This window comes from Roseburia sp. AM59-24XD (genome assembly GCF_003478445.1).
GTDB lineage: Bacteria > Bacillota > Clostridia > Lachnospirales > Lachnospiraceae > Jutongia.
In genome coordinates, this window is record NZ_QUET01000004.1 from 57,672 (window position 1) to 115,342 (window position 57,671).

The 57,671-nt window shown below is 46.7% G+C and carries 52 protein-coding genes and 1 pseudogene (2 of these 53 cut by a window edge); 40 read left to right on the forward strand and 13 right to left on the reverse strand.

Features of this window, described 5'->3' with window-relative positions; all coding sequences use genetic code 11:
- The 5 genes from DXA20_RS02630 to DXA20_RS17065 form a co-directional block, all read left to right on the forward strand.
- A protein-coding gene (locus tag DXA20_RS02630) for an HD domain-containing phosphohydrolase (RefSeq protein WP_118559192.1) crosses the window boundary here: on the forward strand, positions 1 to 2,297 show its 3' portion. Its footprint begins 1,258 nt before the window's first position; the window shows 2,297 of its 3,555 coding nt (coding positions 1,259-3,555); the start codon falls outside the window, past its left edge; the stop codon is at positions 2,295 to 2,297.
- A gap of 18 nt (positions 2,298 to 2,315) precedes the next feature.
- Entirely contained in the window at positions 2,316 to 3,509 is a 1,194-nt protein-coding gene (locus DXA20_RS02635; protein WP_118559193.1) for a BMP family ABC transporter substrate-binding protein, read from the forward strand.
- A gap of 136 nt (positions 3,510 to 3,645) precedes the next feature.
- Positions 3,646 to 4,365: an Ig-like domain-containing protein gene (locus tag DXA20_RS02640; protein ID WP_118559194.1), complete on the forward strand. Its 720-nt coding sequence runs from the start codon at positions 3,646 to 3,648 to the stop codon at positions 4,363 to 4,365.
- Positions 4,362 to 4,955, forward strand: a complete 594-nt coding sequence (locus DXA20_RS17060) for a glycoside hydrolase family 5 protein (RefSeq protein WP_118559195.1) — start codon at positions 4,362 to 4,364, stop codon at positions 4,953 to 4,955. Before DXA20_RS02640 ends, DXA20_RS17060 begins: the two co-directional genes overlap by 4 nt.
- Entirely contained in the window at positions 4,937 to 5,851 is a 915-nt protein-coding gene (locus DXA20_RS17065) for a cellulase family glycosylhydrolase (RefSeq protein WP_118559196.1), read from the forward strand. Before DXA20_RS17060 ends, DXA20_RS17065 begins: the two co-directional genes overlap by 19 nt.
- Before the next feature lie 343 nt (positions 5,852 to 6,194).
- On the opposite strand, the gene DXA20_RS17070 is transcribed toward DXA20_RS17065, so the two are convergent.
- Positions 6,195 to 6,329: a hypothetical protein gene (locus tag DXA20_RS17070; RefSeq protein ID WP_279222343.1), complete on the reverse strand. Its 135-nt coding sequence runs from the start codon at positions 6,327 to 6,329 to the stop codon at positions 6,195 to 6,197.
- Between the two features lie 354 nt (positions 6,330 to 6,683).
- On the opposite strand from DXA20_RS17070, the gene DXA20_RS02655 reads away from it, so the two are divergent.
- Complete coding sequence (locus DXA20_RS02655) at positions 6,684 to 7,574, forward strand: C39 family peptidase (protein ID WP_118559197.1); 891 nt, start codon at positions 6,684 to 6,686, stop codon at positions 7,572 to 7,574.
- Between the two features lie 130 nt (positions 7,575 to 7,704).
- On the opposite strand, the gene DXA20_RS02660 is transcribed toward DXA20_RS02655, so the two are convergent.
- On the reverse strand, positions 7,705 to 8,022 hold the full coding sequence (locus tag DXA20_RS02660; protein ID WP_118559198.1) for a putative ABC transporter permease: 318 nt from the start codon (positions 8,020 to 8,022) through the stop codon (positions 7,705 to 7,707).
- Positions 8,023 to 8,237: 215 nt separating this feature from the next.
- Between DXA20_RS02660 and DXA20_RS02665 the strand changes: the two genes are divergently transcribed.
- The 4 genes from DXA20_RS02665 to DXA20_RS02680 all read left to right on the forward strand — a co-directional run bounded on the left by DXA20_RS02665 (position 8,238) and on the right by DXA20_RS02680 (position 11,251).
- The gene (locus tag DXA20_RS02665; protein ID WP_158577103.1) at positions 8,238 to 9,413 is read left to right on the forward strand and encodes a serine hydrolase domain-containing protein; all 1,176 of its coding nucleotides are present in this window, start codon (positions 8,238 to 8,240) and stop codon (positions 9,411 to 9,413) included.
- Positions 9,414 to 9,432: 19 nt separating this feature from the next.
- Entirely contained in the window at positions 9,433 to 9,768 is a 336-nt protein-coding gene (locus DXA20_RS02670) for a hypothetical protein (protein WP_118559200.1), read from the forward strand.
- Position 9,769: 1 nt separating this feature from the next.
- Positions 9,770 to 10,528 (forward strand): lytic transglycosylase domain-containing protein, encoded by a 759-nt coding sequence (locus DXA20_RS17075; RefSeq protein ID WP_279222344.1) that lies wholly within the window; start codon positions 9,770 to 9,772, stop codon positions 10,526 to 10,528.
- A gap of 81 nt (positions 10,529 to 10,609) precedes the next feature.
- Positions 10,610 to 11,251 (forward strand): HAD family hydrolase, encoded by a 642-nt coding sequence (locus DXA20_RS02680; protein WP_022305358.1) that lies wholly within the window; start codon positions 10,610 to 10,612, stop codon positions 11,249 to 11,251.
- Here DXA20_RS02680 and DXA20_RS16615 read toward each other — a convergent pair.
- Genes DXA20_RS16615 through DXA20_RS02690 form a run of 3 tightly spaced genes read right to left on the reverse strand, consistent with a single transcriptional unit; the run spans position 11,221 to position 13,309 of the window.
- Entirely contained in the window at positions 11,221 to 11,583 is a 363-nt protein-coding gene (locus DXA20_RS16615; RefSeq protein WP_243100503.1) for an RsmF rRNA methyltransferase first C-terminal domain-containing protein, read from the reverse strand. The two genes, DXA20_RS02680 and DXA20_RS16615, sit on opposite strands and share 31 nt — an antisense overlap.
- Positions 11,584 to 11,587: 4 nt before the next feature.
- Complete coding sequence (locus tag DXA20_RS02685; protein WP_243100504.1) at positions 11,588 to 12,652, reverse strand: RsmB/NOP family class I SAM-dependent RNA methyltransferase; 1,065 nt, start codon at positions 12,650 to 12,652, stop codon at positions 11,588 to 11,590.
- Between the two features lie 18 nt (positions 12,653 to 12,670).
- Positions 12,671 to 13,309, reverse strand: coding sequence for a DUF4867 family protein (locus DXA20_RS02690; protein ID WP_022305356.1), 639 nt, complete (start codon positions 13,307 to 13,309; stop codon positions 12,671 to 12,673).
- A 199-nt stretch (positions 13,310 to 13,508) separates the two neighbouring features.
- On the opposite strand from DXA20_RS02690, the gene DXA20_RS02695 reads away from it, so the two are divergent.
- From DXA20_RS02695 to DXA20_RS02725, 7 genes are all read left to right on the forward strand, one after another.
- A complete protein-coding gene (locus tag DXA20_RS02695; protein ID WP_118559201.1) occupies positions 13,509 to 14,303 on the forward strand; it encodes a nitrilase-related carbon-nitrogen hydrolase in 795 nt (264 codons plus the stop codon).
- A gap of 16 nt (positions 14,304 to 14,319) precedes the next feature.
- Positions 14,320 to 14,721, forward strand: coding sequence for a hypothetical protein (locus tag DXA20_RS02700; protein ID WP_118559202.1), 402 nt, complete (start codon positions 14,320 to 14,322; stop codon positions 14,719 to 14,721).
- Positions 14,718 to 16,463, forward strand: a complete 1,746-nt coding sequence (locus DXA20_RS02705; RefSeq protein ID WP_118559203.1) for a hypothetical protein — start codon at positions 14,718 to 14,720, stop codon at positions 16,461 to 16,463. The genes DXA20_RS02700 and DXA20_RS02705 overlap by 4 nt, the downstream gene beginning before the upstream one ends.
- A 1-nt stretch (position 16,464) precedes the next feature.
- A complete protein-coding gene (locus DXA20_RS02710; protein WP_118559204.1) occupies positions 16,465 to 18,111 on the forward strand; it encodes a putative manganese-dependent inorganic diphosphatase in 1,647 nt (548 codons plus the stop codon).
- A 376-nt stretch (positions 18,112 to 18,487) separates the two neighbouring features.
- A complete protein-coding gene (locus tag DXA20_RS02720; RefSeq protein WP_118559206.1) occupies positions 18,488 to 21,901 on the forward strand; it encodes a metallophosphoesterase in 3,414 nt (1,137 codons plus the stop codon).
- A 149-nt stretch (positions 21,902 to 22,050) separates the two neighbouring features.
- Entirely contained in the window at positions 22,051 to 22,209 is a 159-nt protein-coding gene (locus DXA20_RS16070; protein WP_158577104.1) for a hypothetical protein, read from the forward strand.
- Positions 22,206 to 23,957: a substrate-binding and GGDEF domain-containing protein gene (locus DXA20_RS02725; RefSeq protein ID WP_118559207.1), complete on the forward strand. Its 1,752-nt coding sequence runs from the start codon at positions 22,206 to 22,208 to the stop codon at positions 23,955 to 23,957. The genes DXA20_RS16070 and DXA20_RS02725 overlap by 4 nt, the downstream gene beginning before the upstream one ends.
- A gap of 100 nt (positions 23,958 to 24,057) precedes the next feature.
- Here DXA20_RS02725 and DXA20_RS02730 read toward each other — a convergent pair whose 3' ends face one another.
- Both DXA20_RS02730 and DXA20_RS02735 read right to left on the reverse strand, forming a co-directional pair.
- Entirely contained in the window at positions 24,058 to 25,341 is a 1,284-nt protein-coding gene (locus DXA20_RS02730) for an ABC transporter permease (RefSeq protein ID WP_118559208.1), read from the reverse strand.
- 107 nt (positions 25,342 to 25,448) lie between these two features.
- Positions 25,449 to 26,363: an ABC transporter ATP-binding protein gene (locus DXA20_RS02735; RefSeq protein WP_118559209.1), complete on the reverse strand. Its 915-nt coding sequence runs from the start codon at positions 26,361 to 26,363 to the stop codon at positions 25,449 to 25,451.
- A 357-nt stretch (positions 26,364 to 26,720) separates the two neighbouring features.
- Between DXA20_RS02735 and DXA20_RS02740 the strand changes: the two genes are divergently transcribed.
- The 5 genes from DXA20_RS02740 (at position 26,721) to phnX (ending at position 32,114) form a co-directional block, all read left to right on the forward strand.
- Complete coding sequence (locus DXA20_RS02740; protein ID WP_022305740.1) at positions 26,721 to 27,491, forward strand: ABC transporter ATP-binding protein; 771 nt, start codon at positions 26,721 to 26,723, stop codon at positions 27,489 to 27,491.
- Positions 27,492 to 27,493: 2 nt separating this feature from the next.
- Positions 27,494 to 29,161, forward strand: a complete 1,668-nt coding sequence (locus DXA20_RS02745) for an ABC transporter permease (RefSeq protein ID WP_243100506.1) — start codon at positions 27,494 to 27,496, stop codon at positions 29,159 to 29,161.
- Entirely contained in the window at positions 29,155 to 30,153 is a 999-nt protein-coding gene (locus tag DXA20_RS02750; RefSeq protein WP_243100507.1) for an extracellular solute-binding protein, read from the forward strand. The genes DXA20_RS02745 and DXA20_RS02750 overlap by 7 nt, the downstream gene beginning before the upstream one ends.
- An 85-nt stretch (positions 30,154 to 30,238) precedes the next feature.
- Entirely contained in the window at positions 30,239 to 31,327 is a 1,089-nt protein-coding gene (locus DXA20_RS02755; protein WP_118559210.1) for a 2-aminoethylphosphonate--pyruvate transaminase, read from the forward strand.
- A 16-nt stretch (positions 31,328 to 31,343) separates the two neighbouring features.
- Positions 31,344 to 32,114 (forward strand): phosphonoacetaldehyde hydrolase, encoded by a 771-nt coding sequence (gene phnX, locus DXA20_RS02760; RefSeq protein WP_118559211.1) that lies wholly within the window; start codon positions 31,344 to 31,346, stop codon positions 32,112 to 32,114.
- A gap of 123 nt (positions 32,115 to 32,237) precedes the next feature.
- On the opposite strand, the gene DXA20_RS02765 is transcribed toward phnX, so the two are convergent.
- Together DXA20_RS02765 and DXA20_RS02770 are read right to left on the reverse strand one after the other, a co-directional pair.
- Positions 32,238 to 32,858, reverse strand: coding sequence for a response regulator transcription factor (locus DXA20_RS02765; RefSeq protein WP_022305734.1), 621 nt, complete (start codon positions 32,856 to 32,858; stop codon positions 32,238 to 32,240).
- 122 nt (positions 32,859 to 32,980) lie between these two features.
- On the reverse strand, positions 32,981 to 34,057 hold the full coding sequence (locus tag DXA20_RS02770; RefSeq protein ID WP_158577105.1) for a sensor histidine kinase: 1,077 nt from the start codon (positions 34,055 to 34,057) through the stop codon (positions 32,981 to 32,983).
- 269 nt (positions 34,058 to 34,326) lie between these two features.
- Here DXA20_RS02770 and DXA20_RS02775 point away from each other — a divergent pair, with 269 nt between their 5' ends.
- The 12 genes and pseudogenes from DXA20_RS02775 (at position 34,327) to DXA20_RS15985 (ending at position 47,699) form a co-directional block, all read left to right on the forward strand.
- On the forward strand, positions 34,327 to 35,259 hold the full coding sequence (locus DXA20_RS02775) for an ABC transporter ATP-binding protein (protein ID WP_022305732.1): 933 nt from the start codon (positions 34,327 to 34,329) through the stop codon (positions 35,257 to 35,259).
- 11 nt (positions 35,260 to 35,270) lie between these two features.
- A complete protein-coding gene (locus DXA20_RS02780; protein WP_118559213.1) occupies positions 35,271 to 36,404 on the forward strand; it encodes an ABC transporter permease in 1,134 nt (377 codons plus the stop codon).
- The gene (locus DXA20_RS02785) at positions 36,391 to 37,551 is read left to right on the forward strand and encodes an ABC transporter permease (RefSeq protein ID WP_118559214.1); all 1,161 of its coding nucleotides are present in this window, start codon (positions 36,391 to 36,393) and stop codon (positions 37,549 to 37,551) included. Before DXA20_RS02780 ends, DXA20_RS02785 begins: the two co-directional genes overlap by 14 nt.
- A 214-nt stretch (positions 37,552 to 37,765) precedes the next feature.
- The gene (locus tag DXA20_RS02790) at positions 37,766 to 38,920 is read left to right on the forward strand and encodes a hypothetical protein (protein WP_118559215.1); all 1,155 of its coding nucleotides are present in this window, start codon (positions 37,766 to 37,768) and stop codon (positions 38,918 to 38,920) included.
- Positions 38,921 to 38,937: 17 nt separating this feature from the next.
- Positions 38,938 to 39,687 carry a BMP family ABC transporter substrate-binding protein gene (locus DXA20_RS02795; protein WP_279222347.1) on the forward strand — a complete coding sequence of 250 codons (750 nt, stop codon included), beginning with the start codon at positions 38,938 to 38,940 and terminating at the stop codon, positions 39,685 to 39,687.
- 93 nt (positions 39,688 to 39,780) lie between these two features.
- A pseudogene (locus DXA20_RS02800) lies at positions 39,781 to 40,442 on the forward strand (metallophosphoesterase family protein).
- Positions 40,443 to 40,503: 61 nt separating this feature from the next.
- Positions 40,504 to 42,300 carry a hypothetical protein gene (locus DXA20_RS02805; protein WP_118559217.1) on the forward strand — a complete coding sequence of 599 codons (1,797 nt, stop codon included), beginning with the start codon at positions 40,504 to 40,506 and terminating at the stop codon, positions 42,298 to 42,300.
- Positions 42,301 to 42,426: 126 nt separating this feature from the next.
- On the forward strand, positions 42,427 to 44,115 hold the full coding sequence (locus DXA20_RS02810) for an AAA family ATPase (RefSeq protein ID WP_118559218.1): 1,689 nt from the start codon (positions 42,427 to 42,429) through the stop codon (positions 44,113 to 44,115).
- A 64-nt stretch (positions 44,116 to 44,179) separates the two neighbouring features.
- Complete coding sequence (gene sigK, locus DXA20_RS02815; RefSeq protein WP_118559219.1) at positions 44,180 to 44,809, forward strand: RNA polymerase sporulation sigma factor SigK; 630 nt, start codon at positions 44,180 to 44,182, stop codon at positions 44,807 to 44,809.
- A gap of 111 nt (positions 44,810 to 44,920) precedes the next feature.
- The gene (locus tag DXA20_RS02820; protein WP_118559220.1) at positions 44,921 to 45,892 is read left to right on the forward strand and encodes a 3'-5' exoribonuclease YhaM family protein; all 972 of its coding nucleotides are present in this window, start codon (positions 44,921 to 44,923) and stop codon (positions 45,890 to 45,892) included.
- 1 nt (position 45,893) lies between these two features.
- Positions 45,894 to 47,372 (forward strand): 23S rRNA (uracil(1939)-C(5))-methyltransferase RlmD, encoded by a 1,479-nt coding sequence (rlmD, locus tag DXA20_RS02825; protein ID WP_330420589.1) that lies wholly within the window; start codon positions 45,894 to 45,896, stop codon positions 47,370 to 47,372.
- 162 nt (positions 47,373 to 47,534) lie between these two features.
- Positions 47,535 to 47,699: a DUF6040 family protein gene (locus tag DXA20_RS15985; protein ID WP_330420598.1), complete on the forward strand. Its 165-nt coding sequence runs from the start codon at positions 47,535 to 47,537 to the stop codon at positions 47,697 to 47,699.
- 118 nt (positions 47,700 to 47,817) lie between these two features.
- On the opposite strand, the gene DXA20_RS02830 is transcribed toward DXA20_RS15985, so the two are convergent.
- From DXA20_RS02830 to DXA20_RS17430, 3 genes are read right to left on the reverse strand one after another with little or no spacing between them, the layout of a single operon-like run.
- Positions 47,818 to 48,801 (reverse strand): substrate-binding domain-containing protein, encoded by a 984-nt coding sequence (locus tag DXA20_RS02830; protein ID WP_243100508.1) that lies wholly within the window; start codon positions 48,799 to 48,801, stop codon positions 47,818 to 47,820.
- Between the two features lie 31 nt (positions 48,802 to 48,832).
- Positions 48,833 to 49,969, reverse strand: a complete 1,137-nt coding sequence (locus tag DXA20_RS17425; protein ID WP_330420590.1) for a methyl-accepting chemotaxis protein — start codon at positions 49,967 to 49,969, stop codon at positions 48,833 to 48,835.
- Positions 49,939 to 50,859, reverse strand: a complete 921-nt coding sequence (locus tag DXA20_RS17430; protein WP_330420591.1) for a cache domain-containing protein — start codon at positions 50,857 to 50,859, stop codon at positions 49,939 to 49,941. The genes DXA20_RS17425 and DXA20_RS17430 overlap by 31 nt, the downstream gene beginning before the upstream one ends.
- 367 nt (positions 50,860 to 51,226) lie before the next feature.
- Here DXA20_RS17430 and DXA20_RS02840 point away from each other — a divergent pair, with 367 nt between their 5' ends.
- From DXA20_RS02840 to DXA20_RS02870, 6 genes are all read left to right on the forward strand, one after another.
- Complete coding sequence (locus DXA20_RS02840; RefSeq protein WP_118559221.1) at positions 51,227 to 51,454, forward strand: glycosyltransferase; 228 nt, start codon at positions 51,227 to 51,229, stop codon at positions 51,452 to 51,454.
- Between the two features lie 6 nt (positions 51,455 to 51,460).
- On the forward strand, positions 51,461 to 51,757 hold the full coding sequence (locus DXA20_RS02845; protein ID WP_118559222.1) for a glycosyltransferase family 2 protein: 297 nt from the start codon (positions 51,461 to 51,463) through the stop codon (positions 51,755 to 51,757).
- Positions 51,744 to 51,914 (forward strand): hypothetical protein, encoded by a 171-nt coding sequence (locus DXA20_RS16075; protein ID WP_158577106.1) that lies wholly within the window; start codon positions 51,744 to 51,746, stop codon positions 51,912 to 51,914. The genes DXA20_RS02845 and DXA20_RS16075 overlap by 14 nt, the downstream gene beginning before the upstream one ends.
- 38 nt (positions 51,915 to 51,952) lie before the next feature.
- A complete protein-coding gene (locus DXA20_RS16330; protein ID WP_199877041.1) occupies positions 51,953 to 52,297 on the forward strand; it encodes a hypothetical protein in 345 nt (114 codons plus the stop codon).
- A gap of 194 nt (positions 52,298 to 52,491) precedes the next feature.
- Positions 52,492 to 55,485 carry a cellulase family glycosylhydrolase gene (locus DXA20_RS16620; protein ID WP_243100509.1) on the forward strand — a complete coding sequence of 998 codons (2,994 nt, stop codon included), beginning with the start codon at positions 52,492 to 52,494 and terminating at the stop codon, positions 55,483 to 55,485.
- An 86-nt stretch (positions 55,486 to 55,571) separates the two neighbouring features.
- Positions 55,572 to 55,877 (forward strand): type II toxin-antitoxin system RelB/DinJ family antitoxin, encoded by a 306-nt coding sequence (locus DXA20_RS02870; RefSeq protein ID WP_022306481.1) that lies wholly within the window; start codon positions 55,572 to 55,574, stop codon positions 55,875 to 55,877.
- A gap of 158 nt (positions 55,878 to 56,035) precedes the next feature.
- On the opposite strand, the gene DXA20_RS02875 is transcribed toward DXA20_RS02870, so the two are convergent.
- Positions 56,036 to 57,671: the 3' portion of an ABC transporter permease gene (locus DXA20_RS02875; protein WP_118559223.1), read on the reverse strand. Its footprint extends 1,019 nt past the window's final position; 1,636 of the gene's 2,655 nt are visible here — the last part of the coding sequence; its start codon lies beyond the right edge, outside the window; the stop codon is at positions 56,036 to 56,038.

The following is a 57,671-nucleotide window of genomic DNA, read 5'->3' on the forward strand; positions in this document are numbered from 1 at the left end:
TTGGAAGAACCGACAATGTGATCGAGGTCTATGAACCCTCCGGCAAGATCTGGAAGAACACGCAGGTGATCAAATGCGGTTCCTTGTCCAATATTAAGTCATTAAACCGCTCCGAGGATGGTGAGATCTTTATTTGTGCGGACAATGGAGCCGGTTATCTGAATGCAAAGAATGTTTATCAGGATATCAATACCAACAAGTTTAACAGCTCGATCGATCACATGCTGATCGATTATCAGGGAAACCTCTGGTTTACCTCATCAAGACTTGGTCTGTTTCGGATGTGTAAGTCTGTGTTTACGGAGATATTTACTGAGGTGGGACTGGATGAGGATGTCGTAAATACCGTGACAAAGTGGGACGGTAATCTGTATTTTGGTACAGACAGTGGTCTTGACATTGTAAATGGACGTATGACGGAGGTTCGGGAGAATGCACTGACAAGAAAACTGCAGGGCATCCGGATACGCTGTCTGATGGTGGACAGCCGCAACCATCTGTGGATCTGTACCTCCGGTTCCGGTGTGCTGGAGCTTGCCACGGATGGAACCATGCACAGCTATACAGAGAAGGAAGGGCTGCTCGGCGATAAGTTCAGAACTGCGATGGAGCTCACGGATGGAACCATTGCTCTGGCGGGCGACATCGGCATCAGTTTTGTCAAAAACGAAAAGATCACAGGAACGATCGGCACAGAGAATGGTCTTGCTAATCCAAAGGTGCTCTGTATGCTGGAGCAGAAGGACGGAAGTATCCTGGCAGGAACAGACGGTAATGGTATTGCACTGATCCGCAATCGGAAGGTGGTTTCGCATTACAAGAAGACAAACGGCTTAAGCTCCGGAGTTGTACTCAGAATGGTTCCGGATACCGATAACGGAGGTATTTTCGTGATCACGAGCAACAGTCTGTGCTTCATGAAAAAGGATCAGATCCGCGAGCTGAAGAATTTCCCGTATTATAATAATTTCGATATGGTTGAGGGAAATAAGGGGGAGGTTTTTGTGCTCAGTTCAGCCGGTATCTATGTTGTAGATAAGAAGAAGCTGGAAAACGGAGAGAAGTTAGATTATGATCTGTTAAATGCCACAAAGGGTCTGCAGGAGTCGTTGACGCCAAATGCATGGAATTATATTGACGAGAACGATAATCTCTATATTTCCGGTGGCTTTGGTGCGGTATATATGAATATCAATGATTACAATTCACACAATTTCTCGTACCGTATGCTGATGAAGTCGATCCGGCTGGACGGGGAGACATCTTATGTGGAGCGAGGAGAGGTCTTTCATATTCCGAGAGGCGTGTCACATATCGAGATCGTACCGGAAGTAGTCAATTACTCGATCAACGATCCGTATGTACGGGTATGGCTGGAGGGCTTTGACAAGGAGCCGGTCATTGTTGCTCAGAGTGAACTGAAAAATATTGTGTACACCAATCTGCCGACAGGAGACTATGTTTTCCACATGGCGGTGTACGATAACCAGAAAGCAAAGGTGATCGAGGAAAGCACCTATCCGATCGTAAAGGACAAAGAAATCTATGATCACTGGTGGTTTTATGTTTATTACGGTGCCGTCCTCGTTTTGACGATCGCATATCTGACCTGGCTGATCGTAAGAACACAGATCCAGAAGAAGCTGAATCTGCAGAAGAAGGAGCTGGAGCTTGCAAAGAACCAGATCCAGATGGGAAATGAGACGATCATCACGATTGCGAGAACGGTCGATGCCAAGGATGAAAATACCAGTCAACATTCCCAGCGTGTATCGGAATACTCTGTTATGATCGCAGAAAAGCTCGGATACGATAAGGAGGATCTGGAGGTGCTGCGAAAAACAGCATTGCTGCATGATATCGGAAAGATCGCGATTCCGGATCGTATCTTAAATAAAGCAGGCCGCCTGACCGATGAGGAATACGATGTGATGAAGTCCCATGTGATCCGGGGAGCAGAGATCTTAAAGAATTTTACGTTTATAGAGCATGTGGATGAGGGGGCACTGTACCATCATGAGCGGTATGACGGCAGAGGCTATGTGAATGGGCTGAAGGGAGAACAGATTCCGCTAAATGCGCGGATCATCGGTATTGCTGATGCCTTTGATGCGATGACAGCCAATCGTGTGTACCGCAAAAAGCTGGATCTTGATTTTGTGTTAAACGAACTGGAGAAGGGCAAGGGAACTCAGTTTGATCCCAAGCTTGTGGAGATCCTGTTAGGTCTTCTGGAGGATGGAACGATCGATGTAGAGAGTCTGTACGGCAGAAAAGATATTCTGGAACAGTCATAAAAGAAAGAGAGGCATGGTATGAAGAGAATATATTTGATCACATTTAGCAGCGCACTGCTCGTTGTACTGGCGGCGTTCTGCCTTCATGTACTGATGCGGGATGACACAAAGCAAAGAAAGATCACTATCGGCTTTGTCTATGTGGGAGATACCAGTACCGCCTATACGGGCAATTTTGTCAAGGCGCAGAGGGCAGTTGAAAAGAAATACGCCGGGCAGGTGAAGACGATCCCGAAGTTTAATGTGACAGAGGGAAGCGAGGAGAGTATTTTGCAGGAGCTGGTGGATGATGGCTGTGATATGATCTTTACGACAAGCTTTGCGTTTGGAGAAAAAGCAAAGGAATGGGCAGGAAAGTATCCGAAGGTGCAGTTCTGCCAGTCGACCTGTGCCAATGCCAACGATAAGCCGGTTTATAAAAATTATCACACATATATGGGAGCAATCTATGAAGGAAGATATATCTCCGGTGTGGCAGCGGGCATGAAATTAAAGCAGCTGATTGATGAGGGAACCATTACGAAGGAGCAGGCAAAGGTCGGATATGTCGGAGCATATCCGTATGCGGAGGTAATCTCCGGATATACGGCATTTTTCCTCGGTGTGCGATCCATTGTGCCACAGGCACAGATGACCGTAAAGTACACAAACACATGGGGAAGCTATGCCTTAGAGAAGAAATGTGCCTCCGGGCTGATCCGTGAGGGCTGCGTGATCATATCACAGCATTCCGATACGACAGGACCGGCGGTAGCGTGTGAAGAGGTCAAGGGAGAAAAAATCGTGTATCATGTCGGTTATAATCAGAGTATGGCGGATGTGGCGCCGACAACGTATCTTACCGGGTGCAGGATCAACTGGGAACCGTACATTTCCTCTGCCGTGCAGGCAGTCATTGAGAACCGGGATATTGAAAATGAGGAGAATGCGACCGTAAATGGAAATGATGCCGGAGCAGGTTTTGATCAGGGGTGGGTGCAGATGCTGGAATTGAATGAGCTGATCGCCGCACCCGGAACCAGGGAAAAGATAGACTCTTTGATACACCGGTTTGAGCAGAAGAAGGTACATGTATTTCAGGGGGATTATATCGGGGTGGATCCGGAGGATGACACGGATCAGATCTCCTTGAAAAAGGAATATAAAGAGAATGAAAAGAGCTCGGCACCGACATTCCATTATGTGCTGAAAGATGTCATAAAGATTGAATAGAAAGCGGTGTTTTATTTGTAAAAATGTTACAAATACGATATAATATACTCGAAGGAAAAAGTAAATCATTTTATCACGAACCGGCACGCATAGACCGGTTCCGGTAGTTTATGGGAAAGGAAGGAACAGTTATATTATGCGAAAAAGCAGAAAACTAATGGCAGTTCTGATGTCTGCTGCAATGATGGTTTCAGGACTGAGTGGGGTAAGTGTCCCGGCAAAGGCAGCAAAGAAAACGCCTGTCCGTCTGAATAAGACAAGCGTATCAGTCAAAAAGGGCAGGAAGGTGACCTTAAAGGTCAAGAAGAACAAAACGGTAAAGGTAAAATCCTGCAAATGGACCAGCAAGAAGAAAGCCATTGCAGTGGTTTCAAGGAAGGGCGTTGTTACCGGAAAAAAGGTCGGTAAGACAACCATCACTGCAGCAGTAAAGTATCAGATCAGGGGTAATAAAAAGCTTAAGACAAAGAAATTAAACTGTAAGGTCACGGTGAAGGCTGCAGCAGTGAAAGCGTCGCAGACACCGGCAGCACCGGCAAGCTCTGCGGCAGTGACAGCACCAACACAGACACCGGCAGCTTCGGCAGCAGCACCGACAATCATACCTACGGTTGTTCCGAGCACAGCACCGACACCGAATCCGGACAAGTCTAAGAACGGCATCCGCAAGTATGATGACGGTCAGATGGACAAGACAATGACAGCACCGGAGCTTATGCAGAAGATGGGACAGGGATGGAACCTTGGTAATACACTGGAAAGCTGCGGCATTGATACCAGCGAACTTCAGCCGTCAGAGATCACACCGACGGTATATGAGACAGGCTGGGGCAGCCGGAGACAACCTACAAGATGATCACGGCGGTTAAGAAATGTGGCTTTAACACCGTTCGTATTCCGGTAGCATGGTCTAATATGATGCCGGATGACGGTACATATACGATCAATGACGCATATTTTAATCGTGTTGAGACAGTAATGAACTACTGCTTTAGAAATGATATGTACGTTGTTCTCAATATTCACTATGACAGTGCATGGTGGGGCATGTTTGGCGCCGCTGACAGCGAGGGCAATGCGAGAGAGGATGTCCGTAAGGAGGCCTGGAAGAAGTATGAGGCAATCTGGACACAGATCGCAGAGCGTTACGGTGAGTATGGAGATCATCTGATCTTCGAGTCAGCGAATGAGGAGTTAAGTGATTTTGTCGGCGGAGATAATCTGGGTCTTAACACGAAGTACGAGGGAGTACAGGGAAATCTCACCAATGATGAGGCATATGAAGTGACAAACCGGATCAACCAGAAGTTTGTTGAGATCGTGCGTAACAGCTCAGATAAGCTTTTCTGTGAGAACAACAAGTACAGACAGCTTCTGATCGCCGGCTTTGCAACCGATCTGGACAAGACCTGCGATGAACGTTTTAGATGCCGACCGATACCGTAGCAGAGAATGGTCAGACAAAGCTCAGCGTTTCTATTCATTATTATTCACCATATGGCTGGGGAATCTTAGAGGATAAGACGAATGCGGATTATCAGGGAAGCTGGGGGTCACAGGAGGATTACGATTATCTTCATTCACAGTTTGACAAGCTAAAGAAATTCTCCGACAATGGCTATGGAATCATTATCGGAGAGTACGGCTTTGGTAATACCGACAAAAAGGGCATTCCGGCATATGTGAAGGAAGTTATGACATACGGTAAGAAGATCGGAGCAACTCCGGTTCTCTGGAACAATTCCGTATTTGACCGCTACGATGGTGTAATCTGCTTTAAGGATTTTGCACAGATGCTTGAGGAGGTAACGGGAGCAACAAATGTTCCTTTGGAAGAGGGCGCTGTTGACACAGGAACAATGCTGGTTGAGAAGCTAAGCGATGCAGATGTAGCCAAGATGAAGGTTGTTGCATCCTGGGAAGGAATCTGGAGCCGTACCAACAACAAAGGAATTACGGCAGATGGTAAGCCGGATCTTTCTCTGGGCGAGGTTGGTAACTTTGAGACAACAAGCTGCAGTGATGGTCTGACCGTTCAGTCCAACAAGTGGTTCTGGCAGTTGTTTTTGACCTATGACTGGTCGAAATTAAAGAAGCCGGCGATCCGTGTGACAATGGCTTCCGATGAACTGAGCAGCAAGGCGGATTTCCAGTTTGCATACTGCAAGGGTAAGGATATCAATGCAACTCACTTTGACACAATGGATCACGCAGAGTATAATGAGGCAGTGCTTGCACTTAGTGCAGAGAAGCTTGCCGGTGTCAAAAACTGGATTGAGTTCTCCTCTCCGACAGAGGGAGCATCGATTACCAAGATTGAGATTCTGGATCTGGCAGAATAAGAACTTTCCAAGTAGAATACGATTCATAAGATTTTTTTAATGATAAAGATCATCTTTTGTCCGGTGATACCGGATGGAAGATGATCTTTTTGATGTATCGGAAATCCACAATGTATTGCTCTCACAAAATTATTAACTAAGACTTCCCATACCAAAGATGGAGATCCGCCCATAATATTTCTTATGTCCGGAAAATAAAATATGAATTTTGCCTGAGAAATCAGTTGATCCGTGAACTATGACTAAAAAATTGACGCAGATCAGTAGGATTTCCGAAAAATCTTGCTTTGCAATGCTTTGATAAATACGCATCCGCACGACTGAGCCCCATAGGTGGGCTCAGCTATTTCGGACGGCACGCTCCCGCTACCACTGCACCACGCAGCGGTACATAACGCCGGATGTTCGATGGAGTATCTATATCATTTGCAAAATCCGGGGCGTAAGTACCGGCGGGTGCAAGTGCCTTTCGAAACATCTGAATCCCACCTTGGGGCGAGTACGGCAGGATGTGTTTATCGAAGATCAAAGCAGCAAAGCAATTAGATTTTTCGAAATCCGTAAGTGACAAGACAATTTTTTAGTCATAGCTCATGGATTTTTAATATATTGGCAGGCAAATTATGATTTCAAAATAACCGGACATAAGAAATATTATGGGCATACATCAATTTGAGGTATGGGAAGTCTTAGTATATAAATATAAAAAAGTATATGATGTAGTGAAAAGCCAGCACAAAATATAGTTTTTCCCTTTTAAAATATAAAGGAAAATGTTTGTAACATAAGTGGAAGTCAATGAAAATCAATTTGGTACGAAAAGAGGAAATATATGCGTGGTACGAAAAAGAAAAGAAAATGGAGTCGCAGGAAGTGCCATTTACTGCTGATGTGGTCAAGTGTTATATTTGTTGCGGCGGCATTGCTGCTTTCAACGGTCTGGAGTCATAATTACCGGATGCGCAGGAACAATACTGTGGCGAAGAACGATCCTGTCAGGAAAGCAGAGACTACAAAGGTGCCGAATAAGACAGCAGAGCCGATGGAAAGTCCGACGCCTTCCATGAAACAGACGGAAAAGCCGGATGAAACGAAGAAACTGTACACGTATCTTCAGGGACCAAAGTCCTGGAAGCGGGGCATTGACTGGTCCGGTGAATGGGGAGAGCAGTATATGGATGGAGGCTCGTTTGGCGGCTTTGGCTGCGGTCTGTGCTGTATGGCAAATGTGTATTCGTCATTGACAGAGTATCAGTGTTCTCCGGTGGATATGTATCGTTTTGCCAAGAAGCATACCGGCTATGGCGGTGGCATGGCAATTGACTGGGGATATATGCGAAGAAGCCTTACCAGGCTGGGATTTCAGTGTCATGTCGAGCATAAGCAGGAGACATACCGACAGTTTCGACAGAATATCAGCGATGCCAAATGTGCGATTGTTCTCGTCTCCAGTAGCAACTCTACGGTTCACTGGAAGAATACACCGGGGCATTATGTGACGATCTTTGCTTATGATAAAAAGCATGACCGGGTTTTTCTGGCGGATTCCGGAGATCCGGATCACAACAGGAAGTGGATCTCGCTGAAAAAGATTTATCGTTCTCTGAAAACGGCAAGCAACTGGCAGTACCTTTTGGTTGAGGGTTATCAGAAATCGAAGGATATCTGGAAGCATAAGACGGCATCCGGAGTATGGAACCGGCCGGCATATCTGCAGAAATAATCGTGCACAGTGCTGTGCCCGGCTGGTCAAAGAATGTGATAATGCGGTAACGGCATGTTGAGCAGAATATGCCGCAGAAAGTCAAACAACAGGATGGAAGGACCGGACAGGAGAAACCAGAGCGTGCTGTTCAGCAGACAGATCTGCCTTGTATATTGTATGGGCGTCCGGTGTAATCCCAGACGTTTAAATGGAGCTGGTGATTGACAAGAAGTCCTACCAGATATTCGATAGTTGTGATCATCAGACCACAAAGAAGCATTTGCAGCAGAAGGGAAAATCTGGCATGGAACAGAGCTTCCACCGCACCGATCAGCAGAAAGCAGATGCCGGCAGTGAAAAACATGGAAATATGCGTGTATCCCCGGTAGAGAATTTCGATTCCACAGTAAAGAAAGCCCCCTGTGAAAAATATAATGGAATATGCCTGTATTGGAGTAAGTGCCATAGAAATACCATGCCTTTCTGATTCATATTACGTGCCTTTAGTATGATTATTTTTTTGCTTGTTTATACCTGTGTATTGATGAATAGGGCTGGAATATGTTACACTAATAAGAGTGATCAAAACGGGAATAAATTTTTGCATATGGAATTTATTCTTCGGCATACCTGACACAGATCCGGTATGTGCGCAAAATATGTTTAGAAATGAGGAATGATATGAATTACGATATTTTAAATAAAGCGGACAAGGTCATCTGCGAGCGGATTGAAAAGGATGAGATCAAGGGAGCGAGTCTCTGTGTGATCCATAAAGGAGATACCGTATATTTCCGTTCCTTTGGTATGGCAGATGTGGCAAGAGACATTCCGATGACGAAGGATTCTATCTTCCGTTGTTATTCCATGACAAAGCCGGTTACGGCAGCGGCAGTGATGACCGTGGTAGAGAAGGGGCTTCTTTCCCTGAGCGATACGGTGGATATGTATCTTCCGGGGTTTCAGGATCAGAAGGTGTTAAAGGACGGCGAGCTTGTGCCGGTGCAGCAGAAGGTGACGATCCAGCATTTGTTGAATATGACAGCCGGTGTGACATATCCGGATGCCAGTTTTCCGGCGGGAACTTATATGCAGAATATGATCGACAAGTATTATGCAGATCTTGAGGCGGGCAAGCCGACGAGTACATACGATCTTGCTAATCTGATCGGACAGCAGCCGCTGGAATTTGAGCCGGGAGAGGGCTGGCGTTATTCCTTCTGTGCGGATGTGCTTGGTGCTGTGATCGAAGTGGTGACGGGTAAGACATATGGTGAATATTTAAAAGAGACAATCTTTGAGCCGCTCGGAATGGTGGATACCGACTTTTATGTGCCGGAGGACAAGCTGGACCGTTTTATGGAGAATTACGAGTTTAAGCCGGAGACAGGAACGCTGGAACCATGTACATGGCAGCATCTTGGACTTTCCTATATGCACAAAAAGAAACCGGCATTTGAGTCCGGTGGAGCGGGACTTGTATCCACGGTGGGTGATTACTCCAGGTTTGTCCGGATGATGATGCACGACGGATGCTATGGTGGTGTCCGTATTTTGGGGCGCAAGTCGATCGAGCATATGCATATAAACCAGCTGACACCGCAGCAGATGAAGATGTATGACTGGGAGGCACTCAGAGGCTACGGCTATGGTGATCTGATGCGCCATATGATTGATGTTCCGGCATCCTACGGACTTGGCTCAGAGGGAGAGTTTGGATGGGATGGATGGCTCGGCTCTTATGTGGCGATGGATCCGGCGGAGGATCTTGCGATCATTTATGTGATCCAGAAGTGTGGCGGTAACGGATACCGTGATGTGCAGCTTCTGCGCAACATTATTTACAGCGCACTGTAGGCAGGAGAGAGGTGGCGTCATGAAGATCATAGAGGGAAAGCAGGCTGTCGTGAAACAGATTGAGACAAAGACTGCCGTACAGAATCATGCAGCGCAGGCAGTGTATCGCGATGTTCTGGCACCGGAGTATCAGACGCTGCATTATCATGGCGTGAAACAGGAGAAGGGAAAGTCTCTTGCGTTTCAAAAGCAGGTGATACCGGCTGAAGTGTACGCAGCAGACGAAGGGAGAAACGGAGTCAGCGGAGCAGATATCGTGACGCCGGTGTTTGCGGAAGAAACACTCGGACAGTTGGATCATGAGACGACATTGAAGGAGCTGTTTGCGGGGGCAGGCAGTCGGAGAGAGGGATGAAATGGTAGATCATATTGTCAGGCTGGATATTAAGCCGTTAATGACATATAACGATGGTAAGAAGCGTAAAACCACACTGACATCTTTCGAAAAGGTGTTAGCGCATAAAGAGAACGGCATTGTCAATGAGGAGGATATCAAGACTCAGGAAAAGGCAGACCGCAGGAAGCTGCAGAGCACGACGGACCGTAAAGCAGGACAGGCAGTAGAGACCAGGACAGCGAAGACATTATATGCTGATCCGGTGACAGGACGGGCTGTGACTTATGAGGATGTTGCGGATACCAAGAAGAGTCAGGCGGATAAGGCATCGGGAACCGGGAGCGTGTCGGCGCAGAATAAGACAACCACAGCGGACTCCATGAAAACAACAAAATACGATTCATATTTTAAGAAGGCAGCCGCCAAATACGGAGTATCCGAGAGCCTGCTCAAGGCAATCGCAAAGGCAGAGTCTAATTTCAATGCAAAGAGCGTTTCCGGTGCAGGAGCGATGGGCGTCATGCAGCTAATGCCGGATACCGCAAAGGGACTTGGTGTGACTGATCCTTATGATCCGGAACAGAATATTATGGGCGGAGCAAAATGTATTTCGCAGAAGCTCAAGGAGTTTAACGGGAACGAGAGAATGGCTCTGGCAGCCTATAATGCCGGAAGCGGCGCAGTCAGAAGATATGGTGGCATACCGTCCTACTGCAAATCATATGTTAATAAAGTACAAAGCTACAAGAAGGCATATGAAACCGCAGATGCTGTATGATATTGAAATGTTATGGATTCGGTTATGCGGACTTCCTAAGCGGAAATCTGTATAGCCGAAATTTATTAAAGGGGCGTATTTATGATCACAAAGAAATATATTGTCTGGGACTGGAATGGAACGATCATTGACGATGTCGGGATCGCGCTGGATGCTGTGAATGATATGCTCAGAGAGAAGAAGCGGCCGGAAATCACACTGGAGCAGTATCGTCAGGCGATGGATACGCCGATTCTTCGTTTTTATGAACGGTTTTTTGATATGGAAGAGACCGATTTCGACTGGATCGCAGAGAGGTTTCAGGAATATTATGAGGCGCATAAGCGGGAGCTTTCTCTGCATGAGGGAGTGGAGGATCTGCTTCGCCGATTTGAACAGGAAGGGTGTCATCAGATTATTTTGTCCTCCTCTGCAACAAGGATCATAGAACAGCATGTCAAGAGATTTGGACTGACGCATTACTTTGATGCAGTGCTTGGAGCCAATGATCTGCTGGCAGCAGGGAAGATTGAGCGGGCGGTCGACTATTTCACACAACAAAAAATACCAAGAGATGAGACGGTCATGATCGGAGACTGCGTTCATGACTATGAGGTGTCTCATACACTTGGTATCGATTGTGTGCTGATGAGTGGTGGCCATCAGGATCTTGCAAGTCTGAAAGCCTGTGGATGTCCGGTGCTGTCCGGATATCAGCCCATGATCCGAAGCCCCTTCGGATAGTGGTTTTTCAGCATACCGTTCTGTGCCTTGCCCCAGCCGAGGGTACAGTTGTCAACGGTGACAAGAACCCAGCCCTTGAAGGACGGATCACAGGCGATTGTTTCGCCGTGAAGATAACGGTTGGCATCTTCATAGCTGCAGGAAAGGCTCTGACATGCCTGTGACGGCTTCAATGCTTTTGCCAGTGCGTGTGCAGGTTCAAACCGGTTCTTTTTGAGTGTACCAAGCTGAAGACCGCTTCTAAGCAGCTTCAAGCCGGCAAGCGAAGGCGCTGCGGCCGGCAGCAGATAAAGAGAATCGCCGAATAACTCCATTCTGCCATGTGCAAACACGGGATCATCCTGCAGAGGTGTCTGCAGGTATTTTTTTTTCAAATTCTTTGTAATCGGTCAGATCGACCGCCTTATCGCGCTGTTTCTTTTTGGACTTCTTTGCGGAAACGGTCGGCAGGACTTCGCAGGCCGGCTGTGGTGTACCTGCTTTGACGAGACGTGCGGCAAAGTGTCCTTCTCCATGGAGCTTATGCGGCCAGAGACGCAGAACGCGGGATGAGATCTCGTCGGGGTATGCGGCAATGCCGCAGGAAAGGCCACCGTGATCCGGAAGGTCTGCTACGCGTTGTCCAAGAGCAGTGTCGTGCCAGTTCGTCAGAGTATAATCCGGATGTGTCTCTAAAAACCACTGGATCATGGCTTCATCCTCGTCCGGTGCAAAGGTGCACGTTGAATAGACGAGAACGCCGCCGGGCTGCAGCATCTGGTCTGCCTGCGTAAGGATCATCCGCTGACGGTCAGCACAGATCCCGACATTCTCAAGACTCCATTCACTGACGGCGGTATCATCCTTACGGAACATTCCTTCGCCGGAGCATGGGGCATCGACAACGATCCGGTGGAAGAACAGCGGAAAGTGAGTGGCAAGTCCTTCCGGGGATTCGTTGCAGACAAGTGCATTCGGGATTCCCATGCGTTCGATATTCTGTGAGAGAATGCGGGCGCGGTTCGGGAAAATCTCATTGGACACCAGCATGCCCTGCCCCTGAAGCAGAGCGGCAATATGAGTACTCTTGCCGCCGGGAGCAGCACACAGGTCACAGACAAGTTCGCCGGGCTGTGGATCTAACAGGCTCACCACAGACATGGCACTTGGCTCCTGAATATAGTAGGCACCGGCTTCATGGAGCGGATGCCTTCCGGGACGCTCCTCCGGATCAAAATAATAGCCATCCTCCGCCCATGCAACCGGCTTTAATGAGAAGGGAAGCGTATCACAGCCTTGAAATGGATTACGCCGGAGCCCGTAAGCTCGCGGCGTATCATACGACTGTAGAAAATCTTCCCACTCTGCACCAAGGATCGGTTTTCTCTCACGGAGAAAATCAGGTGGTAAATTTCTAGACATATTTGACTCCTATCGTGATTAGATCAGATCGATGATATCGACATTCTCTCCGGTAATACCAACCTGAGCACCGTCAGCAGCCTCGGTTGAGTCAGGATGTGCGATGAGCCATTTGTTTCTTGCCCAGAGATACTTGTCGTTATCATTGACAACGGAGATCTCAGGAGCATCCTCGTTGGTTCCCTTCGGAAGAACGATAACAACACGGAAGCCCTCGCCCTTCCTGGCACTGCAAGGTGCATAGTGAAGTGTGGTTGCGTAAAGCTCTACGCCGGTTCCCTTCGGGCACAGGAATGCCTCCGTCTTAGAGGAATCAATCTTGCCGTCAATAATGTCCTGCTGTCTTGCAACAAGAAGGATCGCATCGTCAGCAGCAATATCGATCTCGCTGTCTCTGTGATACTCGAAGCAGTTTAATTTTGTGTTGGTTCCGTTGCAGTAACCGATCTCGATCGGCATACCACCGTAGCAGTTATCGCGAAGCTGTGCGTAAGCAGGGGTATCCTCAAGCTCTGCGACCGATGGAACATATACAACACTGTCTGCCGGCTTCGGCGTATTGGCCTCCAGACGCTCCAGAAGCAGGGAGTAATCGTAACTGTCAACAACTCGTCCGTATGTACGGAATGCATCATCAAATACTGATTGGATCTTCATATTAGTGTCCTCCATTTCTATGCCTCAAAGGCAGTTATACATCGTAAGAACAGTATAGCATACTTTTGGAAAATGGGGAATGCTTCTGGCAGAAGTTTGGTATTGCCATATGGGTACGATAAATATATAATAAAGTAGAGTATCTGAAAAAACTGATACTACAGCAGTAGAATGAATAGGGGGGAGTGTGAAAACTCATATGAAAATTGCATTAGGACAATTAAATATGGCGTGGGAGGACAAGGAATTGTCCCTGCAAAAGGTGCGGAAGCTGACGGCTCAGGCAGCAGCCGGTGAGGCAGATCTGATCGTGTTTCCGGAAATGTCATTGACCGGCTTTTCGATGGATATTGACCGGATCGGAGAGGATCCGGATCAGCCGGAGTCGGTGGAACGGATGGGAAGGATTGCCGGAGAGTATCATATCGCCATTGGCTTTGGATGGGCGGCACTTCCGGAAGCCGGACAGACAAAGGGGACAAACCGGTTTACCGTACTGGACGCAGAGGGGAAGGTGCTTGGAGAGTACAGTAAGCTGCATCCGTTCCGGTATGGGGGCGAAACTGATATTTATCAGGGTGGCGACCGTCTTGTTACTGTCCCGTTTATGGGACACACGATAGGTCTGTTTGTGTGTTATGATCTGCGGTTTCCAGAGATTTTTGAGCTGGTATCGGAGCAGGCGGATGTGATGCTTGTAATCGCAGACTGGCCGGCTTCGAGAGCGGATCACTGGCTGACACTGTTAAAGGCGCGGGCAATTGAGAATCAGTCTTACATGGCGGGGGTCAATTGCACCGGAAGGCTGAACGGGCTGGATTACAGCGGAGACAGTGCGGTGTTTGATCCGTTGGGGAATCTGCTTGGCACGCTGCACGGACAGGAGGGCATCGTAATCTGTGAGATCGGTCATGATGTACAGGCACTGCGGCAGAAGTTTCAGATGAAACAGGACAGAAGAAACGAATTTTATATACAGGAATATCAAAAATAAGGAAGGTACATTAATTATGAGCAAATACGAAATGGCGGTAAGAGTTTCACAGGTGCAGAGTCTGGTTGAGGAAAGAAAGTACCGGAAGGCGGCGGCCGTTCTCTCGACAATCGATGTGCGTCAGGTTAAATCACAGACAGAGCTGCAGACCTTTGCGGAGGTCTATGTGAAGACAGAGCAGTTTGAGGCGGCGAAGGCAATTTATCTGCGTATTTATAAGCGCAATCACAATAAAAAGGTGCTGTATCGTCTGATCTATCTTGCCATCCGGACCAACAATCTGGATGAGGCGGAGCGTTTTTATGAGGAGTTTCAGGATCTGAACCACAGTGAGCAGGAGAGTCTTATTCTTCGTTATCGGATCGACAAGGCAAAGGGAGCACCGTTTAACCGCCTGATCGAACACTGGAGCGGTTGAAGGAAGAGGATTATGTCGAGGAGTGGGCATATGAGCTTGCAAAGCTGTATCAGCGTGCCGGACGCGAGGAGGAGTGCCGCAGAGAGTGTGAGGACATCAAGCTCTGGTTTGGCGAGGGTGAGATCGTGGAGCGTGCACAGGCATTGCTTGATTATCTGGATGAGGATGAATCTATTTACTATGAAGATAGAGACTATACGGTAGCCCTTCCTGAGGAGCCGAACCCGGATGATACCGGTTCACTGCCGGATCTGGGACCGGAGCTTATGAAGCAGGAAATCGAGAAAATGAAAAAGAAAAAGAGAGAGGAAAGACTTCGCGAACTTCCGGAAGAGGAGCCGGAGGATGAAGAGTTTGTCGATGATTACGAGGATGAGGACGAAGAGGATGAGCTTTTAGTTTCGCCGGAGGAAATCACCCAGAAGGCAAAGGGCGGTTTTCATCTGCTGCGTGGACTCTGGAAACGCGGCAGCAAGGACAAAGAGGAGGATACTCAGGACGAAGAGGAGGAAGAGGATGCTCAGGAAGCAACTTATCCGGAGGGGATGGAGCCTATAGAGGAAGATACTGCTCAGGTAATGCCGGAGGATGAGATGGCAGCTTCGGAGGAAGAGTCTGAAGCGGTTCAGACTGATGAGATGGATCAGTGGAAGCCGGAGGAAAATAAGGCAGAGACGGAGGAGCAACAGAATACGGCTAAACCGATGAGCCGGGAGATGAAGAATACATTGGCGGCAGCAGTGGAAAATGTTCTGGCAGAGCAGGCGGCAGCGAGTGAAGAACCGGAGAAGCCTGAGAAACCGTCGCAGTCGGGTCTTGGCATCACGCAGGATCTGGCAAAAGAGATCACGGCAATCTTTGAGGCGGAGAAGAGAGAGCAGTTAAAGGAAAAGGCAGTGTCAGTCATGGATAATGCGACCGGAAAGATCAGCGATGTGCCGAACCTTGCTTCCGATGTACTGGGCCGCATGACACAGGCGGTTCAGAGTAAGGTTGGGAAAACATATATTCCGATGGACATAGCGGAGCCACAGGAGGAAGCGGAAGAAGAGATGCAGACTCTGCAGGAAGAGCAGACGGTATCATTGCCGGAGGACGGCGAGATACAGCGTCCGGTCGGAATGGAGGAGATCATTGCATCCGGCGTGCTTCCGGTGAAGGAGGATGATGTTACGATGATAGAGCTGGATCAGATCATGCCGGAGCCGGATATTCCGGAGCTTCGTCAGGTGATGCCGGAGGACAGCCCGGAACTTGGCAATCTGCCGGAGCTGGAGGAGAGTGAGCTGCCAACGACAAGAGCACTGCATCATTCCTTCAATGATATTCTGACCCTGATCGCCGGAGAGCTGGAGCCGAAGCATTTTGTATTGATCGGTGAAGGTGAGGAGAAAATCCTTGGAATCACGAAAAAGATTGTTCGCGTGAATCACGACAAGGGCTTTTTGTCCACAAGCCAGATCGCAAGGATCAGTTCCACACAGTTAAATCAGATGGATCTGCTGCGGGTCTGCAACCAGATCAAGGGTAACTGTCTGCTGATTGACAATGCATCAGAGCTTGCATTTACGACGATCACAAAGATATTTGCCGTGATGGATGCATTCCGCGGTGACTTTATTGTAGTGCTGGCGGATGACGGTAATACACTGGATGAGCTTTTCCGTGTAGCACCGGCACTGGCAAGACGATTTGAGTATGTAATTGATATCGCACAGTATAGTGAGGAGGATTATCAGTAGAATGGCAGGAGAAGAAATACATGTAATCGGTCATATTAATCCGGATACGGATTCCGTCTGCTCGGCGATCGCATATGCCGATCTGAAGCGGCAGGTGACAGGTCGGTCTTATATTGCAAAGAGAGCAGGGCAGATCAACGCAGAGACGCGCTTTGTGCTGCAGAAGTTTCATGTGCCGGAGCCGGACTATTTAAGTGATGTCCGGACACAGGTTTTTGATATTGATGTGGTACAGGTGCCGGGAGTTGGCAGCGATATTTCCCTGAAAAAGGCATGGGAGATCATGAAGGAAGGTACACTGGCGACGCTGCCAGTCGTACAGCAGGACGGCATGCTTGAAGGTCTGATCACGATCGAGGATATCGCAAAATCCTACATGGATGTGTATGACAGCCGCGTTATCGCAAAGGCACAGACGCCGTTTCGTAATCTGATCGAGACTCTGGAGGGCGAGATGATCGCGGGGGATCCGGATGAGATCATTTCCTCCGGTAAATGTCTGATCGCCGCAGCAAATCCGGATCTGATGGAAAATTATATCGAGAAGGACGATATTGTGATACTGGGTAACCGCTACGAATCACAGCTTTGTGCGATCGAAATGGATGCCAAATGTATTATTGTCTGCGATGGTGCGCTCGTATCCTTTACGATCAAGAAGCTGGCAGAGAGCAAGGGCTGCTTCATTATTAAGACACCGTATGATACTTATACCGCAACGCGTCTGGTCAATCAGAGTATGCCGATCCGTTATTTTATGAAGGCAAAGGATCTGATCACATTCCGGCGCAACGATTACATTGATGATATCCGAGAGACAATGGCACAGAAGAGATACCGTGATTTTCCGATCATGGATCTGAATGGCAGATATTATGGCATGATCTCCAGACGAAGCCTGTTGGGTGCCCGCAAGAAGCAGCTTGTGCTTGTGGATCATAACGAGATTGCCCAGGCAGTGGACGGTCTGGATGAAGCAGAGGTGCTGGAGATCATCGATCATCACCGTATCGGTGGGCTGGAGACGATGAATCCGGTATATTTCCGTAACCAGCCGCTCGGCTGTACGGCGACGATCGTTTATCAGCTTTATCGGGAGCAGAATGCTACGATCGACAAGCAGATCGCAGGTCTCCTCTGCTCGGCAATCTTATCGGACACATTGATCCTTCGTTCGCCGACCTGCACGGAGACGGACAAGAAGGCAGCCTACGCACTCGCGGAGATTGCAGGGATCGATCCGGAGAAATATGCCGAGGAAATGTTTGCGGCAGGCAGCAATTTGTCATCGCGCACGCCGGAGGAGATATTCTATCAGGATTTCAAGAAATTCGTGGTGGACGAGGTTTCCTTCGGAGTAGGACAGATCAACTCCATGACGCAGAAGGATCTGGATGATGTGAGGGCGCGACTGATTCCGTATATGGAGAAGGCACTCACTTCGCATGCGATTCCGATGCTGTTCTTTATGCTGACCAATATTCCGCAGGGAACGACCGAGCTTTTGTGTGCCGGCAACGGAGCCCAGGAGCTTGCCAGAAAGGCATTTCATCTTTCCGGGGATGAGGATGCGATCATTCTGAAGAATACCGTATCCCGTAAAAAGCAGCTGATCCCGGCACTGATGCAGGCGATTCAGCAGGGATAGCAAATATGATGCAAAGGGCAAAAAGTCTTTTGCATCCAACATCATAAATATAAGAAAATTGACAGAAATTTGACATAAAATGGAAATAAACTAATGCTAAAATATGACTGCCGGATTGCGGAAATTGCATGGCGGTGGAGCAATCCGTGACATCATTTTTAGGGGACAAAGACATTTTGATCCCAATATTATTACATCGCAAAAGGGGGAAAGAACGCGATATGCAGCTAAGGGGAAAATCAGAACACAGAAGAGGGAACACCAAGACAAGGATCATGGCAGTCGTCATGGCTGTCGCAATGCTTTCGGTACAGCTGTTTAGTGCAGCACCGGTCAACAAGGCTTCTGCCGAGGGGGATACGGCAGACCTCGTATTATGTTTACGACCGATCTGCACGGACAGGTTGTCGATGTGGACTATTCCAAGGGAACACTGTTTCCGAAGGGAGGTCTTTCCAAGGCGGCAACATTAATTAACCAAGCGAAGAGTGAGGTGCCGGATGGCAACACGCTCTTATTTGATCTGGGAGATGTCATGTATGACTACACGACAGATTATATTTATGAGCATGATCAGTCAGAGACACAGCCGATCTACAAGGCAATGGCATCGTTAAACTATGATGCGATCATTCTCGGCAATCATGACTATGAGTACACACTGCCATACATACAGAAGCAGTACGAGACAAGTGGTCTTAAGGACAAGGTCATCGCCTCTAATATTACAGATGCCGTGACCGGAAAGCATGTTTTCAATGAGAATAAGATCATTGAAAAGACATTAAAGACAAAGGCAGGAGCCAGTGTGACAGTCAAGGTCGGAGTGATCGGGGAGTCGATCCCGATACTTTCCAAGAAGCGTTGTGACTATACCGGTGTGTTAAATGGAGAGGATATGGTTGCCAATGTAAAGAAGGAGACCAAGATCTTAAAGGATGCCGGAGCAGATATCGTTGTGGTACTGGCGCATTCCGGCGTGGGAAGTGAGCAGCCGGCACTGATGGATGAGAATGTCGGATATGCACTGACACAGATCGATGGTGTGGATGCGGTGCTGTGTGGTCATAAGCATTCCAATTTCTGTGCGGATGGCACAACACATTATGATACTTATCCGGGGGTGGATACGAAGACAGGTCTGGTCAACGGCAAGAACCTTGTTATGGTCGCAAACAGCGGTCAGGGTATCGGAGTGATCGATCTCGGCGTATCAGCCGGCAAGAGAATCGTGACCAGAAAGTCACAGATCAAAAAGACACAGATCAATACGGGGATCAATCAGACGATCGCAGCATACATGGACAAGTGGGGCGCCGTTTTCGGGGCAGACAGCACAGAGATCCTGGCTGAGCTGAAATCTTCCGCAAGATGGCAGAACTACTTTGGCACGGTTGAGGACAGCAGTCCGATCCAGCTTCTCAATGATATGGCGATCTCTTATGGCCTGGAATATCAGAACAATGACAATACAGAATGCAAGGGACTTCCGGTTGTTGCCGCATCACGTTATTCAAGATACGGTGCGGGCAGTGGACTGGATTATTATGATATTAAGGACAATTTTACCAGTGCGGATCTTTATCAGCTGATGAACTACAGGATTCAGCTCTGGCGTTACAAGGTGACAGGGGCACAGCTTAAGGAATGGCTGGAGTGGGCAGCGAGTGCTTACGAAACAGCGGGGAGCAACGTTATCACGACCGGTTCTGCAATTTCAAGCCCGTCACCTTCGCCGGCAGCAACAGCGACACCGTCGGCGACTTCGGTAGCAGATCCATCCGGGCAGCCACAGGATTCTGTTCTGACACAGTCTGCCAATAAGGGGATTTCCCAGACGAGTGACCTGTTAGCCGGCATTATCAATTACAAAGGAAGCAAGCCGTTGCAGTATTCGCTGCAGGAGCTGTATCTGACAGATCTGAGCCGTTTCTATGTGATGGACGGTGTGGAATATACGATCGATACGAAAGTGGCACCGCGTTATAACTACGATGGCAAGAAGGTCAATGATACCAGACGTGTTACGAACATTACAAGAAACGGGCTGCCGGTAAAGGATACGGATGAGTTTCTTCTGATCGTCAACCGTCTCGATTCGACAAAGGTGCCGGAGCTGTTTACGACACAGGCAATGACCAAGCTCAGTGCCGCAGATACAAGAGCTTACTTTAAGAAGTATATGCAGAAGCAGTCCGAGTGCGGTACACTGGGTAATCTTGAGGATAACAACTGGGATGTGAAGTATTCCGGCCAATATAATTATGTATTAAAGACCGGTTCCGGTGCGAGTGATCTGATCGGGCAGAGATCATGGATCAAGGAGAAGCTCGATTCGTCGGAGGATTTTGACTATTACAGAGCGGAGCTGTCGAAGAAGAGCACACAGGATACCTCCGGTCCGGATCTGAACCTGGCAGCATTAAATGAGATAGAGACAAATCATCCGGTCCGCGTTGCCGTTCAGGCAACAGACCGCTCCGGTATTGCGTCCCTGACCTATCTGCAGGGCAAATACAACGATGCCTCTATCGCATGGAACAGCGCAAAGGCTGTTGAAAACGGGTATATTTCCTGTGATAAGAACAGCATTTATTCGGTTCGTGCTGTCGATGGCAACGGCAATACAACGATCCGTTATATCCGGATCAATAATATCAATGAGGGTGTTCTGGAAGCACCAAAGGTAGACACTTATACAAATCGTAAGGTTTATATCACAGGTACAGCCGAGCCGGTCACAACAATCTATTTTGAGTTGGAGGATTCCACCGTCTACAAGACAACCGTACCGGACAGTGGCGCATTTAAGTATGCTCTGCCACCGCAGAATGCCGGTAAGAAGGTATTTGTCTACGTCAAGGATGATGAGGGACGCTGCAGTGCAAGAACGGTTGTTACGGTAAAGAGAACCGGTCCGAATAAACCGGTTATGGATAAAATGACAACAGCGGTTCGCACGGTTTCCGGTGAGCTTAATGATAAGAATGTATATCCGGTATTTATTCTGGAGAGTAAGAAAACGGTATTTATGCAGGACGACGGAACGGAGGAGCTTTATAAGCAGTCAGATATTTACAACAAGGATTATAAAGTTGAGAAGCTGAATATGAACATTGCCGGTGATGGAAGCTATAATTTCCAGCTTCCGTATCTGCTTACGGCAAAGACAGAGTTCAAGATGCGTACGATCGATGTGGCAAACAGAGTCAGCATGGGAACGAAGCGTGTTGTAAAGCAGACAGTTCCTGCAAAGCCGACCATGCAGACGGTATCTAACAAGTCTACGATGGTCAAGGTATTTTCCGAGGAGAAATGTAAGAGTGCGACGATCACGGTAGGCAAGAAGACCTACACGATTAAGACGAAGAAATACATTTCTTCCAAGAAGATGTACCGCTACCAGAAGAAGATCAAGAAAACCAATTCCGGTGTCAAGGTCAATGCATATGTGACAAACAGCAAGGGTAACAGTCCGGTATTAAAGACAAAGAAAACAGAGGTCGTACCGGATACCCCGAAGACAGATAAGATCAAAGCCGGAGCAAAGAAGATCACAGGTCATGTGGATGTCGTGGGTGATGGCAGTGAGAAGGACGGCGTTACCGTTGATAACACCAGGACGAAGGTATTTGTCATTGTCAACAAAAAGAAATATACCGCATCCATTGATTTCGAGGGTAATTATATCGTGAAGCTTAAGAGTAAGCTTTATTCCGGCAATAAGGTGACGGTTAAGGCGCGCAATAAAAAGGGAATGGGAATTGCTAAGAAATATACCGTCAAATAATCAGAGGTCATGTATTTAGCAAAGGTTTCTGCTACAGAAATGTGGCAGAAACCTTTTTGATTTAAACGAAGGAATATGGTATAATAAATTCGATTATATCTGTAATTGAACAGAGAGTACGGAGAATTAGTGTATAGTGAGGGGACGATATGGAACAAAAGGAAAAACTGATCGGGATCTTTGTGGCCAGAGCGTTCGAGGAAAACAATCTGAATTTTATTCATGCGCTGCATCGCATCGGGAAGAAGCAGGGGTATAACTGGTCATCTTTTCGCTGGATACCTGCGTTGAGAGAAATCTGGAAATGACATCGGCAGAGATGGAATTTTGCGGACTTGCGGCATATCTGCCTCTGGAAGCCTATGTGATACTGGGAGAGACGATCAAGAACCGCGATATGATCGACTGTATAGCGGAGATCGCTGCAAGGCGTAGTATTCCGTGCTTTTGCATGGATCGGGAGGCAGAGGGCTGTTATTTGATCTGCCATAATTATAATTCCGGGTTTGAGCAGATGGTACGCCATGTGATCGAGGAGCATGGTGTCAGACGTGTTAATATGCTGGCTGGTTTTGAGGGGCATGAATTATCCGATGCCAGATTGCAGGTCTTTAAAAAGGTATTACAGGAGAACGGCATTCCTGTGGAGGAAGAGCGGATCGGATATGGTCAGTTCTGGGAGACACCGGCACAGCAGGAGATGGAGCGTTTCCTGCAATCGGAGCTTCCGATGCCGGAGGCAATCATCTGCGCGAATGATGCGATGGCACTTGTGGCGTGCAATGTGCTTGAAAAGGCAGGCTACCGGGTTCCGGAGGATGTCATCGTGACAGGCTTCGACGGTATTAATGATGGTAAGTATTATCTGCCGACGTTATCGACCTGTGTACCGGATTACGATGCGACGGCATGGTTTATTCTGGATAAGGTGCTGGAATGGCGGAAGAGTGGTCGGGTGCGGCCGGAAGCGTTTACCATTAATTATGTGGCAGAGAAGAATCAATCCTGCGGCTGTCAGCCCAAGGATAACGAGAACCGGAATGAGATCATTCGCAGACTGGCATCCTCTCTGGGAGACTGCGCATGGCATACGCATGCAATGAATGAGATGGTGACCGGTGCTTTGCCGTTACAGTCCATGGAGGAGCTGATGCAGATTACTCCGAAGACAGAATATATTCCGAAGCAGTATTTCCGCAATGCGGCGGTGAAGCAGGAGCTATTTCGCGGGAGTATCGGAAAGGATGTGCAGGGATCGATGGTTTCTCTGCTTTGTGGCGGGGGTGGCCGGTATTTTTCTTCCGGGGAAAGCTTTGCGGTGAAGGACTGGTACGTGTCGATCAGCATACCGGATGACCGGTGGGAGATCATGCTTGTGCGTCTGCTAAATGCCGGTAAGACGATCTATGGTTATACCGTGGACGGCTTTAAAGATATTGATCAGAGAGATATGCAGCGCTGTGACGAGTTCAGTATGTTTTTGTCGAACACGATCAATCTTGTATTACAGAACCAGCAGTTAAATATATTAAAGCATAATCTGATGCAGGCGAATAAGGAGCTTGCCAGTCTGTCAGAGTTAGATGCCATGACAGAGCTTTATAACCGCCGGGGCTTTTATAAGCATTTTGCCAGAATGGTGGCAGAGACATCGCGCAAATATGCCGTGCTTGTCTCTGTGGATATGAACCGGCTCAAGTATATCAATGATAATTATGGACATATCGAGGGAGACTTTGCAATCTGTACGCTGGCACATGCCGTACGCGAAATCTGCGGAGATGAGGCTGTCTGTGCCCGGTTTGGCGGAGACGAGTTTGACTGTATTATTTTTGCAGATGATATCGCAGAGCTGACGGAGGAAGATCTTGGCTGCAGACTGCAGCAATGCATCGATGAGACGGAGGGTGTTTCGCAGAAGCCGTATCCGATCACAGCCAGCATCGGTGTGGTTGCCAGAGAGAGAACCGATGAACTGGATGTGGAGCAGATGATCGGTAAGGCAGATACATTGATGTATTCGAACAAGCGTAAAGCCAAAGAAAACAGGAGTTGATACATCCGTATTATGGTATATAATTTATAAAACAAAAAGCAACGCAATTGACAATCAGCCCGTCAGCGTTGCTTTTGTTATTCGTAAGAGATATTTTCTTCTAGTTGTTCTTTAGATTTTTCAGTGCGGTGGAAAGCTTGATAGGATTACCGTAGCGAAGGGTACCCATACGGTAGATCTTGGCAGCAAGCCATCCCGCAGCGATCGTGGATGCGAAAAGGATCACGGCGGAGATTACAATCTCTGATGTGGCGACACTTCCCATGCCGATCCGCACAAACATGGCGGAGTAGGAAGAAAATGGAAGGAAGGAGCAGATTTTCATGATCGTGCTGTCCGGTGTCGGAAGCTGGAACATAACAATAAAGTAAACGATCATGATCAGCATCTGCAGCGTGCCGGCAGATTTGTTGATATCCTCTGTTTTGGAGACAAGTGCGCCCATGGCTCCGTACAGGAATGCATAGAACAGGAAACCGCCGATGCCAAAGATAGCAAAGCCGGCGAGAACGCTGCCCGGTATCTTGAGCAGCATATCCAGTTTATCGCCCCAGTAGGTGTGGTTGACGCTGTAGCCTGCCAGAGCAGCCAGAAGGACAGAGCCGAGCTGTACGATGGCTGCCGTGGCACCGGCAAATACCTTGCCAAACAGAAGGTATTTGGCATCGACACTTGTGACAAGCACCTCGATGGAGCGGTTGCTTTTCTCGACGGTAACAGAGGTGGCAACCATAACACCGTATAAAATGATCATCATGAAGATAACAACAACGAGAGCGTAGCAGTACCAGTAATTATCACCGGCATCCTTGCCGAGAATACGCTCCGTGCAGTTGACCGGAGCATCATAGCCTGCCGAGAAGGAAGCGTAATCCAGATCGTTTTGTTCACAGTAGATCTGCTGATGAACCTGAGAAAGAAAGCTCTCGAAGATCGCCTGATTCTCATCGTACATGTTCCGGTTCAGAACATAATATTCATAGTTCAAATCGTCTTTCACATCAAATCCGGCAGAGATTTTTTCGGATTTGACTGCCTTTTTCAGCTCTTTTTCACTTTTCATTGTGACAATCTCCGTATCGGAAAATGCCTGCTTTAAAATGGACAGGTCCTTAAAAATACCGGTTTCATCCACCAGACCGATGGTGCTGTCCGCTTCGTTGGAGCTGTCAGAGGAGGCACCGCTGTTGTCGGATGTATCGTCACTTGCGGCGCTTCCGTTAGTCGGCTTATCAAGACCGAGCATGTCAGACATATCGATAAAGCGTGGCAGAAAGGTTCCGGCGCATAAAAGAACGATCAGTAAAAGTGTGGTTATGGTAAAGGATTTGTTGTTAATGTAGCTTTTTAATTCAAACCCATATATCGTAAAAAAACGTTTCATAGAATCCTCATTTCCGGCATAAAGCCTTATGTAATATAATCCTGTGCGTTCGTGTTATTCCCATGTTCCGGCATAAAGCCTTAAGGAGCAGATCTCACGCATTCCCCTCATTCTCCGGCTTTCGCTACAAAGATGTCATTTAATGACGGTTTGTATGTCTCAAAATGCTCAATGGTGCAGTCGGAAAGCTCAGACAGTTCGCGTAAAAGTGTCTGGCGGGATACGCCCTCATTTAAGCGGACGATGACATCCTCTTTGGTCTGTCCCGTTATATGGACACTGTCTGCAAGCTTTGTGCGAAGCAGGTCAGCAAAATCCTCCGGAGGCATATCGACAGCGCTCAGAACAAGCTGATCCTTGCCAAAGTCACGCTTGATCGTATCGAGGTGACCGGACAGAACGATCTCTCCATGATTGATGATAACGATATCTTCACAAAATTCCTCGACATAGCTCATCTGGTGGCTGGAGAAAATGACGATCTTGCCGTCGCGGATCAGCTCCTGCACAACATCCTGCAGAATCTGGGAGTTGACAGGATCAAGACCGCTGAAGGGCTCATCTAAGATCACGATCTCCGGATCGCAGACCAGTGTGGAGGCAAGCTGTACCTTCTGCTGATTTCCTTTGGATAAAGTTTCTAACAGTTTATTTTCATATGGAAGAACCTCTAATCGCTCAAGCCAGTGTCTGGCGTTTATAACAGCACTTTTGCGGCTGATGCCGCGCAGCATGGCGAGATAAACCATCTGTTCCAGAATCTTTCGTTTTGGGTATAAGCCTCTTTCCTCCGGGAGATATCCGATCTGAACCTTGCGGGGATCAAACGGTTTACCGTCCAGTGTGATCTCTCCGCTGTTCGCATGGAACACATCCATCAGGATACGGATCGTTGTCGTCTTGCCGGCACCGTTGCGGCCAAGCAGACCGAGCGCCTTACCGCTTTCCACGGAGAAGGAAATGCCCTTCAGGACATTTGTCTCACCAAAGGATTTGGTAATATTTTTCACTTCGAGTTTCATAGAAACCTCCATTCATTTTTGAGAAGCTGCTGCAATCGGTTCCAGGGGAACAACAGCAGTTTCTGTTGAAATATAAAGTCTTAATAACCAGTATAAAAAATATCGGAAGAAATAGCAAGTGCCGTCCGAAACAGCTGAGCCCACCTATGCTAAATAACCGGACATAAGAAATATTATGGGCGAATTACCGTCCTTAGTATGGGAAGTCTTAGGAAGAATAAAATCATGGTTGTAGTGGCGAAAATGAATTTACAATCAATTTACGTTTCATTTACTTGAGGGCGGTAGTGGATTTTACATAGCGTTTTTATAATGAATTTCAGTGAGTGAGAGGGTAAAACAGAAAGGAAGACAGAAATGCTTAAATTAGAACATATCAGCAAATCCTTTGACGGCGTCAATGTACTTAACGACCTGTCACTGGAGGTGGAGGATGGCGAGATCGTTTCGATCCTCGGACCGTCAGGCTGTGGAAAGACAACATTATTAAATCTGATCCTTGGTATTACAAAGGCAGATCAGGGACAGATCATATATCAGGGAAAAGACATAACAGAGATTCCCATGGAAAAACGAGAGTTTAATATTGTATTTCAGGATTATGCATTGTTTCCAAATCTGAATGTATATCAGAATATTGTATACGGACTTCGCAACAAACCGAATATTTCCAAGACGGAGGAGGTTGATGCGATGATCGATCTGTTAGAACTCAGACCACATTTAAAGAAAGGAATCGACCAGCTGTCAGGCGGACAGAAACAGCGAGTGGCACTGGCGAGAACCATGGTCATGAAGCCGAAGATCCTCTTGCTTGACGAGCCGCTTTCCGCACTGGATGGCGTGATCAAGGAGTCGATCAAGAGCAAGATCAAAACGATCTCAAGGCAGTTTCATCTGACGACGATCATTGTTACCCATGATCCGGAGGAGGCGTTGACCTTATCCGACCGGGTGCTGATCATTGAGAAAGGAAAGATCTCACAGTACGATACACCTCTTGGCATTGTGAATGCGCCGGAGAATGAATTTGTGGAGCATTTCATATTAAATCAGTTAATCATCAAGCGGGATAATATTCTGACATTATTTGGAAATGTACCGTTAGAAGCAGGGAAAGCGGTGTAAAAGTGAGAAAAAATTCAATTGGCATTAAAGTAATATTTATGATTCTGACCGTTTTCTTTGTTCTGTTTTTGGGACTGCCGGTCATTCGTTTACTGTGCCGCTCCTTCTCGGGAGAGGACGGAGGGGTCACACTTTCTGTTTATCAGAGCGTGTTTCAGCAGAAGAAATTTGGACAGGCACTTGGCAACAGTTTTCTGATCGCAGCGCTTGCCGCAGGGCTTGCAACGATTGTCGCATTCATTCTTGCTTATACCTGCTATTATACAAATTTGCCGAAACGCTTCAAAAATATCATACGTCTGGCGGCGATGTTGCCGATGTTTCTTCCAACGATCACATATGGTTTCGCAATTATTTACTCGTTTGGTCATCAGGGATTGATCACGAAAACCTTAGGACATACACTTCCGTTTGAACTTTACGGAATCTTTGGTCTGCTTGTGGGCTACAGCGTGTATACGATACCGGTAGCATTTCTGTTAGTCAGCAATACGATGCAGTACATAGACAAAAAGGTCATGATCGTATCAAAGGTTATGGGAGATAAAGCACATGCAACCTTCTGGATCGCCATTGTGCGTCCGCTTCTCGGAACACTCTGCGGCGCATTTATTCAGGCATTTTTCTTAAGCTTCACGGATTTTGGTATTCCGGCATCCGTAGGCGGCCGGTTTGAGGTTGTTGCAAGTGTGCTATATGACCAGATGCTCGGAGGCATTCCGAATTTCGGAAAGGGAGCCGCAGTAGCGATGATCATGCTGCTTCCGTCGATTGTGAGTATCTGTCTTTTACAGTATCTGGAGCGGTTTAATATCCGTTATAAAAAGATCAGCGACGCAGAACTGTCCCAAAACGTGGTCCGAGATGTTGTGTGGTCAATTTTGTCTGTCATTGCACTTGTTTTGATGCTGTGCATTTTCGTTGTCATCTTTGTGGCACCGTTTGTCACAGACTGGCCAAATAAAATATCCTTTTCCATGGAACATTTCGTGTCTGTTTTTACGGACAGTGATCTGTTAAGCATTTATGGAAATACACTGGCAATGGCAGTTTTATCGGCGGCAGCCGGTACGCTGGCAGCTTATGGCGCAGCACTTGTGACTGCAAGAAGCCGGATGCCGAAGTGGTGCAAGGGTGTTGTGGAAGGGATCGCCATGGTCACGAACACGATACCGGGTATGGTTCTCGGCGTGGCATATATGTTTGTGTTCTCCGGCACCAGTCTGCAGAATACGATGGGACTGCTCATCATCTGTAATGTGATCCACTATTTTTCATCGCCTTATCTTATGATGAAAAATTCGTTGTCCAAACTGAATGAAAGCTGGGAGACAACAGCCGGTCTGATGGGAGATTCCTGGATTAAAACGATCATCCGGATCGTGACGCCAAATGTAAAGGAAAGTCTGTGGAGTGTTTTTGGATATTATTTCACCAACTCCTGCGTTACCGTCAGTGCCATTATCTTTCTGGTTGGTTCCAGAACTATGGTGCTTACCACGAAGATCAAGCAGCTCCAGTATCTCAACAAATTTAATGAGGTATTCGTGTTATCACTGCTGATCTTTTTCACCAATCTGATAGCCAAAGCTCTGTTTGCAGGGCTTGCTAAATATAAACCAATGCGTGTTACGCAAAAATTATTCCAAAAGAAGGAGACATTATGTTAAAAAGAAGAATTATGAGTATGGGACTGGCAGTGATGCTTGCTGCCACAGCGATGACAGGATGTGGAAACAGTGCAAAATCGGGAAGTTCCGATTCCGCAGACAAAAAGGTAGTTATTTATTCCAACGCAGACGATGAGGCGATCACCGCAATGCAGAATGCATTGGATAACAATGGTTATAAAGGAAAATATTCGTTTGAGGGCTTTGGAACCTCCGAACTTGGCGGAAAGCTTTTGGCAGAAGGGAAAAATATCGAGGCAGATATGGTGACAATGAGTACCTTCTATCTGGACAGCGCGCAGAAGCAGAACAACATGTTCAAGAAGCTTGATTTTGAGGTAAATACCATTGACAAATTCGGCGATTACGCGGCACCGATCACCTCACAGGAGGGTGCGATCATTTTAAACACCGATCTGATGAAAGAACTCAAGCTGACAACACCAACCTGCTTAAAGGATCTGACGAAGTCAGAGTATAAGGGACATCTTTCCATTACTGATGTTAAGTCATCTTCTACCGCATGGCTTCTGATGCAGGCTCTGATCTCTGAGTATGGCGAGAAGGAAGCACAGAATATCCTGAAGCAGATCTATATCAATGCAGGAGATCATATCGAAGATTCCGGATCTGCCCCACTGAAGCTCTGCCGTGCCGGCGAGGTTGCAATCGGCTTTGGCCTCAGACATCAGGCAGTTGCCGATAAGGAAGACGGTCAGCCGATTGATTTTGTAGATCCGACCGAGGGTAACTTTTCTCTGACCGAGTCTGTTGCTGTAATTGACAAGGGTGACAAGAGCAATCCTGAGGCAATGAAGATGGCACAGTGCATTATCGAAAACGGTCGTAAGGAGCTGCAGCAGTCTTATCCTAACCCTCTTTATAAGGGAGAGTCCTCTGACAATAAGAATAAGTCAAAATATCCGAGACCTTCTCAGAGCCGCTTACCTTTGAACTGTATGAGAAGCATCAGCAGTTATCTGATGAGGTAATGCCATAACAGGGACAAAACTAAAGATGAGTATGAAAAAAGGGAAAATAAAATAGAAAATCAAAATTTCAGAAATGAGGCGTAACATGCAATATAAGTTATTAACACCGGGACCGCTTACAACAACGGATACGGTCAAACAGGAAATGATGGTGGATCACTGTACATGGGATGATGATTATAAGCAGGTGACCCAGAAAATAAGAAGTGGTCTGTTAGAGCTTGCAGGCGTATCGCCGGAGGAATATACGACGGTACTGATGCAGGGAAGCGGAACCTTTGGTGTTGAGGCTGCCATAACGACGTTGACCGGGAAGGACGATCATCTTCTGATCCTTGCGAATGGTTCTTATGGCGAGAGAATGGCAGACATTGCCAGACATGCCGGTATCCATTATCAGATGCATCAGTGGCCGATCGATCAGCAGCCGGATGCCGCTACAGTAGAGCAGATCTTAAAGGAGCATCAGGAGATCACTCATGTTTCTATGGTGCACAGTGAAACGACAAGCGGTATTTTAAATGATGTTGCATCCATCGGAGCTGTTGTCAAAAATGCCGGCGCCGTATTTATTGTCGATGCAATGAGCAGCTTTGCCGGTGTGGAGATTCCTGTAAAGGAATGGGGCATTGACTGCATTATCAGCAGTGCCAATAAATGTATTCAGGGTGTGCCGGGCTTTTCCTATGTGATCCTGCGTAAGGATCTGCTCGAGCAGAGCGAGGGAAATGCAAGATCACTTTCTCTGGATCTGTATGACCAGTACAAGACGATGAATGTGGACGGCAAATGGCGTTTCACCTCACCAACACATGTTGTGCTGGCATTTGCAAAGGCAATGGAAGAACTGAAGGAAGAGGGCGGTATTGCAGCACGTCATCAGCGTTATTACAATAATGAGGTACTTCTTCGCGAGAAAATGTCCGTACTTGGGTTTGTCCCGTTTTTGGGACAGGATGTACAGGGACCGATCATCACAACCTTCTATTATCCGGAGAACTGCAATTTCACATTTCGTGAAATGTATGACTACATCAAGGAAAGAGGATATGTACTATATCCCGGAAAGACAACGAAGGAGGAGACCTTCCGTGTCGGCAACATCGGAGAGATTTATCCGGAGGATATCGAGAAGCTCTGCAGTCTGTTAAAAGAATTTCTGGAATCACGATAGAAAGGACGTTAAAGCGATGGACATTGAACTGGTAATTATGGACTGGGCGGGAACAACCGTGGATTACGGCTGCTTCGCTCCGGTATATGCTTTTGAAAAGGCATTTAAAGAGGTTGGTATCGTACCGACCATGGAGGAGATCCGTGAGCCGATGGGAATGCTCAAAAAGGACCATATCCGCACAATGCTGGCGATGAGACGTATTCATGAACTCTGGCTTGCGCAGAACGGCAAAGAGCCGGATGAGCCGGATGTTGAGCGAATTTATGATATATTTGAAAAGAAGCTGATGGAGGGTCTGGCGGAATATACCGATCCGAAAGAGGGCTGTCTGGAATGCATGGATAAACTGCGTGAGCATGGTATCCGCATTGGCTCAACCACCGGCTACACACATGCGATGATGGATGTAGTCGAGAAGGAGGCAGCGGCAAAGGGATATCATCCGGATCTTCTGGTCACACCGGAGGACGTGGATGGAAATGGACGCCCGAAGCCGTATATGATCTTCCGCAATATGCAGCTTTTACAAGCAGAGGATATCCGGAAGGTCATGAAGGTGGGAGACACTGCTTCTGATATGAAAGAGGGCAAGAATGCCGGCGTATATACGGTTGGCGTTCTGGAGGGAAGTTCCGCTCTTGGGATGAGTCAGGAGGAATTTGAAGGACTGACCGGACAGGAACAGCAAAAGGAGCTTGACCGTGCCAAAAAGATATTGATGGATGCCGGTGCAGATCGTGTGATCCGCAGTTTAAAAGAGCTTCCTCATATTATTTTCTCATAAATAGAATAACTAACACCCAAAGAGCCGGAAATAGTTTGTATTTCCGGTTCTTTATTGTATAGGAAAATGTTCGTAACATAGTGAGAATCAAGGAGAAATGCTGGATTTGCCCTTTTGGGTGCGTCAGGAATGTTGATAAAAGAACACGGCAAGCTGGGTGCGGTCGCGCAGCTGCAGCTTCTCGAGAATACCGCTGAGATAGTTGCGGATGGTACCTTCGCTGAGAAAGAGCCGTGCGGCAATTTCTTTGTTGCTGAGTCCCTGCGCGACCAGAGTGATGATCTCGTATTCTTTTTGTGAAATGTCGTGAGCACTGTAGTTAAAGGAGGCTTCCTGCTGCATAAGCCCGGGGAGCTTCTCCATGATCTCGCTGCCATAGACATTCTGACCGGAATAGACAGCGTTTAGTGCCGGGATGATCGTTTCATAATCCTGTTTGATGATGTAGCCCTTTGCGCCAAGCTGCAGAGCTTTTGTGATGTACTCGTCATCCACGAAGGTGGTAAGAAACAGCACTCTGGCATCCGGAAACTGCTCAAGCACATCCGACAGTGCGTCCGTCCCATTGCGGTGCTGCATACGGATATCCATCAGAAGAATATCCGGACGGTACTGCTGATACAAGGGCAATGCATCGCTGCCGTCATGACCGATCGCAGATACATGAATGTCACCGGAGGCTTCGAGGATCATTTTTAATGACATGCAGACAAGCTGGTCATCGTCTATAAGAACTATATTCATAAGTGATTTTCCTTTCCTGATATCAATTTTGTGATTGATTTCTACTACGTTAATTTTGTCTGTTTTTATTTCTGCCTTCTTGATCTGTGGACAAGAAGGATTCCGTATATTCAAGCTGTTCATTACGATTTCGGGATCGATATAAATATGCGGTATCCCTGTTGATCACTGATATGCAGAATGCCGTGAAGAGCTTCCACGCGGTCCCTCATGTTCTGAAGTCCCATTCCGCCCGTGGTGACTTCTGTCATATCCTCCGGAGCTTTCACGCTGCCGTTATCGGTGATCAGAAGCTGATAAAAGGACGGATGCTCCCTGACGGTGATCTGAACCTGAGTGGCGTTGCTGTGTTTTATAATATTGTTCATGGCTTCCTTTGTGATCGACAAAAAGCAGTATTTGATATTCTTGGGAATCTGTCTCGACATATCGTACTGTAGCCGAACCGGGCAGAATGTAAACTGTTTGGTAAGCTCATTTAATGCAGCATTCAGATCAACGGATTCATCGCGCAGATCATGGACACTGCTTCGGATATTGTCCATCGCAAGATTGAGTGTGTCCTTTAAAGCGGACAGATGAGGTGTGATGGATGTGTCCTTACAGACGGCGAGAAGTGCTCCTGTCTGCAGAATAGATCGTGACAGCATATGTCCCACGTTGTCATGGATTTCTCTGGCAATGCGGTTTCGCTCGCGTAGGGTCGCAATGTAGATCTGGTCGTTTTGATTCTCCAGTATTCTGCGGTTTGCCTCCCGCAGGGAAAGCTCCTGCTCGACACTGTTATCCCGGAGCAGATGGATCTGTTCAGTTAAGCGGGTGCGTGACCGGTTGGTATATGCCAGATAAAAGCCTATGGCTGCGATCAGCAGAAGAAACGGAACCGGTCTGCCGGAGATCCGATAACTGTAAGTGATCAGTGGGAGCAGATAAAGTCCGGCGGGAACAAACTGTTTATGCAGGAAAAATACATAACAGTGCCACGGCAGAAATATCGTCATCTCCGGATAGAAAAAGCAGAGGATCAAAGCCATAATTCCCAGATAACTGCGCTGTCTGTCTGAGGAACATAACAGCTCAAAGCAATATATTGTGATCAGAAACAAAACACCGGTAATATGTACCGGATCCGGTTTAAACGCCGGATAGACCAGACTGCAAAGGATAAACAGTAAAACAGAATCTATATAAATGCACATGGATATTCCCTCTTCCTGCGGTTTGAACTGCATACGCTGTGAACATGCTTATTATACGGGATTTGCGGCGGGATATCTACCGGTATTTCCGGAATGTGACAAATGTCATATGCGCTTTTTACATTTTTCACTATCATTGTGAATGAGATTTCGGTATCATAGAATTGTATCCGGGGGCAGGAGTTTGTCCGGGTGAAATTGATATCAGGAAAGCAGGAGAAAATATCTGTGGAATTTGTAAGCAGGTTTTTCAGAAATGTGAGGTTTGTATGGTTGTAAAAATAGAAAATCTGGTAAAACGATATGGTGATCTGGTAGCCGTGGATCATTTCAATCTGGAAATTGAAGAGGGAGAGATCTTCGGACTTCTGGGACCGAACGGCAGCGGCAAGTCAACAACGATCCATTGCCTGTTGTCTCTGCTGACGTATGATAAAGGTCACATTGAAATCTTTGGTAAGGAGATGACGCCGACCGGCTATGACATCAAAAAGGACATTGGCATCATTATGCAGAATGTCGCGGTATTCGAGGAGCTTACCGTTTATGAAAATATTGATTATTTCTGTGGTCTGTACATCAAAAACAAGGCAGAGCGCAAAAGGCTGGTGGAGGAAGCGATTGACTTTGTGGGACTTACGGAATACCGGAAATTTTATCCGAAAAAGCTGTCGGGAGGACTTCTTCGCCGGTTAAATATTGCCTGTGGAATTGCTCATAAGCCGAAGCTGATCATTCTGGATGAGCCGACGGTTGCGGTGGATCCTCAGAGCCGTAATAAGATCCTCGAGGGGATCCGGGAGCTGAACAGACAGGGAGCCACGATCATTTACACTACGCATTATATGGAGGAAGTCGAGCAGATCTGCACCAGAATTGCCATTATGGATAAAGGCAGAAATGTTGCACTCGGCACGAAGGATGAGCTTAAGGCGATGATCGATCTGGGAGAGACGATCCAGATGGAGCTGTCTGATTTTTCGGAGGAGATTTCCGATGCAGTCAGAGCACTTCCGCATGTGATCAATGTAAGCTTTGAAAATGGACTGCTCAAGGTTCGTTTTTCGAAAGGAAAGCACAATCTTTTACGTCTTCTGGATCTTTTGAAGGATAAGGAGATTGTGTTTGGGAATGTTCATTCTGAGCTTCCGACCTTAAACGATGTATTTTTGGAAATAACCGGTAAGGAACTCAGAGATTAGGAGGTGGTATTATGTTGCATGTGAGATATCGAATGAAAACCATGCTGCGTCAGAAAACACTTCTGTTCTGGTCTCTGGCATTTCCGATTATTCTCGGAATGTTGTTTTATTTTATGTTTGGCGGGATCAATGATCTTGAGCAGTTTGAGGAGGTGCCGGTAGGTGTTCTGACAAACAGCGATCTTCCGGAAATGTTTGTGAGCATGATGGAGGAGGTACAGACGGAGAATAAAATACCGCTGTTTCGTGTGAAAAAATATACAGACAGGAAGCAGGCGGAGAAAGCGCTGCAGGACGAAAAGATATACGGAATCGTTCAGGGAGGAGAGGAGTTATCCCTTATCGCCAAAACATCGGACAATTACAGCAGTCTGATCAAGACATTTCTGGATCAGTACCGCGAGAATACCGCCTTGATCGAGGATACCGCCAGGAAGGATCCGGACAAGGTGGCAGATCTTGTGCAGGCTCTGGCGGCAGGAACACAGGCGCAGATCAAGGAGATTCCGTTAAAAGGAACCGACAAGGATCCATACGCTCAGTATTTCTATGCATTGATCGCCATGACCTGTCTGATCGGCACAATGGTTGGAATGCACAATGGCAATGATATTCAGGCAGATCTGACGGCGGTGGGTGCCAGAAGAAATGTTGCGCCGACACCGAAGCTTCGTCAGGTGCTGAATGATTTTATCGCAACATACATTTTGTACTGTATCATTGTGGCGATCGTAACCGGCGTCTGTGTCTTTGTATATGACCAGGATTTCGGACAGAACGCGGGACTGGTTCTGCTGGGAGGATGGATCGGCAGCTTTACGGCACTCGCGATCGGTGAGGTGATCGCTGTATTTATCAAAGGACCCGTCCAGAAAAAGGAAGGTGTCTGCGTGGCGGTATTTATGATAAGCTCCTTTCTTGCCGGACTGCAGTGGGGAGATATCACATTTCTCATTGAAGAGCACTGTCCGGTTATCAACCGGATCAATCCGGGGACATTGATTGTGAACGGCTTTAAGAGTCTGTCCGTATATGGGGATAGGCGCAGCTATGTGATCAATATGGCGACACTTGCTCTGACCGGTATCGTCAGTGTGCTCATCAGTGTGTGGAAGCTCAGGAGGGTGCGATATGAGAGTATTTAAAGCATATTTTTTGATATTAAATAAATACAAGGGAACTGTTTTTATCTTCTTTGCGGTGTTTATGTCCCTATCGCTGATCATGGCGAAGGTAAACGGCGGTGGCGGAGCATCCTCTTTTCAGCAGGACAGTCTGGATATCGCCGTTGTGGATGAGGATCAAGGAGAATTTGCCGGTCAGATCAGGGAGTATTTTGGGACACATAATCAGGTGACCGAAATGAAAATGGATCAGGATAAGATTGCAGATGCGCTGTATTGGAGAAAGCTCGACTATGTATTAGTCATTCCGGAGGGAACGGACGAGGTGCTTTCCAAGGGAGAGATGCCGGAGCTTTCCTGCATGAAGGTGCCGGGCTGTTTTGATTCCGCATATTTTGAGGCGGCTTTGCAGATGTATCTTCAGAAAATGACCGCACTGACCGGGAATGGAATCAGTCTGCGTGAAGCAGGACAGAAGCTGACAGCTCTGCAGAAGAAGGAGACAAAGGTGCATATGGCATCCTTTGTCAATAAAAGACAGGGAGATATGAGTACACGGTTCTTTCTGTATGTTCCATATCTGTTTATTGCGGTTGGTGTGTCCGGAATCGGTCTGGTGCTGCTTCGGCTGAACCGCAGGGAGGTACGGGAACGGACGGAATGCAGCTCTATGCCGATGAAGAAAAGAGTGGCAGAGATTACGGCAGCAGTGCTTGTATATGGGGGCGGCTTGTATCTGTTTGTGCTTGTGGCAGCAGTCGTTATATCCGGTGGCAGCATTCTTACCGATCCGCGTCTGCCGTGGTTTGCCGTGAATATTTTCACGATGCTTCTGTTTGGATTAAGCCTTGGCTTTTTCGCCGGCATGGTTGCCAAAACGGATGATGCCATCAACGGTATTGTGAATGTGTTGAGCCTGGTACTTTGCTTCCTCGGCGGCGTTTTCGTTCCAAGGCAGTTTTTCGGAGCCGGGGTACAGAATGTGGCGAAAATATTTCCGACCTACTGGTATGTGGTGAATAATGAGAGCATCGGTGCTATGAAAACGGTATCGCACACTTTTGTGAAAAATATTCTGACCCAGTCCATGGTATCTCTGGGATATGCGCTTGTGATCTTTGCGGTGACACTTGTGATCGTTTCGGCAAGGCGCACATCGGAAGCATAAAATATGACAGGAGCCGTCAGACCGGCTGATGTGAATTCAAGTGGTCTGCGGCTTCTTTTTTGTGTATAGAAAAATGCTCGTAATGAGGTGGAAATCAGGGACAAAATGCTAGATTTGCCCTTTTTTGGTGATTTTCAGGGGATAATTATTGTAAGACAAACAGAATATATAGTATAATCAAGAAAGGTATAATGTTACGGAAAGGAGATACCATATGGCATACGATGATTATCTGAAAGCACAGAAGTTAGCACTGAAAGCATATAAAAGTAAAACACTGCAGGGAAGTTATCCATATCTTCCGGTTCTGGATGAGATTTTATCTCATGTGCATATAGAGCGCGAGGAGAATCTTGGCACGATCAACATCCCGGCGAAGCAGGTGATCGGAACCTCTTCCGCAGGACGGACACAGGCATTTGCCTGTAATTTCATGCCGCTTTTAAACTATGGCAGTGAATTTTCCGTGAAATGGTCTCTGCTGTATGATGCGCAGATTCAGGAGGGAATCCATACGCCGATCAAGGTGTATGAGTTTTTAAATAAATATTATGTTGTCGAGGGAAATAAAAGGACAAGCGTATTAAAGTACGTGGGTTCTCCGACCATTCCGGCAGAGGTGATCCGCAAGGTGCCGCGTCTGACGGACGATCCGGATATTCAGATTTATTATGAATTTATGGATTTCTACCGGAATTCAAAGATCAATTATGTCGTATTTACCAGAAAGGGAAGCTATCAGAAGCTTTGCCAGTATGTGGGAAAGGGAGAGGATGAACAGTGGTCCGAGGATGACTGCATGAACTTTTCCTCCTTTCATGTGGCATTTTATAATGCATATAAGGCGATGGGCGGCAACGAATTAAAGGGGATGACAGAGGATGATGCAATGCTGTTTTATCTGTCCCTTTATCCGTACAGTGAATCCATGGAAAAACTGTCCGGTGAGATCAAAAAGGATCTGGCAAAGATCTGGCAGGAAATTGTAACACTGGCTGAGGATGAGCCGGTGGAGCTTTTGACCGTTCCGAATACAGAGACCTCCATGATCAAAAAGATGCAGTCGCCGAAGGTGCATAAAGTGGCATTTGTCTATGATGTCAAGCCGTCGGAATCCGACTGGATCTACGGACAGGAGATGGGAAGAAAGCATATCATTGATGCCTTTCATGGAGATATTGATGCCAAAGCATTTATCGCAAAGCCGTATGAGGACGATGAGGAGATACTGCGTAAGCTCTGTGAGGAGGGCTATGACATTATTTTTGCGATCGCGCCGATGTTTGTGCGAGCCTGCATCAAGATCGCCCCGCTCTATCCGAACACAAAGATATTAAACTGCTCGCTTAACTCACCGCATGCTCGATAAGAACCTATGGAATTCGTATTTATGAAGGAAAGTTCCTGCTTGGAATGATCGCAGCAAGCTTAAGTGAGCAGGATGATATCGGCTATCTTGCAGATTATCCGATCTACGGCGTGATCCCCGGCATCAATGCGTTTGCGCTCGGGGCAAGAATGATCAATCCGAGAGCGAGGATCCATCTTCAGTGGTCTACAATGCAGGACTGCCCTTCCGATCAGTATTTCCTTGACCGAGGGATTTCGTTTATCTCATCCCAGAACATGATCTCGCCGACGAAGGAAGACCGTACTTTGGGACTGTACCATTTATCGGACAAGGGGACCAGAAATGTTGCCACGACGGTTTATCAGTGGGGCGCGTTTTATGAGGAGCTGATCAACAGTATTATGCGCGGTTCCTGGAAAACGGATTCGACGAAGGAGCCGAAGGCGTTAAATTACTGGTGGGGTCTTTCTGCCAATGTACTGGATGTGATCTTGGGCAGCAGTATCCCGGAGAACACCTGCCGTCTGATCCGTTTCCTGAAAAGTTCGATCGCAAACGGAAGCTTTACTATCTTCTCCGGTATATTGTACGACAACGAACATACAATGCGCTGTGGGGAGAATGAAGCGCTGACGCCGGAGGACGTCATGATGATGGACTGGCTCATCGAAGGTATTGAGGGAGAGATTCCGACGATTGACCAGCTGAGTGATCACGCAAAGGATCTTGTGCGGCTGCGAGGTCTGAAGCAGACGTTAAGTGAGGGAGAACGACAGCTTGTGTGATCCGTATGAAACAGATATCAAAGTGATCTCATACGGCAGATTTTGTGCCTGTGACCGGGCGTTTGCGGGCTGAGAAGAGCATGAGGGATTAGTATGAAAATTTTATTGCTAGCGGACGAAGAATCGAAATATCTTTGGGATTATTTCGAAAAAGAAAAATTAGATGGGATCGATCTGATCATTTCCTGTGGGGATCTGAAAGCGGAGTATCTGTCGTTTCTGGCGACATTTACGACGGTTCCGGTTCTTTATGTACACGGCAATCATGATGTGCATTACGACAGAAAGGCGCCCGACGGCTGCGTCTGTATTGACGATGCCGTGTTTGTGTATAAGGGACTTCGGATCGCAGGACTTGGAGGTTCGATGAGCTATTCTATGAGAAAGTATCAGTACACCGAGCGTCAGATGTATCAACGGTGGTCCCGCCTGAAATGGAAGGTCCGCATCCGCGGCGGACTGGACATTCTGGTGGCACATGCACCGGCAAAGGATCTTGGCGATGCCGAGGATCTGCCGCACCAGGGCTTCCGGTGCTTCCGCTGGATCATGAAGCATTATAAGCCGGCTTATTTTTCCATGGTCATGTACATATGAATTATCGTCGTGACCAGCCGCGGGTCAGCCATTATCTGGACACAACGATCATCAATGCCTACGAGCGGTATGTGATCGAGGTGCCGGAGCCGGCCAAGAAGCGCAAATTCTGGGAGAGGATGAATAAGCTGCTGTATCCAAAGGATATTTATTATTAAGGAGTATTGAAAAGGGAAAAGTGAAATTGTAACCGACATATCGTTTGCAAAGGAGAATTCTATGAAGAAAATTACAAAAGTGATCGTGGTGGCAGCCATTGCTGTGGTAGTGCTTGGGGGAGTATCTATCCTCAAACATGCAAACACAGAGAGCCGGCAGAAGGAATGCCGGAAGGTGATCGATGGCTTTGAGTATCAGTACACGGTACAAGGCGATGAAGCATGGATCCAGAATATCAGACCTCTTGGCGATAAAGATCTTTCGGTGCTTAAAATACCTTCAAAGCTGGGAGGAAAGGCGGTCACCAAATTAGGAGATGAGAATGACCGCTTTGATAAGGAGGAATCCACATCCGGAAATACAGTTTGTGATATTTTCGGAGAAAAATATATGGAAGATTCTACTGCGCAGACGACTTATATCTATCCGGACGATGTACATGACCGGGTGGCTGATATTCAGGAAATATATCTGCCGGATACCTTAAAATATATTTCCTTCAATGCATTTCGTTATGTGCAGGATGGCAAGTCCCTGTATTTTTCTGCACCGATTCATACGGAGCTGAAAGATACCAGTCTTCTGGACGTTGTATGGGAGAAGCTGGTGCTGCCGGAGAATATGGAAGAATACCAGGTATTAAACGGCTGTCTCTGTTCCAAAAATGGGACAGATGTTTATGGGATTGCAGAGAATGCACAGAAGGTATCGGTTCCGGAAGGAACAAAAACTTTGACCATGCAAAGGATACCGTCGGAACTCGAAGAACTTGTGATTCCGGCAAGTGTGGAAAAGATATCTCTGGAGCTGCCGTACAATTATGCTGCGGCGCAAAATATCGATTTTAATGTTTCCGGATCAAATTCGAGATACGCCGGACAAAAGGGCGCTTTATATGATAAAACAAAGGGAAAACTGCTGATCGCGTCCATTCAGGACGGCAGTATGACAATTCCGGAATCAATCTCCATGATCGATCAACCGGTGGTCCTTGGTGATGGCACGAAGCTGCGTACGGTTAAGCTTTCACCGGATGTGCTGTCGGTGAAATTCAGTGGGTATGATGACGACAGGATTCCATACTATCGACGTGGTGTAAATTTCGTGATACAGGGGGATCATGCTCCGAAATTTTATGACAAAATCTATCAGTCAAATGTTGTGTCTGCTTCTGATATTGGCAAGAAGGATCTGAAGCAGTTAAAAGCATACCGGAAGCTGGTGAAGGATCCTGCTGCATGGAAAAAGGTCAACGGAAAATATCAGTATCCGGTGTGTCCGTACGGAGCATATTCTTTTCTTGCTGTGGATTATCAGAAGGAATATGATTCCTTGTTTGATGCTCCCAAAAGCCTGCTGGCAGACATGTCCACAGAGGAGTTATTTGAATTTGTTATGCGAAATCCGGTGGCAAACAGCCTGATGGATCAGGACCGCTATTATGCAGAAGGAATCGAGTATGCAGCAAAGCGCATTCCGGCACTGCGCATTCTTCTGAACCGGGAGGACTTGTATCAGACCGTGATCAAATATTATAAGAAATACCAGATTCCTGCCGATGCATCCGGGATAAAATGTGAAATGAATTATCCGTCTGAGAATGATTTGCTCAAGTCGGTTTATCTGCGTTACACGGCAGTCAATACGTTAAATTACTGTGAGTCAATTCTGGTCATGTGGGCGGACAGGAACTCAGAGCAATTAAGAAACAAAGCAAAGAATGTTTTGCAGCAGAAAATAAAAGAAGCTAAGGATTCGGAATTTCTGGATGAATTGAGTCAGTTTGCATGGGATCTCGGGCAGGATACGAGCGTGCCGGAGGACACCGAAATGTATCTGGCAGCATTGGTTCCGTAAAGAATCGGGCAGGAAAAGCACAGTTGTTTTGCTATTCAATGTGGCTTGTAACCTTGAGAAAATATCGCTATAATGAAACAAAGTGTATAGGAGTTGTATAGTGCTAAAATGAAAGCAGGTGAGTGTATGAAAAAGGCGATTAGTATAGGAATACAGGGATTTTCTGCTTTGAGAGAGCAAGATTGTTTTTTTGTAGATAAGACAAATTTTATAAAAGAATGGTGGGAAAACCGGGATGTTGTAACATTAATCACACGTCCGCGGCGTTTTGGTAAGACGTTAAATATGAGTATGCTGGAGTGTTTCTTTTCTAATAAATATGCGAATCGGGCAGATCTGTTTGAGGGACTTTCTATCTGGCAGGAAGAGGCGTACCGGAAACTGCAGGGATCATATCCGGTAATATTTTTGAGCTTTGCGGCAGTGAAAGCGGGAAATCTGGAGGATGCCAAAACCCAGATTAAACAGGAGATTGCAAGGTTGTACCGGGAAAACAGGAATCTCATGAAAGAAGATATTTTTGGTGAGGATGAGCGTGAACTATATTACCAGACAACAGTAAAGATGGATGATGTTACGGCACAGGATTCTTTGAGAAATCTGTCTGAATGGATGGAACGTTATTACGGTAAGAAAGTCATCATTCTTTTGGATGAATATGATACACCAATGCAGGAGGCATATGTTCAGGGATACTGGGATGAATTTACAGCTTTCGTGAGAAGCTTGTTTAATGCATCCTTTAAGACGAATCCTTATTTAGAGCGTGCTATTATGACGGGAATTACGAGAGTTTCCAAGGAGAGTATTTTTTCAGATTTGAATAATTTACAGGTGATTACAACAACGTCTGATTTATACGCAGACTGCTTTGGATTTACGGAGTCAGAAGTGTTTCATGTGCTCGATGAGTTTGGAATGGGAGATAAGAAGGATGAAGTGAAACAGTGGTATGATGGCTTTACCTTTGGAGAACATAAGGATATTTATAACCCATGGTCTATTACAAATTATCTGGACAAAAGAAAAACCTATCCATATTGGGCTTCGACCAGTTCCAATGGGCTTGTCAGCCGCCTGATCCGAACTGCATCTGCCGATGTGAAGGAGAAGATGGAGGATCTTTTAAACGGACGGGAAATTGTTGTAAGTTTTGATGAGCAGATCGTCTATAATCAATTGGATCATAATGAAAATGCAATTTGGAGTCTTTTGCTTGCCAGTGGCTATTTGAAGGTGAAACATGTTGATTACCGAGGCATTACAAGAGAACCGTGGTATACGCTGGACATTACAAATATTGAGACCTTGAGTATGTTTACGACAATGTTTCAGGATTGGTTTCAAAATCAGGATGCGAACTATGGTTATTTTATGAAAGCTCTGATTAACGGTGACTTGGAGGCAATGAATTATTATATGAACAAGGTTGCTCTTGCCACATTCAGTTATTTTGATGTGGGAAGCGGAAATGGGAGTGATCCGGAACCGGAGCGTTTTTATCATGGCTTTGTGCTTGGACTCATTGCAGAGCGTGCAGGGATCTATGAGATACGTTCTAATCGGGAGAGCGGATTTGGAAGGTATGATATTATGATGATTCCGCAGGAGCGTGAGAAATATCCGGCGATCATTATTGAATTTAAGGTGTGCAGCCGGATGAAAAAGGAGACTCTGGAAGAAGCGGTTCAGTCTGCGTTGGATCAGATAGTTGACAAAAACTATGATGCAGAACTGTTATCACAGGGAATTGCGGCAGATAGGATCCGTCATTACGGCTTTGCCTTTGAAGGAAAAAGAGTTTTGATCGGGTAGGAAAAGCACAGACATCTTCCCTCGCGCATAGGATAGAAGGAAAGCGTGAAAGAGGTATGTCATTATGCAGTCTTTTCCACAGCCTCCCAGCGCAAAAGAGGAAAGAGAGTATCTGAAAAGGTGCCGGGCGGGAGATAAGGATGCGAGGAATGCTCTGATCGAGCGCAATCTGCGTCTGGTCGCATATATCGCCAAAAAGTATGCCTCGATGGATCGGGACATGGAAGATCTTATTTCCATAGGAACGATCGGTCTGATCAAGGCGGTGGATTCGTTTGATGAATCCAAGGGGATACGGCTTGCCAGCTATGCCTCCAGATGCGTTGAGAATGAATTGCTGATGAACTTCCGGGCAAGGAAGAAAACAGCAAGAGATGTGTATCTTTATGACACGATCGGATCTGATAAGGAAGGCAACGAGATCAGTCTGATCGATATTATTGAATATGAGGACGAGGATATTCCGGAACGGCTGACAAGAGAACAGCATTTGCGGAAATTAAAGGGGTTTATGAATGAAGTTCTGACGAAGCGGGAGAGGGAGATCCTGGGACTTCGCTATGGACTGGATGGGCAGAGGGAGTGGACGCAGAGAGAGGTGGCACAGCGCTATGGCATTTCCAGATCTTATGTGTCCCGTATCGAAAAAAAGGCGCTTCTCAAATTAAATCAGTGTTATCAGGCATTGATGTGACGGAAGAGAGAATAATTTTGGATGGTCCTCTTGTGGGGGAAGAATGAATGTGATACACTTATCTCAATTATGTTTTGCAGTTATGTATTGAAGAGAGAAAGGGACAGAAATATGTATTACATCAGTGAATATAAAGAAGGAGATAAATTTACCGGAATCTATCTGTGTAAGAGCAAGCAGATTCTTAAAACGAAGGCGGGAAAGACCTATTACTCCCTCCTTCTTCAGGATAAGACAGGAATTATTGACGCAAAGATCTGGGAATTGAATAACGGGATCGCCGATTTTGATTCTATGGATTTTGTCATGACGGACGGAATGGTGACATCCTTCCAGGGAGCACGTCAGGTCAATATCCGCCGCCTGCGCAAGGCTGAGGAGGGCGAATACGATCCGGCAGAGTACATACCTTCCTCAAAGTATGATATCGAGGAAATGTATCAGGAGCTTTGCGGGATCATTGCTTCTTTAAAGGAGCCTCATTTAAAACAGCTTGCCGAGAATACATTCATCAAGGACACCGCATTTGTCAAGGAGTTCAAGGTACATTCCGCAGCGAAAGCAGTGCATCACGGCTTCGTGGGCGGACTGCTGCAGCACACACTGGCAGTAACCAGACTGTGTGATTTTATGGCAGCGAATTATTCGGTATTGGATCGTGATCTTTTGCTGACCGCAGCGATTTTCCACGACTTTGCAAAGGTATATGAGATTTCTAATTTCCCGATGAACGATTACACTGACGATGGTCAGCTTCTGGGACACATCTTTATGGGTGCAGAAAAGATCGGACAGAAGATTCAGGAAGTACCGGGATTTCCACCGGTTCTTGCCTCCGAACTGCGTCACTGTATTCTGTCGCACCATGGAGAGCTTGAGTTTGGCTCGCCGAAGAAGCCAGCTTTGGCAGAGGCGATCGCTCTAAGCTTTGCGGATAATACCGATGCGAAGCTTGAGACCATCACAGAGATTTACGACAAGGCAGAGCCTACCACAGAGTGGCTTGGTTTCAGCCGTTATGTAGATTCCAATGTGCGCCAGAGCTCCGGTTATGTACAGAAAAAGAAAGGAAACAAAATCTGACATGGCATCAAACAAGAACAATCATGATACATGCTCCGATGGGCAGAAAATGCCACAGCTTGAAAAGGGGCAGGAGATTTCTTTAAAAATAGAAGACATGGGAACAGATGGAGAGGGTATAGGCCGTTTAGACGGTTATACCCTTTTTGTCAAGGATGCACTGGAGGGGGATCTGGTACGCGTCAAGATATTAAAGACCAAGAAGCGGTACGGATATGCCAGACTTCTGGAGGTGATCGAACCGTCACCGTGGCGTGTCACGCCAAAGTGTGACTGCGCCCGTGCATGTGGTGGCTGTCAGCTCCAGCACTGCAGCTATGAAAAGCAGCTTATCTGGAAAGAGAAAAAGGTACGGGACTGCCTGCAGCGGATCGGCGGCTTTGCGGAGATTCCGATGGAGCCGATCATGGGAATGGACAAGCCATATCATTACCGCAACAAAGCGCAGTTTCCGGTAGGTTATGACAAAGAAGGCAATCTGGTCACAGGATTTTATGCGGGACGTACTCATTCCATCATACCAAACACCGACTGTGCCATTCAGCATCCGTGTAATCATGCGATTCTGGAAACCGTTCTCTCCTTTATGAAAACGTATCATATAACCGCATACAGTGAAAAGACACATACAGGACTGGTGCGCCATATATTGACAAGGGTTGGTAAATATACCGGCGAAGTCATGGTGTGCCTGATCATCAACGGAAATAAGCTTCCTCATTCAGAAAAGCTGGTAGAATCCCTTCTTTCCTGTCCGATAAATGGGACAGAAGAGGGCGGCGCAGAAGAAAATGTATTGTATGATAACTGCCAGATAAAAAGCATCTGCCTGAATATCAATCAGGAGAAAACAAACCGGATACTTGGAAATAAGATTGTCCCATTATATGGACAGACCTATATTGAGGACAAGATAGGAGATATCACTTACCGCATTTCACCACTGTCCTTTTATCAGGTAAATCCGGAGCAGACACACAAGCTTTACACAACTGCACTCGAATACGCAGATCTTCAAGGGGACGAGGTCGTGTGGGATCTGTACTGCGGCATCGGAACAATCTCTCTGTTTCTTGCGCAGAAGGCAGCAAAGGTCTGCGGTGTCGAGATCGTCCCACAGGCAATCGAGGATGCCAGAGACAATGCAAGGCGTAACGGCTTTACCAATGCGGAATTCTTCGTGGGCGCCGCTGAGGATGTTGTGCCGGAGCAGTACGAGAAGAGTGGCGGCGCACTGCGGGCAGATGTGGTGACAATTGATCCTCCGCGGAAGGGCTGTGACGAGAAGCTGCTTCGCACCGTGGTTCAGATGGAGCCGGAGAAGATTGTGTATGTAAGCTGTGATCCTGCAACGCTCGCAAGAGATCTGAAGTATCTGTGCGGGGAGGGGTATGAGCTGAAGAGAGTGCGAGCCTGTGACATGTTTGGACATAGCGGGCATGTGGAGACGGTGGTAGGACTACAACGCAAAAGTATGTAGAAATCCTTGAATTTACGCACTTTACAGAGTTTTGGACTTTTAATGAAGTTGGTGCAAATCATAAAGAAAAAGTACAAGTTCGTAAAGTGGAGGTGTCTGTGGTACTTGACCTGGATACTTGAAACACAATTTTGTATATAAAAGTGAATAGAGATCATCAGCATCATGATGGCGATAATGAGTACAGCTATCGCAATCTACTTTGGAGAATGGATAAAAGTTGTCATTCCGTTAAATCTCATTGCACTGTTACTACTTGTGCAAGTGGTCTATATTGGAATTCGATGCTATGTGAAAGACTGGCAGGAAGAACGGGGATATTTTTAAAGTAAAACGGGGGGGTGTATCAGAACATAAAGAGTATTAGCGTATTCCATAAACAAGAGCAAAACCAGTGTTTTGCTCTTGTTTAGTTATCTTATATCATATGCATGTCATCGTAGTATTAGTACTGATCTACATTTGTTTTATCCACTTTTTCAAATGGAACCCATACATATTTTTGATCATCTGACAAATATTTGATACCTTCCAATGATTGGTTTTGTGCCAAACGAGCGGCAGCTTTGATCAGATATTCACCCTGTCCGGAGCCGGACTGATAGATCGTAAATGCCATTTTGCCGTCTTTGATGGATTGACAACCGGCATCGGTGGCATCTACACCAATGACAGGGAGAGTATCAAAGGAAATATGGTTCTCCTCGCACGACTGGACGATTCCAAGTGCCATATCGTCGTTGTTGCATGCTACAACATCGACAGGCTGTCCGGTCTTGAAGAACAAGTTAAAGTATTCTTTTGCCGTGTCTGTTGACCAATCGGCATTGTCCTCGAAGACATAATGGATATTTTTGCCGGATGCATTTAAGGTATGTTTCAATGCATTTGTTCTTCCTAAAGTAGCGGAATGTGTTTTCTCGCCTTTGAAGATAGCCACATTAATGTCGTTTTTGGAAGAATATTTATTCAAGATATATTCTGCCTGATATTTTCCGGCTTCTTTCTCATTGGATCCAACGAAGATGTACTTGCCTGCTTCCAATCGCTCCGAATTAGGGCAGGAGTTAAAGAAAGCGATAGGCAGATCACCTGCAGCTACCTGTAATTGCAGTGCCGTATCTGTATCAACAGGGTTGCAGAGGATGACATCATAACCGCTATCTACTGCTTCTTTAATATGTGCTAATTGGTTTTCCAAAGAACCTTGTGCATCTTGCACTGTAAGTTCTGCACCAATTTTTTGAGCCTGTTGTTTCGCAGCATCAATGATCGTTTGGCGAAAAGTATCAGCCGTAGAGACCGTGAGGTACATTTTGATGCCGGAAGCATTATCACTCTGTGTACTGCCATTGGAGCAGCCCGTCAGCAAGCCAAGGCAGAGAACCACAGAAAATATTTTTGTCAATAATTTTTTTCTGTATTGCATAGTTATCCTCATTTCTGCGCAAATTTGCGTCTTATATTTTGAAACGACCAATATGTTCTTTCAGATTGTCTGCACTCTGTGAAAGTTCTTTGGCACCGTCCATGACAATATTGCTGTTATCAGCAATGCTGTTTGCCTGTGCCACCATGTTTTCGGAAGTGGCTTGGATTTCCAGTGTGCTGGCTGCCTGTTCTTCGGAAATGGCAGCGACATTTGTTGCTACAGAATCTACTTCGCTTACTTTAGTCATCATCTGTTTGATCAAATCTTCCGTTACCTGAATATCGTTAAAGATTTCATCGAAAGTACGCAACGCAGTATTGATCATGAGACTGCTGTCATCAATGTTTTTCATACTGTCAGCTGCCTGCTTGATGGTCTCCTGTACAAGACCGGTTACCTCGTTGATCAATTCCACGATGTGACCAACGGACTCGGTACTGGTCTGTGCTAACTTACCAATTTCTGTTGCGACAACGGCAAATCCCTTGCCGGCTTCTCCGGCGCGTGCTGCTTCAATCGAAGCGTTCAGGGAAAGGAGATTCGTCTCATCTGCAATATTACCAATGACGCCTACGATCTTTTCAATTTCCTCAGAAGATTTTCCGACCTTATCGATTGCCTGGTCTAATTTCCGGATAGAAGAACTGATTGTCTCCATTGCATCATTGACTTGGCGCATATCGTTTTTACCCTGAATGGAAGCGGTGACAGTCTGCTGCATATGTGACTCTACCTTTGTACTTGTCTGTTTTGTATCAGAAACGACCATAGCAAGTGTTGTGGCATTGTCGGCAATTTCGCTGATAGAGCGGGAAAGCTCATCGACGGTGACGTTCAATTCTTGCATGGATTTTGCCTGTACGGATGCGGAATCATACATTCCTACGGACAGGTTGTTGGTCGTGTCTGACTGCTCAGATACTCTGTCGGAGATTTCGTGGATCTCATACAACATACCCCGAATGGAATCTAGGAAATGCCGGACACTTCTGCCCATATGTCCAATCTCATCACTGCCTTTGACCTTGACATCAACGGTGAAATCACCATCTGCCATTGTGGTAATTGTCTTAGTAAGTCTGCGTACCGGTTTGACAACCAGATGTATAATTCGTTCGACTAAAACGACCAGAACTAAAAGGGCAACGACTGCGATAACGACCATTTTGTACGAAGACTGTTGACATCTGCGTAAATGATCTTGTCCGGAATGTAGGACACCAGTACCCAGTTTGTTCCGGAAACGGTTTCAAATCCGGTCAGATTACCATTCAATTCACAAGTGTCATAATCGTTGTCGGAAATCTTCTTTGCTACAGAGGATAAAAAGGCATCCTTGTTGGATGTATCCAATTTCGTGGACACGAGAGAAGAATCACGATGTGCCAGGATCGTTCCGTCGTTCGTATCGATCAGAAAGGCTGCGGCATCATTCATTTTGACAAAGGAATTAACGATTACGGCAATTCTCTGAAGAGATACATCTGCAGAGATTACGCGGATCGTGCCGGAACCGTCATTTAACAATGCGGAAGCACTGACTTGGTTTGTTCCATCGTCACTTTCGTAAGCACTGCCGTATTTCATATTAATACGGGAAAGTCCTTCCTGGTACCAGGTAGACTGTGTAACATCATGAAAAGTCTGCTCTGACTTGCTGGCCTTGATGACATTACCTTCCTCATCAGCGACATAAAGTCCGTTTGGATAATTGGCATTATACTCATAGTAGGAATCTAACAACTTTTGCAATTCCGCACCGGACGCTTTGGTCTGCTCAATGGTCTGCTTTGCCATAGAAAATGCTGCAAGATTTTCATTTAGCCATCCGGCAATACTTTCTGACTGATAGCTGATGGAGGAATCCAACAGACTGGTTGCATTGTTGGAAATGATCTTGCCGGAAATTGTGTAGGACAGTAAGATCATGACAACGATCAAAATGGTTACAACCGGTACGATGGTTCCAATGATCTTTGTTTTGATTGAAATCTTCGTGTTACTCTTTTTCTTAGAAGGTTTCAAAGATGTTTCTGTGTTTGCCTTATTTTTCATAGGCGGTCACCTCTTTTCATAAACTATGGTTTTTCGATAGAAATCTTCTCCACATATTGAGTTGCTATGTTTGAAAAGTTCCACTTAGATAACTCGAAAATCCGCTTTTTCAAAGCCTGTTATGTGTTTTGAAAGCTAATTTGTTCGTTAATAACCCCGGATAACCAAATGCCTGCATTGTGGTCGCTTGGATCTCTCTTAGGTATAGTACATTATAACATATATACCACGAGATTTGTAGATAATTTGCTGTACTGAAGATTGTTGTAAAACTTTTGATTTTGCTTGACACAATCGGTGTCGATAATGCTTCTACAGATGGAAGCCCTGAGAGGATCCTGGAGAAGTATGGAAGTATGGCGATCAGGTGACACTGTTGCAAAATGCAGAGAATCTTAGGGGATCCGGTGGATTTAATACAGGGCTCCGGCTTGTGTTGGAAAAGGGTTACTCTTATGCGATGTGTCTGGATGATGATGCGATGGTAGATGAACAGGCTATCGCGGAATTGTATACTTATTTGGAGCAACATCCCGATACGGGAATGGCAGGTGCCAGAGTATACCATACCCAGATGCCGGAGTATGTGCAGTAGTGCGGGATGAAGATTGATTTGGCGCAGGGCATGGTGCAGACATTATATGCGGATGTGCCGGAGGATGGAACTTTGCCGGAGGTTGTGGAATGTGACAGTGTGGCAACTTGTGCGGTCATGATACGCACGGAGGCGATCCGAAAGGATCACATCGGGATCATACCGGAAGATAATTTTATTTATTGGGATGATACGGAATGGGGACATCGGATGCATCTTGCCGGGTATCGGACGGTGACTTTGGCGGCAGCGAAAGCCTTACATCAGATGGGAGCGAATAACAAAAAAGATGGGAGCGAATAACAAAAGACCAAATACTTTTATAGAATATTATATGTGGAGAAATCGTTTGCATTTCTTTATGAAGTATACACCGAAGGATCAGTTGGAGCAGATGAGTGTGAACACTTTGGAAATGATCTTTGATGCCATGCTTAATGGCACCAATGTGAAAGCATGATATTTGAAAGCAGAGCGTATTATCAGGGGATGATTGATTTGAATATTCTTGAAAAGGGAGAGGATTATAGGAACCTGAAGAAAAGTTATGTCATTTATATCTGCACATTTGATCAATATGGAAAGGGTGTATCGGATGCTTTCACGCAAGATCTGGAGGAGGCGGTGCAGTCAGTCCGTCAGAATGAGAAGTGGAGGCTGGATTATATGACATTACAGCAGGAATATAGGGAAAGATATGAAGAGGGAAAGCTCGAGGGAAGGCTCGAGGGCAAAATAGAAATATTATACACAGGGTTTCATATGACTCCATCCCAAATTGCGGATAAACTTTCCTTGCCGGAATCTGAGGTGCTACGGATTTTAGCAGAACTGCAAGAGTAAAAGGTAGAATATTTGTAAAAGTGTATAGTAATTCAAAAAGATATTTGATATAATTACAAGCGGGAGCAATGGGGATTGTTCCCATTTTTTTAATGGTAAAGGAAAAAGATCGTAATGTGGTGGGATACCTCCAAGAATTGCAAAGCATCTTGGAGGGCAGAACGCTGGGGTTGTTTTGTACAAAATGGAAAGGAATGGAATTATATGCGCAAGAACAAAAGAGTATTGGCGGTGCTGCTGAGTGCAGCGATGACGATCGCTTCATTGACATCCGGTGGAACAGGGGGTGTGCCGGCTCGTGCAGCGACTTCGACATCATCATTTCAGGATCTGAATCAACAGCAGATCACGGAGGCAATGGGAGTTGGTTACAATCTGGCAATTCGCTCGAAGCGAATGATGCCGGAACTCCGAATGAGACAGCATGGGGCAACCCGAAGCTGACGGAGCAATTTGTACTGGCTGCGAAAAGTGCAGGCTTTCAGTCGATCCGCATTCCGGTGTCTTATCTGAACAAGATTGACGATAATAATGGATATCAGATTGATTCTGCCTGGCTTGACCGTGTGCAGGAGGTTGTGGATTATTGTGTGAAGAACGATATGTATGCGATTGTGAATATGCATGGAGATGGCTATACGACGATCAATGGAGGATGGCTTCTTTGCGGAAGCAGCGATCAGACGAAGATCCGGGAGAAGTATAAGGCATGCTGGCAGCAGATTGCAACGCGCTTTAAGGACTACGATGAGCATCTGATCTTTGAGTCGATGAATGAGGAATTTGATGGAACTTATGGTGATCCGAACAGAACGTATTATGAGAATATTAATACATATAATCAGATCTTTGTGGATACGGTTCGTCAGACCGGCGGCAATAATGACAAGCGCTGGCTGTTGATTCCGGGATGGAATACGGATATTAATTATACGGTTGGTGATTATGGTTTTGCGCTGCCAACAGATCAGTATTTGTCATCCGGTGTGGCAGCCGGAGAGAAGAGGATCATGATCACCGTTCATTATTATGCTCCATGGGAGTTCTGTGGAACGGAATCTCAGGCGGTTACGCAGTGGGGCAGCAAGGCAACGGATTCTACGAAGAAGGCATCCTGGGGGGATGAAAGCTATATGGTATCCCAGTTCAAGAAATTAAAAGATAAGTTTGTTTCGCAGGGATACCCGGTGGTGATCGGAGAGTTTGGTGCGATCAATAAGTCTTCGATAGACAGTCAGAATACGGTATGCCGTGCCGATTTCTATCAAAAGGTCTGCTATTATGCGAAACAGAATGGTCTGGTACCGGTAGCATGGGATAATGGTTATAACGGAGTGTATGGCTTCTGTCTGATCGACCGTTCAACGAATACGGTTGTACATCCGGAGGTTGTGAATGCGGTGATGGAGATTTACCGTGCATCCTCTACGGCAACAGGGATTTCACTGGACAAGGATCGGATTACAGTCAGTGTTGGCGATGCGGGAGTACAGCTTAATGCTTCTCTGACACCGGCGGACAGTCAGGATCTGATCTCCTGGTCATCCGATGATGACACGGTCGCAACGGTGAGTTCATCCGGACTTGTTACGGCAGTGGGCGCCGGAAGCTGTACGATCACGGCATCTGTGGCAGGAGGCTATAAGGCAGAGTGTAAGGTGACAGTGCCAAAAACGACATATATCCGTACGAAGCTTTATATGATGAATACGAACGACTGGGGCACTACCGTCAGCGAAGAAAGTGCAGATATCACGACAGCAGATCAGGAATATACAATGACCTTGAAGGTGACGGATACGCAGCTTCAGAATATCGGTTCTCTGTATTTGAAGGATATTCAGGCGACGGAGCCGGAGGATTCACCGATCAGCTATGCCACGCTTAAGGTAAAGTCCATAACAGTCAATGGAAAAGAGTATTCCATGAATAATAGTGTGTTTACTTATAATAGCAGCTTGAAGAGTACAACAGGAAAAGCGAACAATGTGTTTGACTTTGCATTTGTCAATATTTGGGCAATTACCTATATTGATGATGTGACTACGGAAAGCAAGAAAGCATATTTTAATGGGGTATCTTATCAGGGGACGAATACGATATCTATGACATTTGAGGTATCCGATGTTAAGGCGAATGGGACAGAGACACCGAGTGCCGCACCGAGCAGTACGCCGAAGGTGACGACATCGCCAAGTGCCGTACCAAGCAGCACACCGAAAGTAACAGTGTCTCCAAGTGATACACCGGCACCGGGCCTTACACCAAGTGCCGTACCGAGCCAGACACCAGCACCAAGCAGTGCACCGGGATCAAGCGCAGAGCCAAGTCAGACGCCGGCACCGGGAGAGACTGGCGTGCCAAGTGCAGAGCCAAGTGAAACTCCGGCACCAAGTGATACAGCCCAGCCGAGTGCAGAGCCAAGTGAAACTTCTGCACCAAGTGATACAGCCAAGCCAAGCGCAGAGCCAAGTCAGACACCTGCACCGGGAGAGACTGACAAGCCAAGTGCATCACCAAGTCAGACGCCTGCACCAAGTGATACAACAACCCCAAGTGCATCACCGAGCCAGACACCGGCACCGGGAAATACAAAAGCTCCGGGTACCGGTCCGAGCGCAACATCGGGGACAAACGGAGACAACTCACACACCGCAATGAGCTTTACTTTGAAAGCAAGTGTCAAAGGTGTAAAGAATCTTTCGGTTGGAACAAAATATAAGCTGGCAGCCGGAAAGAAAATGACACTTTCCGCGGACTTTATCACAGACACCGATGATCAGGAAGTATCGTTTACAAGCAGCAAATCATCTGTTGTAAAGGTAAATGAAAACGGTGTTGTGAAGGCAGGAAAGAAGACTGGAAAAGCAGTGATCACCGTGACGGCAGCAGACGGAACAAGTCGTAAAGTTACTGTTCAGGTTATGAAAAAAGCAGTGAAAAAGCTTGCGATCAAGAAGGGATCACGCAGCCTGAAGAAAGGCAAGAAGCTGAAATTAAAGGTTCAGGCAAAGCCGGGCAAGAAACTGGCATCGAATCAGTATTACTGGAAGACGTCCAGTGCGAAGAAAGCAACAGTTTCTGCAAAGGGAATTGTGAAAGCAAAACAAAAGGGAACTGTCAGGATTACTGTTTATGCAACGGATGGAAGCGGAAAGAAAGCATCCGTTAAGCTGCAGGTGAAATAGTCAGAGATTGAAATATTAAATGTGTTGGATTTGCTTGCAATTGCAAGCAAACATGGATAAAATATTAAGAAAAAGGAGGCGATACTATGGCAAACACATCTGCTGTATATGCAAGAATAGATACGAATCTCAAGGATAATGCGGAGGGAATTCTTTCGCAACTGGGTATTTCTCCCTCAAGTGCAATTCAGATGCTTTATAGTCAGATTGTATTGAACAAGGGAATGCCGTTTGAATTGCGCCTTCCTTCTTCAAAGCCGTCATCTGTTGGTGCGATGACCAGAAATCAGCTTGATGCAAAGTTGCAGAAGGGTGTCGATTCTATTAAAGCAGGCAGGGTATATTCTGCTGACGAAGTGGATGAGGCGCTTGCAAAGGAGTTTGATATATGACAGATTACTATGCAGTAGTTTATTCTGCAGTGGTCGAGATATCAAAGGAATTATAGATTCTGATGCAGATGAAATCTGAATAAACTGAGAAACGCCAGTACCGGCATTGCCGCTACTGGTGTTTCTCTTTTTTATTATAGACTCGTTTTCAGCTATCCCTACTCCGTGCGTCTCAGACGGTCAACTACACTGACCCTGCTTTCCTGACGATAGAGCAGTGCAGGAACGGTGCATCCGACAATCAGAAATACGAGAACGGCAATAAATACCGGTACAAGTGTTGGGCGCGCCGTGAAGAACCAGACGGTGTTGGTAAACATATGTCCGATCGGAAAGGTCAGTACGGTCGACAGCGCCAGGGCAAGCAGCGATGCGCTGATGGCGTAAAACAGGCCTTCTTCGATCAGCATGGTGCGAAGCTGACGGTTCGTCATGCCAACGGACTGCAGCACGGCAAATTCATGCTGTCTTGTCAGGATGCCGGTCAGGATCGCATTGATAAAGTTCAGTGTGCCGATCAGCGCAATGACTGCGCACAGGAAGCCGCCGCAGATTATGAAGAGATGCTTGAAGCTGTTGAGTGAAGCACGCTGCGAAGCACGGCTGTCGAAGCTGAGCTCGCTGGCAGGAACGGAGGTCTGACGTTTCAGATAACGCTCCGCGCTGGTTTCCGCTTTGCGGTTTGGCGTATCAAACAGATAAAACAACCGGGATGCCTTCTGACCGCTGTCCGCCAGAAACTGATCGTGCGTGAGAACCGTGGAATAGGAGTCAACGGAGAAGTAGCGGTAGCTCATGCTGTACGGCACGCTGACCAGAGCACACACGGTGTAATTGATATTGCGTGATTTAAAAATATGGTACTGCAGGTATTGTTCCGGGGTAGAGTCATCAGCCGGCTCGCCGGTGCGCGCATCAATAACGCCATCCTTCCGGATATAAGATACCTTCAGAGTATCTCCGACCTTTGGATATTTCTCCGGGTTAATCATATTTCCGTAATCGTCTGTATCGACAACGATTGCGATCGCATGTTTTGATGTGTCCGATAAAGCGGACAGATCTCCGCTGTGAATGGTCAGCTTTGAAAGCAGGGAGGAATCCAGAATTTCCAATTGCATATCGGACGCAATCCGACCATTCCGGTGATCCTCGTAGCTTAAGCTCTGCTCCAGCTCCTCTTTGGTATAGATATCATCATGGAGCTTGCGGTAGGTCTTCTCTGTGATCCATGTGACCGGCTGGATGTCATCTTTTGGCTTGTAGCCACAGCCGCTCAGGCTGTTCTGGGTGTTTTGCCGGATCTCATCGATCGTGTTCTGTGAGATGTTTTCATTCATGTTTCCGTCATAGCGGAAATAACTGTTATTGCTGACGATGAAATCGCCGCACAGCATTCTGGAGAGATATTTGTCCATATCAAAGCCGTTGACGAACAGCACCAGAATATTTAACAGTACGATGGACAGAGACAGCGATATCACGACTAGAACAGTTTTACGTTTGTTTCGTCCCAGGTTGGCAAACGCCATCTGATGAACTCTGGCTCCGCGTGTGCGGCGCTTTTTGGCATGCGAGCGTGAAAGCTCCGTATATTTGGCGGCTTCTACCGGAGATACTCTGGAAGCCATTCGTCCCGGACGGAAGCAGGAAAGAAGAACCGTGCCGAGAGCGAAAAGACCGGCACCAAGGAAGATCCAAGGGGATGTGCTGATCGTGCCGGACAGTGAAAGGTTAGAACTCTTTAAGATCAGCGGAGTCATTTGGCATCCGATCAGATAGCCGAGAACAAGT

What these genes read in the sequence shown, in the direction of transcription:
- DXA20_RS02735 (WP_118559209.1), bottom strand. Translation starts at nt 26,363, where the DNA reads ATGAAACTCGAAGTGAAAAATATTACCAAATCCTTTGGTGAGACAAAT.
- DXA20_RS02695 (WP_118559201.1), top strand. Translation starts at nt 13,509, where the DNA reads ATGAAAATTGCATTAGGACAATTAAATATGGCGTGGGAGGACAAGGAA.
- DXA20_RS02790 (WP_118559215.1), top strand. Translation starts at nt 37,766, where the DNA reads ATGGCATACGATGATTATCTGAAAGCACAGAAGTTAGCACTGAAAGCA.
- DXA20_RS02690 (WP_022305356.1), bottom strand. Translation starts at nt 13,309, where the DNA reads ATGAAGATCCAATCAGTATTTGATGATGCATTCCGTACATACGGACGA.
- DXA20_RS02785 (WP_118559214.1), top strand. Translation starts at nt 36,391, where the DNA reads ATGAGAGTATTTAAAGCATATTTTTTGATATTAAATAAATACAAGGGA.
- DXA20_RS02820 (WP_118559220.1), top strand. Translation starts at nt 44,921, where the DNA reads ATGTATTACATCAGTGAATATAAAGAAGGAGATAAATTTACCGGAATC.
- DXA20_RS17060 (WP_118559195.1), top strand. Translation starts at nt 4,362, where the DNA reads ATGATCACGGCGGTTAAGAAATGTGGCTTTAACACCGTTCGTATTCCG.
- DXA20_RS02700 (WP_118559202.1), top strand. Translation starts at nt 14,320, where the DNA reads ATGAGCAAATACGAAATGGCGGTAAGAGTTTCACAGGTGCAGAGTCTG.
- phnX (WP_118559211.1), top strand. Translation starts at nt 31,344, where the DNA reads ATGGACATTGAACTGGTAATTATGGACTGGGCGGGAACAACCGTGGAT.
- sigK (WP_118559219.1), top strand. Translation starts at nt 44,180, where the DNA reads ATGCAGTCTTTTCCACAGCCTCCCAGCGCAAAAGAGGAAAGAGAGTAT.
- rlmD (WP_330420589.1), top strand. Translation starts at nt 45,894, where the DNA reads ATGGCATCAAACAAGAACAATCATGATACATGCTCCGATGGGCAGAAA.
- DXA20_RS02665 (WP_158577103.1), top strand. Translation starts at nt 8,238, where the DNA reads ATGAATTACGATATTTTAAATAAAGCGGACAAGGTCATCTGCGAGCGG.
- DXA20_RS02775 (WP_022305732.1), top strand. Translation starts at nt 34,327, where the DNA reads ATGGTTGTAAAAATAGAAAATCTGGTAAAACGATATGGTGATCTGGTA.
- DXA20_RS02720 (WP_118559206.1), top strand. Translation starts at nt 18,488, where the DNA reads ATGTTTACGACCGATCTGCACGGACAGGTTGTCGATGTGGACTATTCC.
- DXA20_RS02750 (WP_243100507.1), top strand. Translation starts at nt 29,155, where the DNA reads ATGTTAAAAAGAAGAATTATGAGTATGGGACTGGCAGTGATGCTTGCT.
- DXA20_RS17425 (WP_330420590.1), bottom strand. Translation starts at nt 49,969, where the DNA reads ATGGTCGTTATCGCAGTCGTTGCCCTTTTAGTTCTGGTCGTTTTAGTC.
- DXA20_RS02845 (WP_118559222.1), top strand. Translation starts at nt 51,461, where the DNA reads ATGAAGATTGATTTGGCGCAGGGCATGGTGCAGACATTATATGCGGAT.
- DXA20_RS02830 (WP_243100508.1), bottom strand. Translation starts at nt 48,801, where the DNA reads ATGCAATACAGAAAAAAATTATTGACAAAAATATTTTCTGTGGTTCTC.
- DXA20_RS17430 (WP_330420591.1), bottom strand. Translation starts at nt 50,859, where the DNA reads ATGAAAAATAAGGCAAACACAGAAACATCTTTGAAACCTTCTAAGAAA.
- DXA20_RS02710 (WP_118559204.1), top strand. Translation starts at nt 16,465, where the DNA reads ATGGCAGGAGAAGAAATACATGTAATCGGTCATATTAATCCGGATACG.
- DXA20_RS02680 (WP_022305358.1), top strand. Translation starts at nt 10,610, where the DNA reads ATGATCACAAAGAAATATATTGTCTGGGACTGGAATGGAACGATCATT.
- DXA20_RS17075 (WP_279222344.1), top strand. Translation starts at nt 9,770, where the DNA reads ATGGTAGATCATATTGTCAGGCTGGATATTAAGCCGTTAATGACATAT.
- DXA20_RS17070 (WP_279222343.1), bottom strand. Translation starts at nt 6,329, where the DNA reads ATGTTTCGAAAGGCACTTGCACCCGCCGGTACTTACGCCCCGGATTTT.
- DXA20_RS02660 (WP_118559198.1), bottom strand. Translation starts at nt 8,022, where the DNA reads ATGGCACTTACTCCAATACAGGCATATTCCATTATATTTTTCACAGGG.
- DXA20_RS02670 (WP_118559200.1), top strand. Translation starts at nt 9,433, where the DNA reads ATGAAGATCATAGAGGGAAAGCAGGCTGTCGTGAAACAGATTGAGACA.
- DXA20_RS02725 (WP_118559207.1), top strand. Translation starts at nt 22,206, where the DNA reads ATGACATCGGCAGAGATGGAATTTTGCGGACTTGCGGCATATCTGCCT.
- DXA20_RS02685 (WP_243100504.1), bottom strand. Translation starts at nt 12,652, where the DNA reads ATGTCTAGAAATTTACCACCTGATTTTCTCCGTGAGAGAAAACCGATC.
- DXA20_RS16620 (WP_243100509.1), top strand. Translation starts at nt 52,492, where the DNA reads ATGGAATTATATGCGCAAGAACAAAAGAGTATTGGCGGTGCTGCTGAG.
- DXA20_RS02805 (WP_118559217.1), top strand. Translation starts at nt 40,504, where the DNA reads ATGAAGAAAATTACAAAAGTGATCGTGGTGGCAGCCATTGCTGTGGTA.
- DXA20_RS16075 (WP_158577106.1), top strand. Translation starts at nt 51,744, where the DNA reads ATGGGAGCGAATAACAAAAGACCAAATACTTTTATAGAATATTATATG.
- DXA20_RS16070 (WP_158577104.1), top strand. Translation starts at nt 22,051, where the DNA reads ATGGAACAAAAGGAAAAACTGATCGGGATCTTTGTGGCCAGAGCGTTC.
- DXA20_RS02755 (WP_118559210.1), top strand. Translation starts at nt 30,239, where the DNA reads ATGCAATATAAGTTATTAACACCGGGACCGCTTACAACAACGGATACG.
- DXA20_RS02640 (WP_118559194.1), top strand. Translation starts at nt 3,646, where the DNA reads ATGCGAAAAAGCAGAAAACTAATGGCAGTTCTGATGTCTGCTGCAATG.
- DXA20_RS02635 (WP_118559193.1), top strand. Translation starts at nt 2,316, where the DNA reads ATGAAGAGAATATATTTGATCACATTTAGCAGCGCACTGCTCGTTGTA.
- DXA20_RS02870 (WP_022306481.1), top strand. Translation starts at nt 55,572, where the DNA reads ATGGCAAACACATCTGCTGTATATGCAAGAATAGATACGAATCTCAAG.
- DXA20_RS02655 (WP_118559197.1), top strand. Translation starts at nt 6,684, where the DNA reads ATGCGTGGTACGAAAAAGAAAAGAAAATGGAGTCGCAGGAAGTGCCAT.
- DXA20_RS02765 (WP_022305734.1), bottom strand. Translation starts at nt 32,858, where the DNA reads ATGAATATAGTTCTTATAGACGATGACCAGCTTGTCTGCATGTCATTA.
- DXA20_RS02770 (WP_158577105.1), bottom strand. Translation starts at nt 34,057, where the DNA reads ATGTGCATTTATATAGATTCTGTTTTACTGTTTATCCTTTGCAGTCTG.
- DXA20_RS02780 (WP_118559213.1), top strand. Translation starts at nt 35,271, where the DNA reads ATGTTGCATGTGAGATATCGAATGAAAACCATGCTGCGTCAGAAAACA.
- DXA20_RS02730 (WP_118559208.1), bottom strand. Translation starts at nt 25,341, where the DNA reads ATGAAACGTTTTTTTACGATATATGGGTTTGAATTAAAAAGCTACATT.
- DXA20_RS02740 (WP_022305740.1), top strand. Translation starts at nt 26,721, where the DNA reads ATGCTTAAATTAGAACATATCAGCAAATCCTTTGACGGCGTCAATGTA.
- DXA20_RS02810 (WP_118559218.1), top strand. Translation starts at nt 42,427, where the DNA reads ATGAAAAAGGCGATTAGTATAGGAATACAGGGATTTTCTGCTTTGAGA.
- DXA20_RS17065 (WP_118559196.1), top strand. Translation starts at nt 4,937, where the DNA reads ATGCCGACCGATACCGTAGCAGAGAATGGTCAGACAAAGCTCAGCGTT.